General features: G+C 65.5%; 48 protein-coding genes and 1 tRNA gene (2 of these 49 only partly in view). 32 read left to right on the top strand and 17 right to left on the bottom strand.

Annotated elements, in window-relative coordinates; translation table 11 throughout:
- Positions 1 to 456, top strand: the 3' end of a protein-coding gene (ntrC, locus tag BHE01S_RS13660) for a nitrogen regulation protein NR(I) (protein ID WP_042264812.1). It extends 1,128 nt beyond the left edge of the window; only the last 456 of its 1,584 coding nucleotides appear in the window; its start codon lies off the left edge, out of view; the stop codon is at positions 454 to 456.
- A 117-nt stretch (positions 457 to 573) separates the two neighbouring features.
- A complete protein-coding gene (locus BHE01S_RS13665) occupies positions 574 to 2,667 on the top strand; it encodes a prolyl oligopeptidase family serine peptidase (RefSeq protein ID WP_042264815.1) in 2,094 nt (697 codons plus the stop codon).
- 9 nt (positions 2,668 to 2,676) lie between these two features.
- Here BHE01S_RS13665 and xth read toward each other — a convergent pair whose 3' ends face one another.
- Together xth and BHE01S_RS13675 are read right to left on the bottom strand one after the other, a co-directional pair.
- The gene (gene xth / locus BHE01S_RS13670; RefSeq protein ID WP_042264818.1) at positions 2,677 to 3,462 is read right to left on the bottom strand and encodes an exodeoxyribonuclease III; all 786 of its coding nucleotides are present in this window, start codon (positions 3,460 to 3,462) and stop codon (positions 2,677 to 2,679) included.
- 83 nt (positions 3,463 to 3,545) lie between these two features.
- On the bottom strand, positions 3,546 to 4,274 hold the full coding sequence (locus tag BHE01S_RS13675; RefSeq protein ID WP_042264820.1) for an SDR family oxidoreductase: 729 nt from the start codon (positions 4,272 to 4,274) through the stop codon (positions 3,546 to 3,548).
- A gap of 100 nt (positions 4,275 to 4,374) precedes the next feature.
- On the opposite strand from BHE01S_RS13675, the gene BHE01S_RS13680 reads away from it, so the two are divergent.
- Complete coding sequence (locus BHE01S_RS13680) at positions 4,375 to 4,995, top strand: 2-hydroxychromene-2-carboxylate isomerase (RefSeq protein WP_042264822.1); 621 nt, start codon at positions 4,375 to 4,377, stop codon at positions 4,993 to 4,995.
- A gap of 64 nt (positions 4,996 to 5,059) precedes the next feature.
- Here the strand turns inward: BHE01S_RS13680 and BHE01S_RS13685 are convergent, their stop codons facing one another.
- Positions 5,060 to 6,049 (bottom strand): NAD(P)H-dependent flavin oxidoreductase, encoded by a 990-nt coding sequence (locus tag BHE01S_RS13685; protein ID WP_042264975.1) that lies wholly within the window; start codon positions 6,047 to 6,049, stop codon positions 5,060 to 5,062.
- A 193-nt stretch (positions 6,050 to 6,242) separates the two neighbouring features.
- Here BHE01S_RS13685 and BHE01S_RS13690 point away from each other — a divergent pair, with 193 nt between their 5' ends.
- Positions 6,243 to 6,785 (top strand): PadR family transcriptional regulator, encoded by a 543-nt coding sequence (locus BHE01S_RS13690; protein WP_042264826.1) that lies wholly within the window; start codon positions 6,243 to 6,245, stop codon positions 6,783 to 6,785.
- Between the two features lie 149 nt (positions 6,786 to 6,934).
- Positions 6,935 to 7,011, top strand: a tRNA-Met gene (locus tag BHE01S_RS13695).
- 90 nt (positions 7,012 to 7,101) lie between these two features.
- Here the strand turns inward: BHE01S_RS13695 and BHE01S_RS13700 are convergent.
- Positions 7,102 to 7,812: an aspartate/glutamate racemase family protein gene (locus BHE01S_RS13700; RefSeq protein ID WP_042264829.1), complete on the bottom strand. Its 711-nt coding sequence runs from the start codon at positions 7,810 to 7,812 to the stop codon at positions 7,102 to 7,104.
- A 157-nt stretch (positions 7,813 to 7,969) separates the two neighbouring features.
- On the opposite strand from BHE01S_RS13700, the gene dinB reads away from it, so the two are divergent.
- The gene (dinB, locus tag BHE01S_RS13705; RefSeq protein ID WP_042264832.1) at positions 7,970 to 9,163 is read left to right on the top strand and encodes a DNA polymerase IV; all 1,194 of its coding nucleotides are present in this window, start codon (positions 7,970 to 7,972) and stop codon (positions 9,161 to 9,163) included.
- Between the two features lie 113 nt (positions 9,164 to 9,276).
- The gene (locus BHE01S_RS13710; protein ID WP_042264834.1) at positions 9,277 to 10,563 is read left to right on the top strand and encodes an amidohydrolase family protein; all 1,287 of its coding nucleotides are present in this window, start codon (positions 9,277 to 9,279) and stop codon (positions 10,561 to 10,563) included.
- Between the two features lie 85 nt (positions 10,564 to 10,648).
- Here the strand turns inward: BHE01S_RS13710 and BHE01S_RS13715 are convergent, their stop codons facing one another.
- The 4 genes from BHE01S_RS13715 to fixL form a co-directional block, all read right to left on the bottom strand.
- Positions 10,649 to 12,748 (bottom strand): M3 family metallopeptidase, encoded by a 2,100-nt coding sequence (locus tag BHE01S_RS13715; RefSeq protein WP_042264837.1) that lies wholly within the window; start codon positions 12,746 to 12,748, stop codon positions 10,649 to 10,651.
- Positions 12,749 to 12,992: 244 nt separating this feature from the next.
- Positions 12,993 to 13,847 (bottom strand): bifunctional methylenetetrahydrofolate dehydrogenase/methenyltetrahydrofolate cyclohydrolase FolD, encoded by an 855-nt coding sequence (folD, locus tag BHE01S_RS13720; RefSeq protein WP_042264839.1) that lies wholly within the window; start codon positions 13,845 to 13,847, stop codon positions 12,993 to 12,995.
- A 254-nt stretch (positions 13,848 to 14,101) separates the two neighbouring features.
- The gene (gene fixJ / locus BHE01S_RS13725) at positions 14,102 to 14,749 is read right to left on the bottom strand and encodes an oxygen response regulator transcription factor FixJ (protein WP_042264842.1); all 648 of its coding nucleotides are present in this window, start codon (positions 14,747 to 14,749) and stop codon (positions 14,102 to 14,104) included.
- Entirely contained in the window at positions 14,746 to 17,259 is a 2,514-nt protein-coding gene (gene fixL, locus BHE01S_RS13730; protein ID WP_042264845.1) for an oxygen sensor histidine kinase FixL, read from the bottom strand. Before fixL ends, fixJ begins: the two co-directional genes overlap by 4 nt.
- Positions 17,260 to 17,554: 295 nt before the next feature.
- Between fixL and aceE the strand changes: the two genes are divergently transcribed.
- From aceE to lpdA, 3 genes are all read left to right on the top strand, one after another.
- On the top strand, positions 17,555 to 20,260 hold the full coding sequence (gene aceE, locus BHE01S_RS13735; protein WP_042264848.1) for a pyruvate dehydrogenase (acetyl-transferring), homodimeric type: 2,706 nt from the start codon (positions 17,555 to 17,557) through the stop codon (positions 20,258 to 20,260).
- Positions 20,261 to 20,339: 79 nt separating this feature from the next.
- Positions 20,340 to 22,022 carry a dihydrolipoyllysine-residue acetyltransferase gene (gene aceF / locus BHE01S_RS13740; RefSeq protein WP_042264849.1) on the top strand — a complete coding sequence of 561 codons (1,683 nt, stop codon included), beginning with the start codon at positions 20,340 to 20,342 and terminating at the stop codon, positions 22,020 to 22,022.
- 95 nt (positions 22,023 to 22,117) lie between these two features.
- Complete coding sequence (gene lpdA, locus BHE01S_RS13745) at positions 22,118 to 23,899, top strand: dihydrolipoyl dehydrogenase (protein WP_042264851.1); 1,782 nt, start codon at positions 22,118 to 22,120, stop codon at positions 23,897 to 23,899.
- Positions 23,900 to 24,129: 230 nt separating this feature from the next.
- On the opposite strand, the gene BHE01S_RS13750 is transcribed toward lpdA, so the two are convergent.
- Positions 24,130 to 24,702 (bottom strand): phasin family protein, encoded by a 573-nt coding sequence (locus BHE01S_RS13750; protein WP_042264853.1) that lies wholly within the window; start codon positions 24,700 to 24,702, stop codon positions 24,130 to 24,132.
- 711 nt (positions 24,703 to 25,413) lie between these two features.
- On the opposite strand from BHE01S_RS13750, the gene pbpG reads away from it, so the two are divergent.
- Entirely contained in the window at positions 25,414 to 26,598 is a 1,185-nt protein-coding gene (gene pbpG / locus BHE01S_RS13755; protein WP_042264855.1) for a D-alanyl-D-alanine endopeptidase, read from the top strand.
- Positions 26,599 to 26,762: 164 nt separating this feature from the next.
- On the opposite strand, the gene BHE01S_RS13760 is transcribed toward pbpG, so the two are convergent.
- Complete coding sequence (locus BHE01S_RS13760) at positions 26,763 to 27,563, bottom strand: IclR family transcriptional regulator (RefSeq protein ID WP_028204180.1); 801 nt, start codon at positions 27,561 to 27,563, stop codon at positions 26,763 to 26,765.
- Between the two features lie 189 nt (positions 27,564 to 27,752).
- On the opposite strand from BHE01S_RS13760, the gene BHE01S_RS13765 reads away from it, so the two are divergent.
- The 12 genes from BHE01S_RS13765 (at position 27,753) to iscX (ending at position 37,332) form a co-directional block, all read left to right on the top strand.
- Complete coding sequence (locus BHE01S_RS13765; protein ID WP_042264857.1) at positions 27,753 to 28,475, top strand: (Fe-S)-binding protein; 723 nt, start codon at positions 27,753 to 27,755, stop codon at positions 28,473 to 28,475.
- Positions 28,476 to 28,572: 97 nt separating this feature from the next.
- The gene (locus BHE01S_RS13770; protein WP_042264860.1) at positions 28,573 to 30,009 is read left to right on the top strand and encodes a lactate utilization protein B; all 1,437 of its coding nucleotides are present in this window, start codon (positions 28,573 to 28,575) and stop codon (positions 30,007 to 30,009) included.
- A 159-nt stretch (positions 30,010 to 30,168) separates the two neighbouring features.
- Positions 30,169 to 30,399: a hypothetical protein gene (locus BHE01S_RS13775; protein ID WP_042264861.1), complete on the top strand. Its 231-nt coding sequence runs from the start codon at positions 30,169 to 30,171 to the stop codon at positions 30,397 to 30,399.
- A gap of 108 nt (positions 30,400 to 30,507) precedes the next feature.
- Positions 30,508 to 30,990 carry a low molecular weight protein-tyrosine-phosphatase gene (locus BHE01S_RS13780; RefSeq protein WP_042264863.1) on the top strand — a complete coding sequence of 161 codons (483 nt, stop codon included), beginning with the start codon at positions 30,508 to 30,510 and terminating at the stop codon, positions 30,988 to 30,990.
- Between the two features lie 154 nt (positions 30,991 to 31,144).
- Positions 31,145 to 31,678, top strand: a complete 534-nt coding sequence (gene iscR / locus BHE01S_RS13785) for a Fe-S cluster assembly transcriptional regulator IscR (RefSeq protein ID WP_042264865.1) — start codon at positions 31,145 to 31,147, stop codon at positions 31,676 to 31,678.
- Positions 31,679 to 31,758: 80 nt separating this feature from the next.
- Positions 31,759 to 32,982, top strand: a complete 1,224-nt coding sequence (locus BHE01S_RS13790) for an IscS subfamily cysteine desulfurase (protein WP_042264866.1) — start codon at positions 31,759 to 31,761, stop codon at positions 32,980 to 32,982.
- Between the two features lie 114 nt (positions 32,983 to 33,096).
- A complete protein-coding gene (gene iscU, locus BHE01S_RS13795) occupies positions 33,097 to 33,501 on the top strand; it encodes a Fe-S cluster assembly scaffold IscU (protein ID WP_028216879.1) in 405 nt (134 codons plus the stop codon).
- Between the two features lie 151 nt (positions 33,502 to 33,652).
- Positions 33,653 to 33,976: an iron-sulfur cluster assembly protein IscA gene (gene iscA / locus BHE01S_RS13800; RefSeq protein ID WP_028210067.1), complete on the top strand. Its 324-nt coding sequence runs from the start codon at positions 33,653 to 33,655 to the stop codon at positions 33,974 to 33,976.
- Positions 33,977 to 34,082: 106 nt separating this feature from the next.
- The gene (gene hscB, locus BHE01S_RS13805; RefSeq protein WP_042264869.1) at positions 34,083 to 34,631 is read left to right on the top strand and encodes a Fe-S protein assembly co-chaperone HscB; all 549 of its coding nucleotides are present in this window, start codon (positions 34,083 to 34,085) and stop codon (positions 34,629 to 34,631) included.
- 75 nt (positions 34,632 to 34,706) lie between these two features.
- Complete coding sequence (gene hscA, locus BHE01S_RS13810) at positions 34,707 to 36,578, top strand: Fe-S protein assembly chaperone HscA (RefSeq protein WP_042264871.1); 1,872 nt, start codon at positions 34,707 to 34,709, stop codon at positions 36,576 to 36,578.
- A 184-nt stretch (positions 36,579 to 36,762) separates the two neighbouring features.
- Positions 36,763 to 37,104: an ISC system 2Fe-2S type ferredoxin gene (gene fdx / locus BHE01S_RS13815; RefSeq protein WP_042264873.1), complete on the top strand. Its 342-nt coding sequence runs from the start codon at positions 36,763 to 36,765 to the stop codon at positions 37,102 to 37,104.
- 30 nt (positions 37,105 to 37,134) lie between these two features.
- Positions 37,135 to 37,332: a Fe-S cluster assembly protein IscX gene (gene iscX, locus BHE01S_RS13820; RefSeq protein ID WP_028204168.1), complete on the top strand. Its 198-nt coding sequence runs from the start codon at positions 37,135 to 37,137 to the stop codon at positions 37,330 to 37,332.
- 96 nt (positions 37,333 to 37,428) lie between these two features.
- Here iscX and BHE01S_RS13825 read toward each other — a convergent pair whose 3' ends face one another.
- From BHE01S_RS13825 to BHE01S_RS13850, 5 genes are all read right to left on the bottom strand, one after another.
- Positions 37,429 to 38,157 carry a glycine zipper 2TM domain-containing protein gene (locus BHE01S_RS13825; protein WP_042264877.1) on the bottom strand — a complete coding sequence of 243 codons (729 nt, stop codon included), beginning with the start codon at positions 38,155 to 38,157 and terminating at the stop codon, positions 37,429 to 37,431.
- Between the two features lie 306 nt (positions 38,158 to 38,463).
- Positions 38,464 to 39,999: a lysine--tRNA ligase gene (gene lysS, locus BHE01S_RS13830; RefSeq protein WP_042264879.1), complete on the bottom strand. Its 1,536-nt coding sequence runs from the start codon at positions 39,997 to 39,999 to the stop codon at positions 38,464 to 38,466.
- A 211-nt stretch (positions 40,000 to 40,210) separates the two neighbouring features.
- Positions 40,211 to 41,315 (bottom strand): peptide chain release factor 2 gene (gene prfB, locus BHE01S_RS13835; protein WP_110383967.1). Its coding sequence is split into 2 segments (ribosomal slippage): positions 40,211 to 41,233 and positions 41,235 to 41,315, totalling 1,104 coding nucleotides; the frame shifts between segments, so codons are not numbered across the junction.
- A 119-nt stretch (positions 41,316 to 41,434) separates the two neighbouring features.
- Positions 41,435 to 43,141: a single-stranded-DNA-specific exonuclease RecJ gene (gene recJ / locus BHE01S_RS13845; protein WP_042264884.1), complete on the bottom strand. Its 1,707-nt coding sequence runs from the start codon at positions 43,139 to 43,141 to the stop codon at positions 41,435 to 41,437.
- Between the two features lie 33 nt (positions 43,142 to 43,174).
- A complete protein-coding gene (locus tag BHE01S_RS13850; protein ID WP_042264886.1) occupies positions 43,175 to 44,302 on the bottom strand; it encodes a hypothetical protein in 1,128 nt (375 codons plus the stop codon).
- Positions 44,303 to 44,621: 319 nt separating this feature from the next.
- Here BHE01S_RS13850 and BHE01S_RS13855 point away from each other — a divergent pair, with 319 nt between their 5' ends.
- The 9 genes from BHE01S_RS13855 to ftsB all read left to right on the top strand — a co-directional run bounded on the left by BHE01S_RS13855 (position 44,622) and on the right by ftsB (position 55,773).
- A complete protein-coding gene (locus BHE01S_RS13855; RefSeq protein ID WP_042264889.1) occupies positions 44,622 to 45,875 on the top strand; it encodes a lipoprotein-releasing ABC transporter permease subunit in 1,254 nt (417 codons plus the stop codon).
- Entirely contained in the window at positions 45,868 to 46,599 is a 732-nt protein-coding gene (gene lolD, locus BHE01S_RS13860; protein ID WP_042264891.1) for a lipoprotein-releasing ABC transporter ATP-binding protein LolD, read from the top strand. The genes BHE01S_RS13855 and lolD overlap by 8 nt, the downstream gene beginning before the upstream one ends.
- Positions 46,600 to 46,620: 21 nt before the next feature.
- Positions 46,621 to 47,409 (top strand): TatD family hydrolase, encoded by a 789-nt coding sequence (locus BHE01S_RS13865; RefSeq protein WP_042264893.1) that lies wholly within the window; start codon positions 46,621 to 46,623, stop codon positions 47,407 to 47,409.
- A gap of 89 nt (positions 47,410 to 47,498) precedes the next feature.
- Positions 47,499 to 50,147 (top strand): ComEC/Rec2 family competence protein, encoded by a 2,649-nt coding sequence (locus tag BHE01S_RS13870; RefSeq protein WP_042264896.1) that lies wholly within the window; start codon positions 47,499 to 47,501, stop codon positions 50,145 to 50,147.
- Between the two features lie 76 nt (positions 50,148 to 50,223).
- A complete protein-coding gene (locus tag BHE01S_RS13875; protein WP_042264897.1) occupies positions 50,224 to 51,027 on the top strand; it encodes an alpha/beta fold hydrolase in 804 nt (267 codons plus the stop codon).
- A gap of 151 nt (positions 51,028 to 51,178) precedes the next feature.
- Positions 51,179 to 52,840 (top strand): CTP synthase, encoded by a 1,662-nt coding sequence (locus BHE01S_RS13880; RefSeq protein ID WP_042264900.1) that lies wholly within the window; start codon positions 51,179 to 51,181, stop codon positions 52,838 to 52,840.
- A complete protein-coding gene (gene kdsA, locus BHE01S_RS13885; protein WP_042264902.1) occupies positions 52,837 to 53,691 on the top strand; it encodes a 3-deoxy-8-phosphooctulonate synthase in 855 nt (284 codons plus the stop codon). Before BHE01S_RS13880 ends, kdsA begins: the two co-directional genes overlap by 4 nt.
- A gap of 274 nt (positions 53,692 to 53,965) precedes the next feature.
- Positions 53,966 to 55,249, top strand: a complete 1,284-nt coding sequence (eno, locus tag BHE01S_RS13890; RefSeq protein ID WP_042264978.1) for a phosphopyruvate hydratase — start codon at positions 53,966 to 53,968, stop codon at positions 55,247 to 55,249.
- Between the two features lie 101 nt (positions 55,250 to 55,350).
- The gene (gene ftsB / locus BHE01S_RS13895; RefSeq protein WP_042264905.1) at positions 55,351 to 55,773 is read left to right on the top strand and encodes a cell division protein FtsB; all 423 of its coding nucleotides are present in this window, start codon (positions 55,351 to 55,353) and stop codon (positions 55,771 to 55,773) included.
- A gap of 107 nt (positions 55,774 to 55,880) precedes the next feature.
- On the opposite strand, the gene BHE01S_RS13900 is transcribed toward ftsB, so the two are convergent.
- Both BHE01S_RS13900 and hslO read right to left on the bottom strand, forming a co-directional pair.
- Complete coding sequence (locus BHE01S_RS13900) at positions 55,881 to 56,216, bottom strand: hypothetical protein (protein WP_042264980.1); 336 nt, start codon at positions 56,214 to 56,216, stop codon at positions 55,881 to 55,883.
- 250 nt (positions 56,217 to 56,466) lie between these two features.
- On the bottom strand, positions 56,467 to 57,141 hold the 3' portion of the coding sequence (gene hslO / locus BHE01S_RS13905) for an Hsp33 family molecular chaperone HslO (protein WP_042264906.1). The gene runs 288 nt beyond the window's last position; the window shows 675 of its 963 coding nt (coding positions 289-963); the start codon falls outside the window, past its right edge — the gene reads right to left on this strand; it ends in the stop codon at positions 56,467 to 56,469.

The following is a 57,141-nucleotide window of genomic DNA, read 5'->3' on the forward strand; positions in this document are numbered from 1 at the left end:
GATCTGCCGCCTGACCTCGTGCCTGTGCACGGCTCGGCGGGCGCGGCGGTGCATCTCGCCGATGCCGCGGCGGCTTCCGAAGCGGGCGCGGCGGCCAATGGCGCGGCCGGCGTCTCGCCGGTTGCGGGTGCCGCGGCCGGCGCGGGCCTTGCCGGCGCAATCGGAGGCGTCCCGGGCGGCGTGGTGTTCGGCACGCCCGCGCTCGGCGCGTCCAACGGCGCCGCTGCCGCGGTTTCGCCGCTGAGCGTGTGGGAGAACGGTCTGCGCACGGAAGTCGCGCGTCTGTTGCGCGAAAACAGCGCCGACGTCATGGACGAACTCTCGCGCCGCTTCGAGGCCGCGGTGATCCGCGAGGCGCTCGACTTCACGCGCGGGCGCAAGGTCGAGGCGGCCGAGCGTCTTGGCATTGGCCGCAACACCATCACACGCAAGATCCAGGAACTCAATCTGGAATGAGCGTGGATTGGCACGGGGCATCGGGCCGGCGTCGCGCCACGCGAGCCGGCCCGGCGCGCAGTGCGCCGGCGCGGACACAGGGCATAATCGACGCTGTTTTCCTGTCGACGACCGATCATGCCCGTGACTTCCCCCTGGCCCGCCGAGGCCGATCCGTTCCTTTCGCTCGAATCGCTCGACGACCCCGCCGTCATGACCTGGGTCGAATCGCAGAATGCGCGCACGCGCGCCGCCTGGCAGGGCGGTGCACGTTTCGAGGCGCTCGAAACGCGCCTCGCGCAGGCCTACTTGCCGCGCGAGCGGCCCGTGATCCCGAGCCGCTGGCAGGAGTGGGCCTACGATCTCTGGGAGGATGAAGACAATCCCAAGGGCCTGTGGCGCCGCGCGCTTTGGGCCGACTGGCGCGCCCACAAGCCGCAGTGGCAAACGCTCATCGACTTCGACGCGCTCGGCGCGAAAGAGGGCATGCCATGGGTATGCGCGGGCATCGACATCCTCTATCCGGACGGCGACCGCGCGCTGATCCAGCTTTCCGATGGCGGCTCCGATGCGGTCATCGTGCGCGAGTTCGATATCGTGAAGCGCGAATTCGTCGACGATGGTTTCGCCATCGCGAAGGAAGGCAAGCACATCGTTTCGTGGATCGATCGCGACACCGTGTACCTGGGATGGGACGCGGGGGGCAAGAGCGGCAAGAAGATGCTCACGCGCTCGGGCTATCCGCGCGAGGTGCGCCGCTGGACGCGCGGCACGGCGCTCGCCGCCGCGCCCGTCGTGTTCAGCGGCGAGTTCGACGACATCAGCGTGGAGGGCGACTACGATCCCGTCGAAAAGCGCCACGACGTGGTGCGCAGCGTCGACTTCTTCGATTCATACACCTATCGTCTGGACGAGCGCGGCGACTGGCGGGCGTACGACGTGCCTACCCATGTATCGGTGGGCGCATGGCAAGGCTGGCTGTTGCTCGAGCCGCGCCTCGACTGGACCGTTTCGGGCGTGACGTACCTGGGCGGCGCCTTGCTCGCGATTCGCGAGGACGCCTTCCTCGCGGGCGATCGTGCGTTCACGGCGCTCTTCACGCCGACTCCCGTTACGTCGGCATGTGACTGGACCAATACGCTGAGCGTGTTGATCGTTTCCTGGCTCGACGATGTAGAGAGCCGCACGATGCTCTGGCAGCCGCACCAGGAAGCGGGCGCGTGGCGCTGGGAGTCGCGGTCGTTCCCCGCGCGGGCGAGCTCGCAGGTGGAGGTTTCGCCGATCGAAGACACGCTCAACGACGAGGTGTTCGTCGACGTCGACGATTACCTGCTGCCGCCCGAATACTGGCTCGCCGATCTCGCGCAAACCGATCTGCAGCAGTGGGAATTGCTCGACCGCTGGCCCACGCAGTTCGATGCCGGGCCGCTTACGGTCATCCGTTCGCACGCGTGCTCGGCGGACGGCACGAGCGTACCGTTCACCGTAGTCGGCCCGAAGGCCGTACTCGAAGGCGAATCACGCAAGGCGTCGCCGTGCCTGCTCACGGGCTACGGCGGCTTCGCAATCGCGCTCACGCCGCAATATCTCGTGGGCTCGGGCATCGGCTGGCTGGAGCAGGGCGGTGTCGTGGCGATCGCGCACATTCGCGGCGGCGGCGAGTACGGCACCGCCTGGCACGTCGAGGCGCAGCGCGAGCATCGCCAGCGTTCGTTCGACGACTTCATCGCGGTAGCCGAGCGGTTGATCGCCGATGGCTATACGAGCGCCGCGCAGTTGGGCATCAAGGGCGGCAGCAACGGCGGGCTGCTCGTAGGCGCGTGCATGGTGCAGCGTCCCGAGCTGTTCGGCGCGGTGGTGTGCGAGGTGCCGTTGCTCGACATGCAGCGCTATGCGCTGCTGCATGCGGGTGCGTCATGGATCGACGAGTATGGCGATCCTGAGGATGCCGAAGAATCGCGCGCGCTGGCCGCCTATTCGCCTTACCACCACGTGAAGCCCGGCGTCGTGTATCCGCCGTCGCTGTTCACGACTTCGACGAGCGACGACCGCGTGCATCCCTCGCACGCGCGCAAGATGGTCGCGCGCATGGAGCAGCAGGGGCACGCGAATGTCTGGTATCTGGAGAACACCGAAGGCGGCCATGGCCCCGGCAGCGATTCGCTCGAGCGCGCGGAGTACGACGCGCTCGTTTTTCGTTTTCTGTGGACCACGCTCGCGGGGAGCTGGTAACGCGCGTGTTCAGCCCGCAAGATCGAGCGTGGCGATCACCGGCGTGTGATCGGACGGCTGTTCCCACTTGCGCGGAACCTTGTCCACTTCGCACGCGGTGAGATGCCCGGCAAGCGCGGGTGAGAGCAGGATATGGTCGATGCGCAAGCCCGCGTTGCGGCGAAATGCGAACATGCGATAGTCCCACCACGTGAAGAGCTTTTCGGGCTGCTCGAACTGGCGCAACGCATCGACGAAGCCCAGTTCGAGCAGGCGGCGGAACTGCGCACGCTCTTCGGGCGAGACGAGGTTCTGGCCTTCCCAGGCCTTCGGATCGTGCACGTCGCGGTCTTCGGGGGCGATGTTGTAGTCGCCGAGCAGCGCGAGCTTCGGGTAGCGCTGCATCTCCTGCGCGAGCCAGTCGTGCATGGCGTCGAGCCATTGCAGCTTGTACGCGAACTTCTCGGTGCCCGGTGCCTGGCCGTTCGGGAAATATGCGCTCACCACGCGCACGTCGCCGATGGTCGTGGCGATCACGCGCTGTTGCGGATCTTCGAAGCCCGGAATGTTGCGCACAACGGTGGCTTCGTCGACGAACAGGCCTTCGCGCACGAGAATGCCCACGCCGTTATAGGTCTTCTGGCCCGCGAACCAGCTGCGATAGCCGTGCGCCTCGAGATCGGCGCGCGGGAACTTGTCGTCGGTGAGCTTGAGTTCCTGGAGGCAGAGCACGTCGGTCCTGCTCTCGTTGAGCCAGTCGATGACGTGCTGCAAACGGACCTTGAGGGAGTTGACGTTCCAGGTGGCGATTTTCATGTGAGGCTCGATAGGGTGACGGTGTGCGTTCGGTGCACTTCGCCGCCATTATCGCCTGCTTCGCAAAGCGGGCAACAGTCGCCTCACCATGGCTCCAGCCACGGCCGCAGATCGAGTTCGTGCGTCCAGGCATCGCGCGGCTGCTGGTGCAGCGTCCAGTAGGCGTCGGCGATGTGCTCGGGGTTCAGGATGCCGTCGCGTTCCTTGAGCTTGTAGCGCTCCGGAAAATTCTCGCGAATGAACGCGGTATCGATCGCGCCGTCGACGATGATCTGGCCGACGTGAATGCCCTGCGGTCCGAGTTCGCGCGCCATCGACTGGGCCAGTGCGCGCAGCGCGTGCTTTGCGCCCGCGAACGCGGCGAAACCTTCGCGGCCGCGCAGGCTCGCGGTGGCGCCCGTGAAGAAGATCGAGCCGCGCTCGCGCGGCAGCATGACTTTTGCGGCTTCGCGGCCCATCAGGAACCCGGCGAAGCAGGCCATTTCCCAGACCTTGTGATAAACGCGCGCCGTGGTTTCGGTAATGCCGAAGCGCACGTTCGCGCCGATATTGAAGATCGCCACCTCGATGGGCGCGATGCGCGTTTCGATGTCCGCGAAGAGCGCGATCATGTCTTCCTCCTTGCGCGCGTCCGAGCCGAAAGCGTGCGCTTCGCCGCCCCCGGCTTCGATCTGCGCGACGAGCGGCGCGAGCCTGTCGGCATTGCGGCGCGTCACGCACGCAATGTAGCCTTCGCGTGCGAAGCGGCGCGCGATGGCGCCCCCGGTGGCGTCGCCTGCGCCGATTACCAGTACGGCTTGCTTTTGCGTCATGGTGCTTGTCTCACTGTCGATTACGGCGGCCCGGTTTCAGGTATCTTAGGACGTCGGCGCGCCCGGGCAAAGGTGCGCAAATTCACATGGGGGAGACACGATGGGTGACATCGCGGTGCAGTTTCTGTTCGACTTCGGCAGTCCTAACGCTTACCTGTGCCACAAGGTGATCGGCGGTATTGAAGCGCGCCAGCAGGTGCGCGTCGAGTATGTGCCGATCCTGCTTGGCGGCCTTTTCAAGCTGAGCGGCAATCGCTCGCCTGGCGAGGCGTTCGCGGGCGTTGAGAACAAGCAGAAGTTCATGATGCTGGAGATGCGGCGCTTCATCGAGCGGCACGGGCTGACCGCCTATCGGCACAATCCGCACTTTCCGGTGAATACGCTGCAAATCATGCGCGGCGCGATTGCGGCACAGCGCAACGGCACGTTCGAGCGCTACGTGGACCGCATGTTCGCGCATATGTGGGAAGAGGGCCTCAAGATGGACGAGGCCGCCGTGATCCGCGCGGCGCTTGAGACGGACGGCCTCGACGCGACGGCGTTCGAAACGGCGGTTCAGGACGCCGATGTGAAAGCCGCGCTGCTTGCGAACACGCAGGCGGCGTTCGAGCGCGGCGCGTTCGGCTCGCCTACATTTTTCGTCGGCGAGCAAATGTACTTCGGCAAGGATCAGTTGCGCGATGTCGAAGAGGAGATCGCGCGCGTGAAGGCGCGCGCATGATACGCGGCGATGCATCGCGAGGCGGGGCGGACGCGGCATGATCGCTCCCGCTTCGCGCCGCGTATCAAGGCGCGGCGTGTTCCTCGGTTTGCGGCGTGCTGAGCACGCCCAGACGCACGCGCGCCGCCTCGTATTCGCGCTTCAAACGCGCGATGAGTTCAGCGGCCGGCACGACGCTCTTCACCGCGCCGATGCCCTGGCCCGAGCCCCAGATGTCCTTCCACGGCTTCACGCGCGTCGAGCCGAAATTCATCGCCGAAGGATCCGACTGCGGCAGCGCCTCCGGATCGAGGCCGCTCGCCACGATGCTTTGGCGCAGATAGTTGCCGTGCACGCCCGTGAAGAGATTCGAGTACACGATGTCGCCCGCGCCGCCTTCGACGATCATTTGCTTGTAGGCGTCGACGGCGTTCGCCTCATGTGTGGCGATGAACGCCGAGCCGATGTAGGCGAGATCGGCGCCCGCCGCCTGCGCAGCGAGAATCGCGTTGCCGTTGCCGATCGCGCCCGAGAGCAGCAGGGGGCCGTCGAACCACTCGCGAATCTCGTGGATGAGGGCGAACGGCGAGAGTGTGCCTGCATGGCCGCCCGCGCCGGCGGCCACGGCGATCAGGCCGTCCGCGCCTTTCTCGATGGCCTTCTTCGCGAACGTATTGTTGATGACGTCGTGCAGCACGATGCCGCCCCATGCGTGGATCGCGTGGTTGACCTCTTCGCGCGCGCCGAGCGACGTGATGACGATCGGCACCTTGTACTGGGCGCACACGCCGAGGTCGTGTTCGAGACGGTCGTTCGACTTGTGCACGATCTGGTTGACGGCGAAGGGCGCCGCCGGGGCGTGCGGATGCTTCGCGTCGTACTCGGCAAGTTCCGTGGTGATGCGATCGAGCCATTCGCCCAGCACGGGCTCGGGCCGCGCGTTGAGCGCGGGGAACGAGCCGACGACGCCCGCCTTGCACTGGGCGATCACGAGATCGGGATTCGAAATGATGAAAAGGGGCGAGCCGACGACCGGAATCGACAGGCCGCGGCGCAGCACTGCGGGCAGGGACATCCATATCTCCTGGACTGAACTGAGGCGGCCGCTGGGTGCGGCTGCCTTCGCGTGATTCGATGCGCCGGCGTGCGCGCCGGCTGGCAGGTTCAAACATAGCAAAGCCGTCGAAACTATGCAACCAGTTGCATAGAGGGGAAATTCGATCCGCAACAGATCCGGCATCGGGCGGGGCGTGGTTTAGAATCGCCGCATGTCGACGCCGCATGCCATCCTCATCGCCTTGCTGGAAAAGCCTTCGTCGGGCTACGACCTCGCGCGCCGCTTCGATCGCGCGATCGGCTATTTCTGGCACGCCACGCATCAGCAGATCTATCGCGAACTGGGCCGCATGGTCGAGGCGGGGTGGGTGTCGGTCGTCGAGGACGAGACGGCCGCGGCGTCGCGCAAGAAGGTGTATTGCGTGTTGCCGGTGGGGCGCGATGAAGTGGCGCGCTGGGTGCGCGAGACTGCGCTCGACCTCGATTCGCGTAACGTGTTTCTCCTCAAGCTGCGTGCCGACGCCGTGATCGGGCCGCTTGGCCTCGGCGAGGAACTCGCGCGGCTGATCGAAGAAAATCGCGCGCGGCTCGCGACGTATCGGGAAATCGAGCGGCGCGATTTCGGCGCGGCTTCGCTCACGCGCGGGCAGCAGTTGCAGTACGCGATCCTCAAGGCGGGCATTCATACGCAGGAGATGTGGCTTGCCTGGGCGGAAGAGTTGCGGCCGCTGGTGGAGTCCGGGCAGGCACAGTGAGATTTGCCAGGTTGTCCGAACTAATTCTCGTGTCGCGATTATTTCGCGATTGCCTGCCTGGCGATGTCCAGGCTCGTGATGTTTCAATCGTATGAAAAAGACCCTTGACGCTGCGGCCCATGCCCCCTATAATACTTTTCTCTGACGGACGCGGGGTGGAGCAGTCTGGCAGCTCGTCGGGCTCATAACCCGAAGGTCGTAGGTTCAAATCCTACCCCCGCAACCAAACGTCTTAAGCAGCAAGGCCTCGTGCCAGTCAATGAACCCGCTCTGAGCGGGTTTTTTGTTTTCTGCAGCATCGAATAACGATGCGCCATCACGAGGCACCTGCCTCGCCCCCAATCGCCCAATCCACCGCGGCCTGCGCGTGCAACGCGGTAGTGTCGAACACCGGCAGAGTGGAATCGCTTTGCCCGATCAGCAGCGTGATCTCCGTGCAGCCGAGGATGACCGCCTGCGCGCCGCGTGCCGCAAGGTCTTCGATCACGCGTTGATACACGCGCCGCGATTGCGCATCCACCTTGCCGTGACACAGTTCGTCGTAGATGATGCGATGCACGTCCGCGCGATCCTGTTCGTTCGGCACGATCGCTTCGATACCATGCGCCTCGCGCAAGCGTCCCACGTAGAAGTCCTGTTCCATCGTGTAGCGCGTGCCGAGCAGGCCCGCTCGCGTGAAGCCCGCAGCGCGCAACGCCTGGCCGGTCGGGTCCGCAATATGCAGAAAGGGGATCGAGATCGCCGCCTCGATCGCCGTGCACACGCGGTGCATCGTGTTCGTCGCGAGCAGCACGATATCGGCGCCGCCGCGTTCGAGTTGCTGCGCGGCCTCGGCCATCTGCGCGCCCAGCGCGTCCCAGTCGCCCGCGCGCTGGAGCGCTTCGACCTGCGCGAAGTCCACGGTCACCATCAGGCTGCGCGCGTTGTGATGGCCGCCCAGACGCGCCTTCGCGTGGCGGTTCAGCAGCCGGTAATACTCGGCCGACGATTCCCAGCTCATCCCGCCAATCACGCCGATCGTTTTCATCGCGATTGTTTTCATCGATTCGTTCCTTACTCTCGCGGACAAGTTAGTCCGCCCGAGTATAGGCTCGCGCAGCCAGCAGTCCAGAGACGGTCTGGCCAATCCGAAGCGGTACGGAATCAGAGAAAAGGGCACGGACACTCGTCTTGAAAATGGCACTGTGTTTTTGTACAGTATCGGGACCGTGAACGCGCCTTCCTCCGACCTCGCGCCGCCGCCTGCGCCCACTCCCGGGCGCTCCGCAACGGCACTAGCCGCCGCCCGCAAGATCATCCATTGCGACTGCGACTGCTTTTACGCGTCGGTCGAAATGCGCGACGACCCCACATTGCGCGGCCGTCCGCTCGCGGTGGGCGGACGGCCCGACCAGCGCGGCGTGATCGCCACCTGCAACTACGAGGCGCGGCGCTTCGGCATTCATTCGGCGATGTCGTCGGCGCTCGCCATGCGCAAGTGTCCCGAGCTGCTGATCCTGCCCACGGCGATGGAGAAGTACCGCACCGCCTCGCGCGCGATCATGGCGATCTACCGCGACTACACGCCCGACGTCGAACCGCTTTCGCTCGACGAAGCCTATCTCGACGTCACGCGCGCCTCGCGCTGCAAGGGCAGCGCGACGCTGATCGCCGAGGAAATTCGCGCGCGCGTGCGCGAAACCGTGGGCGTGACGGTATCGGCCGGCGTCGCGCCGAACAAGTTCATCGCCAAGATCGCCTCGGACTGGAACAAGCCCGATGGCCTCTTCGTCGTGCGTCCGCCTGAGGTCGACGCCTTCGTCGCCGCGCTGCCCGTGCGCAAGATTCACGGCGTGGGCAAGGTCACGGCGGCGAAGCTCGAAAGCCTCGGGCTCGCCACCTGCGCGCAACTGCGAACGTGGTCGCTGTTCGATCTGCATCGGCATTTTGGCGTGTTCGGCAAGCGGCTCTACGAACTCGCGCGCGGCATGGACGACCGGCCCGTGCGCGCCGATCAGGAGCGCAAGTCGGTAAGCGTCGAGACGACCTACGTGAACGATCTGTTCACGCTCGAAGCATGCAGCGAGGAGCTCAAGCGTCTTGCGCTGCAGCTTGACGCGCGCATCGAGCGCGCGGGTTGCGCACACGCGGTGCGCAAGCTCTTCGTGAAGATCCGCTTCGCCAACTTTCAGCGCACGACGGTCGAGTGCGTCGCCGATGCCACCGATGTGCGCACCCTCCTGCTGATGCTCGAAAAAGGGCTCGCGCGGCGCAAGCTGGCGGTGCGTCTGCTCGGCGTGGGCGTGCGGCTCGAAGAGGAGAACCCCGCGCTGCGCGGGCAGTTCGCGCTCTTCGACGCCGATCCCGCGGAAGACGATGGCCCGATCGCGCTCGTGTGACGCCTTCGCGTAGAGGCGGTCCATGCCGCTGGCGGCGTCATTCTGGCGCCGATAGAATCGATGCGGGTCAAAACGAAAGCGCCACGCCGCTACGCCAGAACAAGGAGCCGCAGATGGACCTGATCATTCGCCGCGCGGTGCTCGCGCATGCGCATCCGGCCGGGTATCCCACGGTGGATATCGGCATCGAGGCCGGGCGCATTACGGCCGTGGAACCGCATCTCGCATCGGCGGCGCGCGAGGAGATCGACGCCGCGGGTGCGCTCGTGAGCGCGCCGTTCGTCGATGCGCATTTCCACATGGACGCCACGCTCTCGTATGGCCTGCCGCGCGTGAATGCGTCGGGCACGCTGCTGGAGGGCATCGCGCTGTGGGGCGAGCTCAAGCCGCATCTCACCCAGGAGGCGCTCGTCGAACGCGCGCTGCAGTACTGCGACTGGGCCGTTGCGCGCGGTCTCCTCGCGATCCGCTCGCACGTCGATGTGTGCGACGCGCGGCTGCTCGCGGTCGAAGCGCTGCTCGAAGTGAAGCGCCGCGTTGCGCCATATCTCGATCTCCAGCTTGTGGCGTTTCCGCAGGATGGCGTATTGCGCAGCCCCGGTGCCTTCGACAATCTGAAGCGCGCAATCGCGATGGGCGTGGACGTGGTGGGCGGCATTCCCCACTTCGAACGCACGATGGCCGAAGGTGCCGAATCGGTGCGCCTGCTCTGCGAGTTCGCCGCCGACAAGGGCCTGCGCGTGGACATGCATTGCGACGAATCCGACGACCCGCTCTCGCGCCACATCGAAACGCTCGCGGCGCAAACGCATCGGCTGGGCATGCATGGGCGCGTGGCCGGCTCGCATCTCACGTCGATGCATTCGATGGACAACTACTACGTGAGCAAGCTGATCCCGCTCATGCGCGAGTCCGGTGTCGCGGCGATTGCGAATCCGCTCATCAACATCACGCTGCAAGGACGCGCCGATACCTACCCGAAGCGCCGCGGCATGACGCGCGTGCCCGAGTTGATGGCGGCAGGCGTGAGCGTCGCGTTCGGCCACGACTGCGTGATGGACCCGTGGTACAGCTTCGGCTCGGGCGACATGCTCGAAGTCGCGCACATGGGCCTGCATGTCGCGCAAATGACGGGCACCGGCGCCTCGCGCGCCTGCTTCGACGCGGTGACCGTGAATGCCGCGACGATCCTCGGTCTGGAAGGCTACGGCGTGGCGCCCGGTTGCGCGGCGAACCTCGTGATGCTCGACGCGCGCGATCCGATCGAGGCGATCCGGCTGCGCGCGGCGCGCCTCGCGGTCGTGAGCCGGGGCAGGGTGGTGAGCCGGCAGCCCGCGCAGCGCGCGGCGCTCTCGCTCGACGGACGGCCGCCAAGCGTGGACTTCAGGCTGCATCGATAAAACGCGAGGCGATAAAAAAAACCGCGCATGGATTGCCCATCCATGCGCGGTTTTAGTTGGGATCGCTTACGAGCGAGTCACGCGGTCATTGCCGTGCCGGCGGCTGCTCCATGCCGTTGTGGCGCAGCAGCGCGTCGATGTTCGGCTCGCGGCCGCGGAAGGCCTTGAACGACTCCATCGCCGGGCGGCTGCCGCCCACTTCCAGAATTTCCTTGCGGTAGCGCGTGCCGGTCGCTTCGTCGAGCACGCTCGACTTCGCGGCTTGCGCGGCTTCCTCGAAGGCGGCATAGGCATCGGCGGAGAGCACTTCGGCCCACTTGTAGCTGTAGTAGCCCGCCGCGTAGCCGCCCGCGAAGATATGGCTGAACGTGTTCGGCCAGCGCGAGAACGACGCCTGCGGAATCACGTGGTAGCGCTCGTTGATCTCGCGCGCCAGTTCGTTCGCGCTCTTGCCCTTGGAAGCGTCGAAGTCCACGTGCAGCGCCATGTCGAACATCGAGAATACGATCTGGCGCAGCGTGCCGAGACCGCTCTGGAAGTTCTTCGCGGCAAGCATCTTGTCGAAGAGTTCGCGCGGCAGCGGCCTGGCGGTCTCGACATGCGAGCTCATTTCGCGCACCACGTCCCATTCCCAGCAGAAGTTTTCCATGAACTGCGAGGGCAGCTCGACGGCATCCCACTCCACGCCGTTGATGCCCGACACGCCCAGTTCGTCCACACGCGTGAGCATGTGGTGCAGGCCGTGGCCGAACTCGTGGAAGAGCGTAATGACTTCGTCGTGTGTGAAGCACGCGGGGCGGCCGCCCACCGGTGCCGAGAAGTTGCACGTGAGATACGCGACAGGCGTTTGCACGCCATTGCCTTCGAGCTTGCGGCGCGAGCGGGCGTCGTCCATCCATGCGCCGCCGCGCTTGCCTTCACGTGCGTAGAGGTCGAGATAGAACTGTGCAACGAGCGTGCCGTCCGCGTTTTCCACGCGGAAGAAACGCACGTCGGGATTCCATACCGGCGCGCTGTCCGGGCGGATGCGCACGCCAAAGAGCGTTTCCGTGACCTTGAACAGGCCCTGCAGCACGAAGTCTTCCGGGAAGTACTGCTTCACCTCGTTCTCCGAGAACGAGTAGCGCTTCTGGCGCAGACGCTCGGCGGCGAACGCCATGTCCCACGGCTCGATCTGCGTGAGGCCCAGTTCGCTCGCGGCGAATTCGCGCAGCTCTTCCCAGTCCTTTTCGGCGTGCGGGCGGGCGCGCGTGGCGAGGTCTTCGAGGAAGCTCATCACCTGAGCCGGCGTTTCCGCCATCTTCGGCGTGAGCGAGACTTCGGCGAAGTTGTTGTAGCCGAGCATCCGCGCCTCTTCGGCGCGCAGCTTCAGTTGTTCCTCGATGATCGCCGTGTTGTCCCATTCGGCCTTGCCGCCGCCGTAGACGGGGCCGAGTTCGGACGCGCGCGTGACGTAGGCGCGGTACATCGTCTCGCGCATCGCGCGGTTTTCCGAGTACTGCAGCACCGGGAAGTACGAGGGGAAGTGCAGCGTGAATTTCCAGCCTGCCTTGTTCTCGCGCTCGGCGGCTTCGCGCGCGGCGGCGATCACGTCCTCGGGCAGGCCCGCGAGATCGGCTTCGCTGGTTGCGTAGAACGCGTAGCCGTTGGTCGCGTCGAGCACGTGGTCGGAGAAGGCTTTGGCGAGTGCGGCCTGGCGCTCCTGCAGCTCGGCGAAGCGCGGCTTCTGGTCTTCGGGCAATTCGGCCCCGGAGAGGCGGAAGTCGCGCAGCGAATTGTCGAGGATCTTCTTGCGCTCGCCCGAGAGCAGCTCGAACGAGTTGTGATTCGTGATGGCCTTGTACTTCTTGAACAGCTCGAGATTCTGGCCGACGCTCGACCAGAATTCGGTCACGCGCGGCAGGTTCTCGCCGTGGGCGGCACGCAGCTCCGGCGTGTCGGCGACGGCGTTCAGGTGGCCAACCACGCCCCAGGCGCGCGAAAGCGGCTCGCTGGCGCGTTCGACCGGCTCGACCACATCGCTCCATTGCGCGGGCGTGATGGGTTGCGCGGCGCGCTCGACCGCGGCCTTCGCATTCGCGAGCAGGACGTCGAGCGCGGGCGTGACGTGCTCGGGGCGGATTTCGCCAAAGCGCGGCAGTCCGGTGAAGTCGAGGAGCGGATTGTCGGAGGGGGTAGTAGCCATGATGCTTCCTGTTCCTGTCTGTCGCGGGTTAGGGGACCGGGGCGCCGCCTGCGCGCGCCCGATTGCCACAGTATTGGGGCGCCAGTCGCGCTTTCCAACCGGTTATCCGAGCAAATTAACAGATGTCGGGGGGCGGCGCCGCAATCGCGGCTGTCGCTGTGCGAGCGGGCGGCGCACAAAAAGAAAGCGGCCCGTGATGGACCGCTTCGGGAACGTCATGCCGCGACGGGCCGCCGCGTGTTGCTTACGCGCCCGCCGCGCGCTCCGCCGCTTCGATCGTGTTCACGAGGAGCATCGTGATGGTCATCGGCCCGACGCCGCCCGGCACCGGCGTGATGAAGCCGGCCACGTCCTTCAGGCCCGCGAAATCGACGTCGCCGCAGAGCTTGCCGTTGTCGTCGCGGTTCATGCCCACGTCGATCACGGTCGCGCCGGGCTTGACCATGTCGGCGGTCAGCACGTTGCGCTTGCCCACCGCGGCGACCACGATATCGGCGTCGCGCGTGTGCTTCGCGAGGTCGCGCGTCTTGCTGTGGCAGATCGTGACCGTCGCGCCCTTTTCGAGCAGCAGGAGCGCCATCGGCTTGCCGACGATGTTCGAGCGGCCGATCACCACAGCGTTCACGCCTTCGAGCGGGATCCTGTATTCCTCGAACATCTTCATCACGCCATAGGGCGTGCAGGGGCGAAAGAGCGGCTGGCCGGTCATGAGCGCGCCCGCGTTGGCGACGTGAAAGCCGTCGACGTCCTTTTCGGGCGCGATGGCCTCGATCACCTTGTGACTGTCGATGTGCTTCGGCAGCGGCAACTGCACGAGAATGCCGTTGATCTTCGGGTCGCGGTTCAACTCGTCGATGCGCTTGAGCAGGTCGGCCTCGGCAAGCGATTCGGGATAGCGGTCGTACGACGAGTAGAGGCCGTTGTCTTCGCAGGCCTTGACCTTGTTGCGCACGTAGACTTCGCTCGCCGGATTGTCGCCGACCAGCACGACGGCGAGTCCCGGCTGATGGCCGCGGGCGGTGAGGGCGGCGGCGCGCGTGGCGACTTGCGCGCGCAGTTTCCTGGAGAGGGCGTTGCCGTCGATGATAGTGGCAGTCATGGTCGGTCGGGGTCGAGAGTGGGCAATGCGGGCTCGTTGGGCCTGCTTAGGCCCGTTTAAGCCTGTTCAGGCTCGAGCGCTGGCGCGCGTGGGGCGGGCGCCATTCGAAGGCCGACATTATACCCGCGCGGCGGGCGTGCTCCGGCCTGAACGGACAGGGAGGGGGCAATGCGTGAGGGAAGAGAGTTGCGGCGAGACGCCGCCGGCAGCATGCGCGCGCCATGGCGCGCGCATGCTGCCGGGGAAAGACGCGCTTACTGCTGCGCCTGTTGCGGCTTGTTGGACAGCGCGAGACGCAGCAGGTCGGCGACCGTGTTGACGTTGAGCTTCTCCATGATGTTGGCGCGGTGCGCCTCCACCGTCTTGATGCTGATCCCGAGGTCGTCGGCGATCTGCTTGTTCAGGCGGCCCGCGATGATGCGCTCGAGCACCTGGTGCTCACGCGCCGTGAGCTTGCCGAGGCGCTCGGCGGCCGCACGCTGTTGCTGCACGTTGGTGCTTTCGTTGCGCGCCTTGTCGAGCATGCGCTCCACCAGCTTGCGCAGTTCGGCTTCGTCGAAGGGCTTTTCGATGAAGTCCATTGCGCCCTTCTTCATGGTCGAGACGGCCATCGGCACGTCGCCGTGGCCCGTCACGAAGATGATCGGCAGCGAGGCGTTTTCCGCGATCAGACGTTCCTGCAGTTCAAGGCCGCTCATGCCTTGCATGCGCACGTCCAGAATCATGCAGGCGATCTGTCCGGCCTGTTGCGCCGGCTGGTACGCCTCGAGGAACTCCTCCGCGCTGTTGAAACACTGGACGCGGTAGCCGTTCGCTTCGAGGAGCCAACGCAGGGAGTCTCGTACGGCCTCATCGTCATCGACAACAAAGACGGTTTCCTGGGTGGTGACTGGGCTGTTCATGGCTCTCCCGTAACGGTTTGTGGAGTCGGTTCGTCGGTGTTCCGCGAGGGGGTGTCCGATTCGCCGATGGGCAGACTGCAATGGAACGTTGCGCCGCTGATGTGGCCGTCGGATTCGACGTTGTTGACCACCCAGAGACGCCCGCGATGCGATTCGATAATGGAGCGGCAGATGTTCAGGCCCATGCCCATGCCGTCCGACTTGGTGCTGTAGAAGGGCTCGAAGAGGCGCTCGGCCGTGGCTTCGTCGACGCCGGGGCCCTGATCGACCACGCTGATGCACACGTTGCCGCCTTCGCGCTTCACGATCACGCGGATCACCGGGTCGATCGCGTTCGGGCGCGCTTCGGCCATGGCTTCCGCGGCGTTCTTCAGGAGATTGACGAGCACCTGTTCGATCAGCACCGGATCGACGTAGATCACGGGCATGCGCGAGCGCATGTCGGTCACGATGCGGATGCGGCGCTTGCGCGCCTCGATCTCGGCGAGGCCCACCGCGTCGGCGACGATGTCGGCCACGCGCGTGGCCTGGCGCTTGGGCTCGGAGCGCTTCACGAACTCGCGGATGCGCTTGATGATCATGCCCGCGCGCACGGCTTGCTGCGCCGTTTTCTCGAGCACGGGCAGCAGATTGTCGGGCGCGGCCCGGCCCGACTTCACGAGCGCGACGGTGCCCGAGGCGTAGTTGTTGATCGCCGCGAGCGGCTGGTTCAGCTCGTGCGCGAGCGACGAGGCCATTTCGCCCATCGTCATCAGGCGGCTCGTGAACTGGAGCTTCTCGTCCTGCTGGCGGGCCAGCTCCTGCGCCTGCTTGCGCGTGGTGATGTCGGTCGCGATCTGCATCTGCGCGAGGTGGCCGTCCACCCACTGGATGTACTGGCGGCGTACTTCGAACCACTTCTGGATGCTTTCGACGTAGACCTCCTGGGCATCCGCCGTGCTTTCGGTGAGCGCCGTGGCGGGCAGGCCGGCGAAGGCGTCGACCATGTCGATCGAGTCCGAGGAGGCGCTCGCCGAATCGAAGCCGCCGCCGCCCGCGAGCTCCAGATGGCCGTCCGGGCGGATGCCGAAGAGGTGGCGATAGTAGCGGTTCGCAAACAACAGTTCGGCTTCGTCGGCGGCGAGCACCGAGACGGCGGCGTCGAGGCTTTCGAGCACGGTGGTGAAGCGCTCGTGCGCGGCGGCGAGTTCTTCGCGTGCGCGCTTGGGCTCCGTGATGTCGGTCATCGACGACATCCAGCCCGTCTGGCGGCCCGAGCTGTCGATAAGCGGCGAGACATAGAGCCGCGCGTGGAACTGCGAGCCGTCCTTGCGGCGCACGCGCAGCTCGAACCCCGAGGAGGGCGCCTTGCCGCGCAGCGTCATGTCGAGCTGGCGCTGCATTTCGGGGTAGGCGTCGCGCGGCCAGTAGGGGAACGGTGCGTTCTTGCCCACGAGGTCGCTTTCGTCCCAGCCCGTCATGCGGCAGAACGCCGGATTCACGTGCGTGATGCGGCCGTGCATGTCGAGCACGCGCATGCCGATCAGCACCGAGTTTTCCATCGCGCGGCGGAAGAACGCCTCCGCGTAAAGCGCCTGCTGCGCCTCAAAGCGCTGGCGCGTGTGCTTCCAGAGACTCCAGAGGCTCCACAGCACGAAGCAAGACAGCCCCGCGACCAGCCACACGAGCGTGTTGTTCGTGAAGTTGGTCATCTGCGGATACGAGTACACGCGCACCGAAATGCCCTGGCCAGGCGGGTCGAGCGGCAGGTCGTAATAGACGTCGCGCGGCAGGCGCGGGCGTGTCGAGGTGGTGGCGAGCTCGCGGTTGTTCGCGTCGAGAATCGAAATCTTGTACTTGGCCGACAGCTCGGACGGGATGTCGTGCTTCAGGATGCCTTCGACCGAGAACACGGCCGCGATCGACCCAAGAAAATCACGATCGCGGTATACCGGCGTCTGCAGCGTGATGTAGCCATTCCCGACGTCGTCGTAAATAAGCGGCGAATACACCTGGCGGCGCGTGGCGCGCGCCTCGGCGAAGGCGGCCTTCACGGCCTCGTCCATTTGCGCGTCGTTGGGCTTCGCGAGGCGCTGGCCGAATACGGGCATCGCCGTATTGGGCCAGCGCGGCTCCTCCTGGCTCGTGTACCAGTTGAGATAGAGGATCTCCGGATGGCCCTGCATGATGTCCGTGGTGGACGTCTGGAAAAACTGCGGATCGCTGTGGCCCGAGGCCAGGTCGCGAGCGAGCGCCTGCAACTGCTCCTGCGCGCCTGTCATGGAAAGCCGGATCTGCTGCTGGGCCCAGGCGACGTTGCGGTAGAGCGTGTCTTCCTGCTGCTGTTGCTCGCGCCGGTTCAGGCTCCACAAGATCAGGCTCATGACGATCAGGAACACGAGGATCGACAGGAGCGGCGTCAGCAAATAGGAATTCGACCACCAGGGTCCGTGGTGCCAGCGGGATGGCGACGACTCGCCGGGCGTTCCGGGCGGCCGCGCCGAGCGTGCGAAAAGCCGTTCGGTCAACATGGCAAGGATTGTAGCTCAGCGTAAGACGCGGAAATGCCGCGAAAAAAGCCGTAAATCGCCGATAAACGGGTGCAAACTGGCCGTTATCGGCCCAGGGGCGTGAACGATTAAGCGTGCGCTGCACCAATTTTTCATATTATAAAATCACATCTCGCAATTCGAAAATTTTGTTGCGCAAGGGTCAGGGGGGTCATTACAATCGCCCCGAAGCTGCTGCGGTTGGCCCGGTCACGTCTCAAGCGTCGCCGTCCGCATGGTCCGATCAACAGCGTTCCCCTACATCCAGGAGACGAGCATGTCCGCTGTACCCGACGAAGTCCTCAAGTACGTTGCCGCCGACAAGGACGAGGATCCCCAGGAAACCGCCGAATGGCTCGAGGCGCTGGACGGCGTCATTTCGACTGTCGGCCCCGATCGTGCCCACTACCTGATCGAAAAGCAGATCGAATTCGCCCGCGTGCACGGCGAGCATCTGCCGTTCTCGGCGAACACGCCGTACATCAACACGATCCCTGTCGCCAACCAGGCCAGGAACCCGGGCGACCAGGACATCGAACACCGCATCCGTTCGTACACGCGCTGGAACGCCATGGCCATGGTGCTGCGCGCGGGCAAGCACACGAACGTGGGCGGCCACATCGCATCGTTCGCATCGGCGGCCACGCTTTATGACGTCGGCTACAACCACTTCTGGCGCGCGCCTTCCGCCGAGCATGGCGGCGACCTCGTGTTCGTGCAGGGTCACTCGTCGCCGGGCGTCTACTCGCGCGCGTTCCTGCTCGGCCGCCTGAGCGAAAAGCAGCTCGACAACTTCCGCCAGGAAGTGGGCGGCGAGGGCATCTCGTCGTACCCGCACCCGTGGCTCATGCCGGACTTCTGGCAGTTCCCGACCGTCTCGATGGGTCTCGGCCCGATCATGGCGATCTACCAGGCGCGCTTCATGAAGTACCTGCAGGCGCGCGGCATCGCCAAGACCGACGGCCGCAAGGTGTGGGCGTTCCTCGGCGACGGCGAAACGGACGAGCCGGAATCGCTCGGCGCGATCGGCATGGCCGGGCGCGAGCGTCTGGACAACCTCGTGTTCGTCATCAACTGCAACCTGCAGCGTCTCGACGGCCCGGTGCGCGGCAACGGCAAGATCATCCAGGAACTCGAAAGCGAGTTCCGCGGCGCCGGCTGGAACGTCGTCAAGGTCATCTGGGGATCGCGCTGGGACGCACTCTTCGCGCGCGACAAGTCGGGCGCGCTGATGCGCCGCATGATGGAAGTGGTCGACGGCGAGTATCAGACGTACAAGTCGGAGTCGGGCGCGTTCGTGCGCGAGCACTTCTTCAACTCGCCCGAACTGAAGGCGCTGGTCGCCGACTGGTCCGACGACGACATCTGGAACCTGAACCGCGGCGGCCACGACCCGCACAAGATCTACGCGGCGTTCCACGAAGCTTCCAACTCGAAGGGCCAGCCGACTGTCATTCTCGCGAAGACGATCAAGGGCTATGGCATGGGCGAAGCCGGCCAGGCCATGAACATCACCCACCAGCAGAAGAAGATGCAGGTGGATCAGCTCAAGAAGTTCCGCGACCAGTTCCGCCTGCCGATCACGGACGAGCAGATCGTCGACGTGCCGTACCTCACGTTCGAGGAAGGCTCGAAGGAACTCGAATACATGCGCCAGAAGCGCATGGACCTCGGCGGTTACCTGCCGGCTCGCCGCCAGAAGGCCGAGTCGCTGCCGGTGCCGGCGCTCGACGCATTCGAGCCGCTGCTCAAGGGCACGGGCGAAGGCCGCGAGATCTCCACGACGATGGCGTTCGTGCGGATCCTCAACATCCTGTTGAAGGACAAGGCGCTCGGCAAGCGCATCGTGCCGATCGTGCCGGACGAGTCGCGTACCTTCGGCATGGAAGGCCTGTTCCGCCAGATCGGTATCTGGAATCAGCAAGGCCAGAAGTATGTGCCGGAAGATTCCGACCAGCTGATGTTCTACAAGGAATCGGAAACCGGTCAGATCCTGCAGGAAGGCATCAACGAAGCCGGCGGCATGTCGGACTGGATCGCAGCTGCGACGTCGTACTCGACGCACGGCGAGATCATGATCCCGTTCTACATCTTCTACTCGATGTTCGGCTTCCAGCGTATCGGCGACCTGGCCTGGGCCGCAGGCGACATGCGTTCGCGCGGCTTCCTGCTGGGCGGCACGGCGGGCCGCACGACGCTCAACGGCGAAGGTCTGCAGCACGAGGACGGCCACTCGCTCCTGTGGGCGGCTTCGGTGCCGAACTGCGTCAGCTACGACCCGACGTTCGGCTATGAACTCGCGGTCATCATGCAGGACGGTCTGCGCCGCATGGTGCAGGACCAGGAAGACGTGTTCTATTACGTCACGGTGATGAACGAGAACTACGAGCACCCGGCGATCCCGCAGGGCCAAGGCCTGGAAAGCGTGGCGGCGGACATCATCAAGGGCATGTATTCGTTCCGCAAGAGCGACGCGAACGCCAAGGCGCCGCGCGTGCAGCTCCTGGGCGCGGGCACGATCTTCAACGAAGTGATCGCCGCCGCCGACCTGCTGAAGAACGACTGGGGCGTCGAAGCCGACCTCTGGAGCGTGCCGAGCTTCACCGAACTCGCGCGCGAAGGTCACGAAGTCGAGCGCTGGAACCTGCTGCACCCGAGCGAGCCGCGCCGCGAATCGCACGTCGAAAAGCTGCTCAAGGACACGCAAGGTCCGGTCATCGCTTCGACCGACTACGTACGCGCGCTGGTCGACCAGATCCGCGGCCTGGTGCCGCGCAAGTTCGTGGTGCTCGGCACTGACGGCTTCGGCCGTTCGGACACGCGTGAGAAGCTGCGTCACTTCTTCGAAGTCGATCGTTACTGGACCACGGTTGCGGCACTGGGCGCGCTCGCGGACGAAGGCAAGATCGAGCGCAAGGTGGTTGGCGAGGCGATCGCCAAATACAACCTCGATCCGTCCAAACCCAACCCGATGACCGTCTAACCCATCACCCCCTGTGCATGGCATGCGCGCCTCCCCGAAGCGGGGAGGCGTGTCGTATGCGGCCCCGGAGACACTAACAATGAGTCAAGCGATCGAAGTCAAGGTGCCGGACATCGGCGATTACAAGGACATCCCTGTGATCGAGGTGCTGGTGAAGGCGGGTGATACCGTCGAAAAAGAGCAGTCTCTCATCACGCTCGAGTCGGACAAGGCGACCATGGATGTGCCGAGCCCGGCGTCGGGCACGGTCAAGGAAGTGAAGGTCAAGGTCGGCGACAACGTGTCGGAAGGCTCGCTCGTGCTGGTGCTGGACGGTGCCGGCGCAGCCGCTGCGCCCGCCGCTCCCGCGGCTCCCGCGCCCGCCGCGAAGGCAGAGCAGGCCGCTCCCGCCGCCGCGCCCGCGCAGGCGGCGGCTCCCGCCCCCGCTGCAGCGCCCGCCGCGAGCGGCGGCGTGCAGACGGTCGAGGTCCCGGACATCGGCGACTACAAGGACGTGCCGGTCATCGAGATCGGTGTGAAGGTCGGCGATCGCGTCGAGAAGGAGCAGTCGCTCGTCACGCTCGAATCGGACAAGGCGACCATGGACGTGCCGAGCCCGGTGGCCGGCGTCGTCAAGGCAATCCTGGTCAAGGTCGGCGATAACGTGTCGGAAGGCACCGGGATCGTCGTGGTCGAAGCGGAAGGTGCGGCGGCGACTTCCGCCGCACCCGCGCAGAAGGCGCCAGTCGAAGAGCCGTCGGACGCGCCTGCGCCCGCCGCGGCCAGGCCCGCGCCTGCGGCACCGTCTGCGCTCGCGCAGGCGCCGATCATTCCGGCGGGCGAAGGCGGCACGCGCCGTCCGAGCCACGCCTCGCCGTCCGTGCGCAAGTTCGCGCGCGAACTCGGCGTGGACGTTGCCCGCGTTGCGGGGACGGGTCCGAAGGGCCGCATCACGCAGGACGACGTTACCGCGTTCGTGAAGGGCGTGATGACGGGTGCGCTCGCGGCGCCGGCTGCCGCGGCTGCCGCTCCGGCAGGCGGCGGTGCGGGCCTGAACCTGCTGCCCTGGCCGAAGATCGACTTCACGAAGTTCGGCCCGATCGACACGCAACCGCTCTCGCGCATCAAGAAGATCTCGGGCGCGAACCTGCATCGCAACTGGGTCATGATCCCGCACGTCACGAACAACGACGAAGCGGACATCACCGACCTCGAAGCGCTGCGCGTGCAGCTGAACAAGGAGAACGAGAAGGCGGGCGTGAAGTTCACGATGCTCGCGTTCGTCATCAAGGCCTGCGTCGCGGCGCTCAAGAAGTTCCCGGCGTTCAACGCGAGCCTCGACGGCGACAATCTCGTCTTCAAGCAGTACTACCACATCGGTTTCGCGGCCGACACGCCGAACGGCCTCGTCGTCCCGGTGATCCGCGACGCGGACAAGAAGGGCCTCGTCGACATCGCGAAGGAAATGGCCGAGCTTTCGAAGCTCGCGCGCGAAGGCAAGCTCAAGCCGGACCAGATGCAAGGCGGCTGCTTCTCGATCTCGTCGCTCGGCGGCATCGGCGGCACGCATTTCACGCCGATCATCAACGCACCGGAAGTGGCGATCCTCGGCCTGTCGAAGAGCGCGATGAAGCCGGTGTGGGACGGCAAGCAGTTCGTGCCGCGCCTCACACTGCCGCTGTCGCTCTCGTACGATCACCGCGTGATCGACGGTGCGGCTGCCGCGCGCTTCAATGCGTACCTCGCTTCGATCCTCGGCGATTTCCGCCGCGTGATTCTGTAAAACCGATCTGACCGGCTCGCGCCGCCGCGCCGCACGTTCATGACGTGCGCGCCGCGGCAGGCGCGGCCGGTCTTCCTTTAGGGGTAGGGGACACCATGAGTCTCGTCGAAGTGAAAGTGCCGGATATCGGCGACTTCAAGGACATCGACGTCATCGAAGTCAACATCAAGGCGGGCGACGTCATCGAGAAAGAGCAGACGCTGCTCTCGCTCGAGTCGGACAAGGCCACGATGGAAGTGCCCAGCGACGTCGCGGGCACGGTCAAGGAAGTGAAGATCAAGGCCGGCGACAAGGCCTCGCAGGGTACGGTGATCGCACTGGTCGAAGCGGCCGTCGGTGCGGCCGCGCCCGCGCCGAAGGCCGAAGCGCCCAAGGCCGCTGAAGCGCCGAAGGCTGCCGAGGCACCGAAGGCCGCTGAAGTTTCCAAAACCGCGGCGCCGCAAGCCGGCAGCTTCAGCGGCAGCGCCGACGTCGAATGCGACATGCTCGTGCTCGGCGCGGGCCCCGGCGGCTACTCGGCGGCGTTCCGCTCCGCCGACCTCGGCATGAAGACCGTGCTGGTCGAGCGTTATTCGACGCTCGGCGGCGTGTGCCTGAACGTGGGCTGTATTCCGTCGAAGGCGCTGCTGCACACCGCACTCGTGATCGACGAAGCCGAAGCGCTCGGCTCGCACGGCATCACGTTCGGCAAGCCGCAGATCGACCTCGACCGCCTGCGCGACTTCAAGTCGGGCGTCGTCAAGAAGCTCACGGGCGGTCTCGCCGGCATGGCGAAGGCGCGCAAGGTCGAGGTCGTGACGGGCGTGGGCGCGTTCCTCGATCCGCACCATATGGAAGTGGCGGGCGAGAACGGCAAGAAGATCGTCAAGTTCAGGCAGGCGATCATTGCCGCGGGTTCGCAGGCCGTGAAGTTGCCGTTCATGCCGGAAGATCCGCGCGTGGTCGATTCGACCGGCGCGCTGGAACTGCGCCAGATTCCGCAGAAGATGCTCGTGATCGGCGGCGGCATCATCGGTCTGGAAATGGCCACCGTCTACGCGACGCTCGGCGCTCAGATCGACGTCGTGGAAATGCTCGACGGCCTGATGGCCGGCGCGGACCGCGACCTCGTGAAGGTCTGGGAGAAGTACAACGCGAAGCGCTTCGCGAACGTCATGCTCAAGACCAAAACGACGAAGGCCGAGGCGAAGGACGACGGCATTTACGTGTCGTTCGAGGGCGAGAAGGCGCCGGCCGAGCCGCAGCGCTACGATCTCGTGCTGGTCGCCGTGGGCCGCTCGCCCAACGGCAGGAAGATCGGCGCGGACAAGGCCGGTGTGGCGGTGACGGATCGCGGCTTCATCGAAGTCGACAAGCAGATGCGCACCAACGTGCCGCACATCTTCGCGATCGGCGACGTGGTCGGCCAGCCGATGCTCGCGCACAAGGCCGTGCATGAAGGCCACGTGGCGGCGGAAGCGGCGCACGGCGAGAAGGCGTACTTCGACGCGCTGCAGATTCCTTCGGTGGCCTACACCGATCCGGAAGTGGCGTGGGCCGGCAAGACCGAAGACCAGTGCAAGGCCGAAGGCATCAAGTACGGCAAGGCGGTGTTCCCGTGGGCCGCGTCGGGCCGCGCGATCGCCAACGGCCGCGACGAGGGCTTCACGAAGCTGATCTTCGACGAAGAGACGCATCGCGTGATCGGCGGCGGCATCGTCGGGCTGAATGCGGGCGACCTCATCAGCGAAGTGTGCCTCGCGGTGGAAATGGGCGCGGATGCGACCGACATCGGCAAGACGATCCACCCGCACCCGACGCTGGGCGAGTCGATCGGCATGGCCGCCGAGCTGTACGAGGGTGTCTGTACCGACCTGCCGCCGCAGAGGAAGAAGTAAGACCGTGCCGCGCCGCTCGTTGCGGCGCGCATGAAAAACGGCGCACTCCGCGAGGGGTGCGCCGTTTGCTTTTGGGTACCGCGGTACGGGCTACGAGAGGCGCCGGAGCGTAAAAAAGATTCCCGGTCGGCGACCGGGCAAGTGACATGCCGGGCGGCATGCCGGAGCGTTCAGGCCCGGCGTCCGGTGCGCCGCTGCTTCAGCGCACGCACCGGTTCGATCTGCAACGTTCAGACCGTCTTCTTGGCCGAAGCGGCCGCCGAGCGCGATGCCTGGGCGGCAGCCTTGCTCGCAGCAGCGGTGGCGGCGTTGAAGTTGCTTTCCGCCATTTCCACGGCTTGCTTCGTGGCCTTGTGGACCGTTTCGTAGGTCGTGTTCGCGGCGTTGATGGCCGACTTGATCACGGCAACTGCGGTTTCCGAGCCAGCCGGCGCATTCTTCGCGACGTTGTCGACGAGCGATTGAACCTTGCGGTTCTGCTCTTCGTAGTGGGCTTCGGCGACCTTCGCGAACTCAGCCTGGGTGGCCGAGGCGATTTCATACACATGACGGCCATACGACAGCAGCTTTTCGGTCAGCGGCTGGGCATAGCTCGTTTGCAGGGCCAGGAATTCCTGCGCGTCCTTCACCGACAGTGCGCGCTGGGCGTGCTCCTGCGATTCCGCCAGATTCGAGCGAACGGCCTGAAGGTTCAATTCGACGAGCTTTTCCACGCCTTCGAACGCCTTGCCGGTGAGGCCGAACAGGGTTTCGAGATTGGCTTTCTGGGCAGCGGCGAATTGCTCAGGGGTCAGCAGACTCATGTTTACGCTCCTGTATGTCGGCGGCCTTCGTGGGTCGCCTGAAGTAAGTGGCACGGCGCTGGTGCTCTGTCGCTCACTTTGTGCGTCGCAACATTAACTCGATTTTAGGACGCTCCGGAAGAAAGTCAAGGCCTTTTGGTGCGTCGCACAATATCGATAATTTATTATTAAACAATCACTTATGTCTGGTGCATGACGCAATCGCGACAACACGCCAGTGGTCCATTGCACCGGGCTCGCGGCGAATCGAACGAGGCTGCGCGCAGGGTGGGGCAAGCGCGCGGACGCGGCTTCTGGCAAGATGCGGCATGGATCGCATCAACCGCCTACAGGATTTCACCTGGTGCGTGCACCGAATTCCTGGATGGAACGTTAACGATCTATTGCGGTCGAACGCGCGTCGCGCGGCACGGCGGCACTGGTAGTCAGACAACACTCACCCGTATTTTCCTCAGTTCAAGTTCCTGCGACGGACGCCGTTAATGCAGCAAGCGCATTTTGCGTGTGCCGCAAACGTTGTCAGTAAGCGGCGTCGCGCGAGAGGAGCGGCTTGGCAATTGTCTGACTCCATCGAATGCGGGAAGTGCATTGGCCAGATCAATCGGAGGTCATACTTCGGTTTAATGAGCGCCTATAAGTGCTTCAATTTGCGAATTTTTCGTGGTTTTACTACACTTGGCGAACGATCCCGCCGCTCCATCAAGAACACTAATGAAATCCGACAAGCTCCTGTCGTTCTCACTGATGCCGTCGTCGGTTATCAGCACCGCATTGTCGGTTGCTGTTTCCGTTGCGATCAGTGCGACGCTCGTGGCGCCTGAGGGCGCCTTTGCTGCGTCGCAAGACGCTGCGCCGGCCAAAACGGCCAAGGCGAAAAAAGCCACCAAGAAGGTTGCGAAGGCCGAGCCGGAAACGGCCAGGGCCAGCAAGAAGGCGGGCACAGCCCGCGCCGTCGCCGCCAGGGAGGACGAGGCGCGTCCGGTGGCCAAAAAACGCCGCGTCGCTTATACGATGAACGGCCGCCATCATTCGGCGGTGCGCCGTGTCGCGTTCGAACCGCGTCAGCCGACCGTTGGTCAGGCGTTCGGTCTGCACGAGACGCCCGACTCGCTGATGCTGCGCTCGGGCGTTGCGTACGTGGTCGACCAGAACACGCTCGAGCCGCTGTTCGACAAGAACTCGCGCGCCGTTGTGCCCATCGCCTCGATCTCGAAGCTCATGACCGCGATGGTCGTGCTCGACTCGAAAGCGTCGCTCTCGGAACCCATCGAAGTCACGGACGAAGACCGCGACTACGAGAAGAACACGGGCTCGCGTCTTTCGGTGGGCTCGGTGCTCTCGCGCGAAGACATGCTGCACATCGCGCTGATGGCGTCGGAAAACCGCGCGGCGGCGGCGCTCTCGCGCTATTACCCGGGCGGCCGTCCGGCGTTCATCGCGGCGATGAACGCGAAGGCAAAGCAGCTCGGCATGACCGATACGCATTTCGAGAATTCGACGGGGCTCACGAGCCACAACGTCTCGACGGCGCGCGACCTCGTGAAGATGGTGAACGCGGCCTACCAGTACCCGATGATTCGCCAGTTCTCGACCGACCGCAGCTACGACGTGTTCACGGGCAAGCGCAATCTCGCCTACAACAGCACGAATGCCTTGGTCCGCAATGCGTCGTGGGACATCGGCCTGCAGAAAACGGGCTTCATCAACGAAGCGGGTGAGTGCCTCGTCATGCAGACGACGATTCACAATCGTCCGGTGATCATGGTCTTGCTCGATTCGAGCGGCAAGTACTCGCGCTTCGCAGATGCCACGCGCGTGCGCACGTGGCTCGACAACGGCGGCGCCGACCAGCAGCCGCGCATTACGAGCGCCGACGCAGGCGGCGCCGGGACCTGATCTGCGCCTGCGCGGATCGACCCAGCGAACGCCCCGCCACTGCGGGGCGTTTTACATTCCGGCGTGGGCTGCTCGTCCTTTGTCGACATGCGCGGCAGTCAGCAAGCGCCAAAAAAAAAGCGCAGGACACGCCTGCGCTCTTCCGATTGCCCTTCACCCTGACTTCAGGCCGGCTGCACGTTGCCTTCAGCGGGCTCCGGGTGATAGCCCAGTGACTCCGAAATCGTCAGCGCGGTCTTGCTCAACTGGCCGAGCCACGAGTCCTGCAGGCGGTCCGCAGGCGCCGAGAGCGAAAGACCTGCCACCAGCTTGCCGGTGTCGTCGTAGATGCCGGCGGCGATGCAGCGCACGCCCAGTTCGAGCTCTTCGTTGTCGCGCGCGCAGAATTGCTGGCGGACGTGGGCGAGTTCGCGTTCGAGGCGTCCCAGGTCGGTAATGCTGTTGCGCGTGTGGCCCGACAGGCCGGTGCGCGTGGCGTAGGCGCGCACGCGGTTCGCTTCGTCGGCGGCCAGAAAGAGCTTGCCGACCGACGTGAGGTGCAGCGGAGCCCGGCCGCCAATGGCGCGCACCACCTGCATGCCCGAGCGCTCCGAATAGGCGCGCTCGATATAGACGATTTCGTCGCCCTGGCGCACGGAGAGGTTGACGGTCTGGCCCGTGAGACGGTGCAGCTCGCGCATCGGCGTGAGCGCCGCGTCACGCACCGAAAGCCGCGCTTTCACGAGGTTGCCGAGTTCGAGCAGCCGCATGCCAAGCCGGTAGGTGCCGGGATCGGAGCGGTCGACGAGACGGCAACTCACCATGTCGTTCAGGATGCGGTGCGCAGTCGAAGGATGCAGTTCGGTGCGCTGCGCAAGTTCCTTCAGGCTGACAGGGTCGCTGTGCGCGGCCAGCGCGTCCAGCAGGCGCATCATGCGCTCGATCACCTGAATTGAGGTCTTCGGATCTGGATGGGTGTCGCTCATGGGTTCAGATTCGTTTGACACGCGAGGCGGAAAAGGCATTGTATCTCGTATCGTGAAAAAAGTAAGCGCCAGGACGGAGATTCACGCTGCACTGCGGCATCGCGCGCCACTGGCGAGGGCGTGCGGGCCGGCGTTGGTCATGGCGGCGAAACAGCGGATAATCGGGGACGGTTTTCACGAGGAGTCTTCATGCGAGTCGGTTTGTTCGTCACGTGCCTCATCGATACGATGCGTCCGGAAATTGGTTTTTCAACGCTCAAATTGCTCGAAGAGGCGGGCTATGAAGTCGTCGTGCCGCCTGCGCAAACCTGCTGCGGCCAGCCGGCCTACAACTCCGGCGAGCGTGCGATCGCGCGTGACCTCGCGGAAAAGACGCTGCGCGAATTCGAGCAGTTCGACTATCTCGTCGTCCCTTCGGGTTCTTGCGGCGGCATGATCCGCGTGCACTATGGCGATCTGTTTCGCGACGATCCGGAATTGATGGCGCGTTACGGCAAGTTGCGCGAGCGGGTCTACGAACTCACGGATTTTCTCGTGAACGTCGCCAAGGTCACGCTGCCGCAAGGGGAGTTCGACGGGCCGGTGACCTATCACGACTCATGTTCAGGCCTGCGTGAGCTTGGAATCAAGGCGCAGCCGCGCGCGTTGCTCGCCCAGCGCGGCGTCGAAGTGCGCGAGATGAAAGACTGCGAGCACTGCTGCGGCTTCGGCGGCACCTTTGCGGTGAAATACGGGGACATCTCGACGGCCATCGCGGACGAAAAATGCGCGAATGTTCAGGCGAGCGGCACGGGCGCGCTGGTGCTCGGGGACCTCGGCTGCATGCTGAATATCGAAGGGCGTTTGCGCCGCACCGGCGACACCACCACGCGCGTGCTGCACATCGCACAGGTGCTGGCCGGCGACGTGTGATGTGCCGCCGGCTGCCGCGTTTCGCACGGCATGGCCGCCTCGCGCCGGACTTCGATCCCGGACCTCGCCGAACACCGCTCAACCACGCCCTTATGCCATGCAAGTCCAATCGATGCAGTTCAAGGCGCGCGCCGGTCAAAAGCTGGCCGATCAGCGTCTGCAGCACAACCTCAAGAAACTTTCGACCAAGTTCGTCTCGGCGCGCGCCGAGGCGATCACCGCGATCGATTTCCCCGCCACGCGCGCGGCGCTCAAGGCGCGCCGCAACCGTGCGCTCGACAATCTCGACGTCTGGCTCGAGCAGTTCGAGACCGAGGCGACGCGGCGCGGCGTGACCGTGCTCTACGCGGAAACGGCGCAAGACGCGGCGAGGCTCGTCGCGGACATCGCGCGGCGGCACGACGTGCGCAAGGTCATCAAGACCAAGTCGATGGTTTCGGAGGAGATGCGGCTCAATACGGTGCTTGCGGAAATGGGCGTGCAGTCCATCGAGACCGATCTGGGCGAGTACATCCTGCAGATCAACGACAACGAGCCGCCGAGCCACATCATTGCGCCCGTCGTCCACAAGGACAAGGACGAGATCGCCGATCTCTTCGCGAAGACGCACGACAAGCCGCGCCTGACCGAGATCCCCGACATGACCCGCGAGGCGCGCGAAGTCCTGCGTCCGCATTTTCTCTCGGCGGACATGGGCGTGACGGGCGGCAACTTCCTCGTCGCGGAAACGGGCTCGGTCGTGCTGGTGACCAACGAGGGCAACGAGGGCATGTGCACCGTCATGCCGCGCGTGCACGTCGCGGTGACGGGCATCGAGAAGGTGCTGCCGACGCTCGAAGACCTCGCCACCGCCATGCGTCTGTTGCCGCGTTCGGCAACCGGGCAGGCCACGTCGAACTACTTCTCGGTTCTCACGGGCCCGCGGGCATCCGGGGACCAGGACGGCCCCGAGCACATGTACGTCGTGCTCGTGGACGGCGGCCGCACCGGCCTGATCGGTGGCGAATTCCAGGAGATGCTGCGCTGCATCCGTTGCGGGGCGTGCATGAACCACTGCCCGGTCTATCAGAAGGTGGGCGGCCACGCGTACGGCTGGGTCTATCCGGGGCCGATGGGCTCTGTGCTCACGCCAGCCTACGTCGGTATCGAAAAGACGCTCGATCTGCCGCAGGCCGCCACCCTGTGCGGCGAGTGCAACAGCGTCTGCCCGGTGGGCATCCCGCTTTCGGACTTGCTGCGCAAACTGCGCGAGAAGCAGACGCAGCGGCATTTGCGCCCGTGGCGCGAGCGCGCGGCGCTCGCAGCCTGGGGCTGGCTCGCGCTCCACCCGACGGCCTACGCGCTGCTCACCAAACTCGGGGTGCGGATACTCGAGCGCATGGGCGGTCAGACGAGGCTCATTCGCAAGCTGCCATTCGCGCGCGGCTGGACCAACGGGCGCGATATGCCTGCACCGGTCGGCCGGACGTTTCGCGAGCTGTACGCGGCGCGGCACACGCACCTGGACACGACAACGCGCTCCGAACAAGCCTGACACGCGCGCAGCGGTCAAGTCCAGTTCGCCAACTATTTAAGCTGGCGCAACAGTGTGTTCGTTCGGACCGGGTTTTTCCCGATTGTGACTCTCTATATCATCTCGACTGGCGATAGTGCGTCCGCACCTGTCGCTTCACAGTCGATAGAGGGTCGCATCATGAGAAAGAAAATAACGGTGTACTGGCCGCTGGCGCTGATCGTGCCGCTCGCGGTGATCGCATGGGTCCATGCGTGGAAGACCGCCGAGCAGCAAATGCCGCTCGCCGCCGATCAGGTCACCGCAGAACTCGCGCGCGCGGTGTCGTATGGCCTCGTGGGCAGCGAAGGCAAAACGCCGGTGAAGGCGATGAAAGGCATTGCCACGCTGCCGCGCTCGAACGCGATCTGATGATTGCGCTGGCGCCAACGCGCCGCGCAGCGCGTACGTCGTGCGCTTTGTATAATTTGAGATTCGCCGCCGCGCGCTGAACGCCTGCCGTTGCCCTGGCCCCCACGAATGAAAAAGGTTTCCGTCTGCTTCGTTTGTCTTGGCAATATCTGCCGCTCGCCCACGGCTGAGGCCGTGATGCTGCGCCTCGTCGACGAGGCGGGGTTGGCGGGGCGCGTCGAGGTCGATTCGGCAGGCACGGGTGACTGGCACATCGGCGAGGCGCCCGACGAGCGCGCCCAGCGCACCGGCGGCCTGCGCGGTTACGATCTCGCGCCACTGCGCGCCCGGCAGATCGCTGCCGAAGATTTTCGCCGTTTCGATCTGATCGTCGCGATGGACGACGCCAACGTGAGCGCGCTTCAGGGTGTCTGCCCGGCGAGCGAGCGCGACAAGATCCGCCTCCTGATGGAATTCGCGCCGCAGGCCGAAACGCGTGTGGTGGTCGACCCCTATTTCGGCGGCGAGGCAGGCTTCGAAGCGGTGCTCGATCAATGCGAGGCCGCCTGCGCAGGTCTGCTCGCCGCATTGCGTCCGCAACTGGCCGATTGAGATGAGCGGCGCGACTCTGCCGGATGCAGAAATCGCGCCATTTTTGCGCTTCGCTGCGCGCCTAATAACCCGAATCGCGACGTTGATACTTGACTAAACTAGTCATGTATTTATACTTGACGAAAATTGTCGAGAATTGCGGTTCCCCTACATCATGAGACTCACCACCAAAGGCCGTTTCGCCGTCACGGCGATGATTGACCTGGCGCTGCGCCAGGAGCAGGGCCCGGTGACGCTTGCGGGTATCAGCCAGCGCCAGCACATCTCGCTGTCGTACCTCGAACAGCTGTTCGGCAAGCTGCGCCGTCATGAAATCGTCGAATCGGTCCGCGGGCCGGGCGGCGGGTATAACCTCGCGCGCCGCGCGGAGGACGTCACGGTGGCGGACATCATCATCGCCGTGGACGAGCCGCTCGACGCCACCCAGTGCGGCGGCAAGGGCGCCTGCGAAGGCACCAAGCAGCACGACGGCCACTGCATGACACACGAACTCTGGTCGACGCTGAACCAGAAAATGGTCGAGTACCTCGATTCGGTGTCGCTCAAGGATCTGGTGGACAAGCAGCGCGCCCGCGAAGGCGCCGCGCCCGCCGTCCTGCGCGACCGCCGCGCCGAGGCGCCGGCGGTGGAGCCAGTCAGGGCGATGCCGCTGGGTCCGAACTCGATCTTCAACATGGCGGGTTCGTAAGACCTTCGAGCGCCGCCAGAACGCCGCAGTTTGCAAAACAGACAGTACAGCGCAGCACACAAGATTCCCCGGAGCGATAGATGAATAACGAGATTCCCCACCTGCCCATTTACATGGACTACAGCGCGACGACCCCCGTCGACCCGCGCGTGGTGGACAAGATGATTCCGTATCTGCGCGAGCAGTTCGGCAATCCGGCGTCGCGCAGCCACGCCTATGGCTGGGATGCGGAGCGCGCCGTCGAGGAAGCGCGCGAGCAGGTTGCCGCGCTCGTCAACGCCGACCCGCGCGAAATCATCTGGACCTCCGGCGCAACCGAATCGGACAACCTCGCGATCAAGGGCGCCGCGCACTTCTACAAGAGCAAGGGTAAGCACATCATCACGGTGAAGACCGAGCACAAGGCCGTGCTCGACACCTGCCGCGAGCTCGAGCGCGAAGGCTACGAAGTGACGTATCTCGACGTCAAGGACGACGGCCTGATCGACCTCGAAGCGTTCAAGGCCGTGCTGCGCCCCGACACGATCCTCGTTTCCGTCATGCACGTGAACAACGAGATCGGCGTGATCCAGGACATCGCGACGATCGGCGAAATCTGCCGCGAAAAGGGCATCATTTTCCACGTCGACGCTGCGCAATCCACGGGCAAGGCACCCATCGACCTGCAAAAGCTCAAGGTCGACCTGATGTCGTTCTCGGCGCACAAGACCTACGGCCCGAAGGGCATCGGAGCGCTGTATGTGCGCCGCAAGCCGCGCGTGCGCATCGAAGCGCAGATGCACGGCGGCGGCCACGAGCGCGGCATGCGCTCGGGCACGCTGGCCACGCACCAGATCGTCGGCATGGGCGAAGCGTTCCGCATCGCGCGTGAAGAGATGGCCACGGAAAACGAGCGTGTGCGCATGCTGCGCGACAAGCTCCTGCGCGGCCTGAAGGAAATCGACGAAACCTACGTGAACGGCGACATGGAACAGCGTGTGCCGCACAACCTGAACATCAGCTTCAACTTCGTCGAAGGCGAGTCGCTGATCATGGCGGTGAAGGACGTGGCGGTGTCGTCGGGTTCGGCGTGCACCTCCGCATCGCTCGAGCCGTCGTACGTGCTGCGCGCGCTCGGCCGCAACGACGAGCTGGCGCACAGCTCGATCCGCTTCACGGTGGGCCGCTTCACGACCGAACAGGACGTGGACTACGTGATCAACCTGCTGAAGACGAAGATCGCCAAGCTGCGCGAGCTTTCGCCGCTGTGGGAAATGCATCAGGACGGCATCGATCTGTCGACCATCCAGTGGGCAGCGCACTAACGCCCGCCCCATTGAGGCTTCAGGCAGCGCAGTCAATAGCGAAAACGAACCGGCCGCAGCGCAATGAGCAGTCAACTGCGTGCAGCGCGGCCAACGAATTGAAGGAGTGTGATCATGGCATATAGCGACAAGGTTCTGGACCACTACGAAAACCCGCGCAACGTCGGCTCGTTCGCCAAGGACGACGACGCAGTGGGCACCGGCATGGTCGGCGCGCCGGCGTGCGGCGACGTGATGAAGCTGCAGATCCGCGTGGGCGCGGACGGCGTGATCGAAGACGCGAAGTTCAAGACCTACGGCTGCGGCTCGGCGATCGCTTCGAGCTCGCTCGTGACCGAGTGGGTGAAGGGCAAGACGCTCGACCAGGCGCTCGACATCAAGAACACGCAGATCGCCGAAGAACTGGCGCTGCCGCCGGTGAAGATCCACTGCTCGATTCTCGCGGAAGACGCGATCAAGGCAGCGGTTGCGGATTATCGCCAGCGTCACACGACGGAAGCGAAGGCCGACGCGGCGTAAAGCGCAGCGCTGCGGCGCAGTAGATGCAGGACGGCGTCGGACCGGCAGGTTCGGCGCCCTGTGACTAACGATTCTGGATGCAGCAGGGTTGCGTCGCGACGCAAGGCAAGGCGAAAGCCCAACCGGCGGCGCGAGGCGCGGCGAAGATGCTATGGCAATTACGTTGACTGAAAAAGCGGCACAGCACGTGCAAAAGTACCTGACCCGTCGCGGCAAGGGCGTGGGCCTGCGTCTCGGCGTGCGCACGACGGGCTGCTCGGGCCTTGCATACAAGCTCGAGTACGTCGACGAACTCGCGCCCGAGGACAACGTCTTCGAGAGCCACGGCGTGAAGGTCATCGTCGACCCGAAGAGTCTCGCCTATATCGACGGCACGCAGCTCGACTTCGTGCGCGAGGGCCTGAACGAAGGCTTCCGGTTCAACAACCCGAATGTGAAGGACGAGTGCGGCTGCGGCGAGTCCTTCCGCGTTTGAGCCCGCGTAGAGCGGTGAAAAGGCGGCCTGTGCCGCCTTTTTGATTTTGATGGCCGCGCGTCAGTCCCCTTCAGCCTTTCATAGCCCCACCCGAACGTTCCAGCCGATGAGCACGCCTTCCACGCCTTCCCGCTCGCTCTCCGATAGCCACTTCGTGCTGTTCGGCCTGCCCGAGCAGTTCGAGATCGATGCGAACGCGCTCGATCATGCCTACCGCACGGTGCAGGCGCAGGTGCATCCCGACCGCTTCGCCGCGGCCGGCGAGGCGCAAAAGCGCATCGCCATGCAATGGGCCACGCGCGCCAACGAGGCGTATCAGACGCTGCGCGATCCGCTCAAGCGCGCGAAGTACCTGCTGCAGCTGCGCGGCATCGATGTTGGCGCGGAGAACAACACCGCGATGGAGCCCGCGTTCCTCATGCAGCAGATGGAGTGGCGCGAGGCGATCGAAGACGCGGTCGGCGCGAAGAACGTCGATGCGCTCGACGCACTCGCGGGCGAACTGCGCGACGATGAACGCGTGCGCTTCACGAAGCTCGCGGCGCTGCTCGACAGCGGTTCGAACCAGCCCGCGGCCGAGGCGGTGCGCCAGCTCATGTTCATCGAGCGCGTGGCGGGCGAAATCGACTCGCAGATCGAGCGGCTCGAAGGCTGACGCCGTGCGCTGAAACGGATATCGGGCGCTCGCGCCTACCAGGTAAAAAAGCAGGTTTAAAAGCAGATTACACAGATGGCCTTACTGCAAATCTCCGAACCCGGCATGGCGCCGGCGCCGCATCAGCGGCGACTCGCCGTCGGCATCGACCTCGGCACGACGAACTCGCTGGTCGCCGCGGTGCGCAGCGGCGTGCCCGACGTGCTGCCCGACGAGGACGGCCACGTGCTGCTGCCCTCGGTCGTGCGCTATCTCGCCAACGGTGGCCGCCGCATCGGCCGCACGGCGAAGGCGCAAGCCGCCACCGACCCGCGCAATACGATCGTGTCGGTCAAGCGCTTCATGGGCCGCGGCAAGTCCGACGTCGAAGGCGCGGCCAACGCGCCGTACGACTTCGTCGACGCGCCGGGCATGGTGCAGATCCAGACTGTCGACGGCGTGAAGAGCCCCGTCGAAGTGTCGGCGGAAATTCTCGCGACGCTGCGCCAGCGCGCCGAAGACACGCTCGGCGACGAGCTCGTGGGCGCCGTCATCACGGTGCCGGCATACTTCGACGAAGCGCAGCGCCAGGCGACCAAGGACGCCGCGCGTCTTGCGGGCCTGAACGTGCTGCGTCTGCTAAACGAGCCGACTGCGGCGGCGATCGCGTACGGGCTCGACAACGGCGCCGAAGGTCTCTACGCGGTCTACGACCTCGGCGGCGGCACTTTCGACTTGTCGATTCTCAAGCTCACGAAGGGCGTGTTCGAAGTGCTGGCGGCCGGCGGCGATTCGGCGCTCGGCGGCGACGATTTCGACCATGCACTCTTCGCTTACGCGCTGGAGCAGTCCGGCGTCGAGCGCGCGTCTCTCGCGCCCGAAGACGTCCGTTTGCTGCTCGACCGCGTGCGCGACGCGAAGGAAGCGCTCTCGAGCGCGCCCGAGGCGCGCATCGAGGCGACCCTGTCGAGCGGCCGGCAGATCGCGCTGACGATCGACGAGCCGCGCTTCGAAGCGCTCACGCAGGCGCTCGTGCAGCGCACGCTCACGCCGACGAAGAAGGCGCTGCGCGACGCGAAGGTGGCCGCGAAGGACGTCAAGGGCGTGGTGCTGGTTGGCGGCGCGACGCGCATGCCCGTGATCCGGCGCGCCGTGGAGCAGCACTTCGGCCAGGCGCCGCTCACGAATCTGGACCCGGATCAGGTCGTCGCGCTCGGCGCGGCGATCCAGGCCGACCTGCTCGCGGGCAACCGCGGCGGCGACGACGACTGGCTGCTGCTCGACGTCATTCCGCTTTCGCTCGGCGTGGAGACGATGGGTGGCCTCGTCGAGAAGATCATCCCGCGCAATTCGACCATTCCGGTCGCGCGTGCGCAGGACTTCACGACCTTCAAGGACGGCCAGACGGCCATGGCGATTCACGTGGTGCAGGGCGAGCGCGAGCTCGTCGCCGACTGCCGCTCGCTCGCGCGTTTCGAACTGCGCGGCATTCCGCCGATGGCGGCGGGCGCGGCGCGCATCCGCGTGACTTACCAGGTGGATGCGGACGGCCTCCTGTCGGTGTTCGCGCGCGAGCAGCTCTCGGGTGTGGAGGCCTCGGTGGTGGTGAAGCCGTCCTACGGTCTCGCCGACGACGACGTGGCCCGCATGCTCGAAGACAGCTTCAAGACCGCCGAAGTCGACATGCGCGCCCGCGCGTTGCGCGAGGCGCAGGTCGAGGCGCAACGCATCATCGAAGCGACGGGTGCCGCTTTGGGCGCCGACGGTGAACTGCTCGACGAAGCCGAGCGCGCGCAGGTCGACGCGTTGATCGCCGCGCTGGCGCAACTCGCGCAGGGCGAGGACGCCGGCGCGATCGAAGCCGCGACGAAGGCGCTTTCCGAAGGCACCGACGAGTTCGCAGCGCGCCGGATGGACAAGGGCATCAAGCGCGCGCTGGCGGGCAAGAAGCTCGACGAGATTGGCTAAAGGCGCGGTTAAAGGCGCCGCTACAGCCTCAACAGCTTAAAGGCGAACGCGTCGTTAGCAAACGGCGCACGCGTGCGTGCTTTCCCGATGTGGCCGAGCGCGCACCGACAGTAGAATGGGCACATGCCGCCGTCGGAGGCGGGGCATGCGCCCGATATGAAAGTTATTGGATACGGAAATCACAATGCCTCAAATCGTGGTGCTGCCCCATGTCGAACTGTGTCCTGAAGGCGCGGTCATCGACGCCAGGCCGGGCGAGAGCGTGTGCGATGCGCTGCTCGAACACGGCATCGAAATCGAGCACGCATGCGAAAAGTCGTGCGCCTGCACGACCTGTCACGTAATCGTGCGCGAAGGTTTCGATGCACTCGTGCCGTCCGGGGAAGATGAAGACGATCTCCTCGACAAGGCGTGGGGCCTCGAGCCGACGTCGCGGCTGTCGTGTCAGGCCATCGTGCCCGAGAACGACGACCTGGTGGTCGAGATTCCGCGTTACTCGATCAACCACGCGAAAGAAAACCACTGAGCCATTGAAGACAAGGAGGAGCGCGCAGCCATGAAATGGACCGATACGCAGGACATCGCGATGGCCTTGACGGACACCCATCCCGAAGTGGATCCGCAGTACGTGCGCTTCACCGATCTGCACCGCTGGATCACCCAGCTCGACGGTTTCGACGACGACCCCGAGCGCTCGAACGAGAAGATTCTCGAAGCGATCCAGGCCGCGTGGATCGAAGACGCGGACTACTGATTCCCGGCACGCCCCGCAAGGAGTCAGAGACGAGAAAAAGGCGATTTGCCATGACGGCAAATCGCCTTTTTTACTGCGCCGCCGGCTTCAGCGCGTTCAACCCGCGACCAGCGTGCCGTTCTCCACACGCACGCGCTCGCCTTGCTGGAACGGTGGCGCCTCGTGATATGTGAAGTAGCGCGTCTTGCCGTTCTCCATGCGCACGCGCACCGAATAACTTGTCGTGCTGCGCAGGTGTTTTTCGACCGAGTTGCCCGCGAAACCGCCGCCCAGCGCGCCGAGCAGCGTCATGGCCGTGCGGCCGTTGCCCGCGCCGAACTGGTTGCCGACCACGCCACCCGCCACCGCGCCGCCTACCGCGCCGATACCGGTGCCGTGGCCTTCATGCTTGACCTCGGAAATCGCGACGACCGTGCCGCACGTCGAACATGCGGGCTGGGCGGGCGGTGCTTCCTGCGCGTATTGCTGCTGCGCAGGCTGCGGCGGCTGGGCAGGCTGTTGACCGTACTGCTGCGCCGGGGCGACGGGCACGGCCGCCTGCTGTTGAGCCTGTGCTGGGGCCGGCTGCGTTTCGGCGGGCGCATTCGGCTCGTTCTGCGCATATTGCGAGGCCTGGACCGGCTTCGTCGAGTCGACGACCGGCGGCTGTGAGGCCGTCTGCCCCGTCTGAACCTGGGCGCTCTGTTCGGCGGTGCTGGAAGCTTTCGGGAAAACGCCGGTGATGGCTGCGGTGGCCGCGAGACTCGCGACGATGACGGCTGCCGCCGCGGTTGCGATCAGCGGATGGAGACGGCGTTTCGGTGTGGTCGAATCGGTTGTGTTCATGACAGGCTCCGTCTTTGGCAGAGTTGGCTCTCTTGTGCGACCCAGTGTGAGCCAATCCAGGTCTGTGGGCGTTTCAATTTGTAACCCCGCGCGGCGAGTGCGGACAGACGACGAGGGCGGGGTCGTCGCGCAGCGTGGCTCAGCGCGGTTTTCCGCGCTGGCGCAATTGGGGTACCCGTCCCGGCCGCCGCGCCAGTCGGCAGATTTTACCGATGGTTACAAACATGTGCGCTCAGCGGTCCAAAAGAAACGGGGCGCATACGGCGTGAACCGCATGCGCCCCGTCGTATCAGGACCATGGTCCGCTTAGTCTTCGCGGCGCAGGTGCGGGAAGAGGATCACGTCGCGGATGCTTGCGCTGTCCGTGAGCAGCATGATCAGACGGTCGATGCCGATGCCGCAGCCGCCCGTCGGAGGCATGCCGTATTCGAGTGCGCGGATATAGTCGGCGTCGTAGAACATCGCTTCTTCGTCGCCGGCGTCCTTCTGCTCCACCTGCTTCCTGAAGCGCGCGGCCTGGTCTTCCGGATCGTTGAGCTCCGAGAAGCCGTTGGCGATCTCGCGGCCCGTGATGAAGAGCTCGAAGCGCTCGGTGATACCGGGCAGCGTGTCCGAGGCGCGCGCGAGCGGCGAGACTTCGACAGGGTAGTCGATGATGTAGGTCGGCTCCCACAGCTGCGACTCGGCCGTCTCTTCGAAGAGCGCCAGCTGGAGCGAGCCCACGCCCGCGTTCAGGAACGCCGGCTGGTTCGTGTCCACGCCGAACTTCTTGAGTTCCGTACGCAGGAAGGCGGCGTCGGCAAGCTGCTCGTTCGTGTATTGCGGCGCGTACTTCTGGATCGCCTGCTGGATCGTCAGGCGATGGAACGGCTTCGAGAGGTCGAGTTCACGGCCCTGATACGTCAGCACGGCGGTGCCGCTCGCGTCGATGGCGGCCTGGCGGATCAGCTGCTCGGTGAAGTCCATGAGCCACGCGTAGTCGGTGTACGCGGCGTAGAACTCCATCATCGTGAATTCCGGATTGTGACGCGGCGAAACGCCTTCGTTACGGAAATTCCGGTTGATCTCGAACACGCGCTCGAAGCCGCCCACGATCAGGCGCTTGAGATACAGCTCGGGTGCGATGCGCATGAACATCTGCATGTCGAGCGCGTTGTGGTGCGTGACGAACGGCTTCGCGGCCGCGCCGCCCGGGATCGGGTGCAGCATCGGCGTTTCGACTTCCATGAAGCCCGCGTCGGCCATGAAGCGGCGCACGGAGGAGATCGCCTTGGTGCGCGCCTGGAACGTCTGACGCGCTTCCGGCGTGACGATCAGGTCGACATAGCGCTGGCGATAGCGCATTTCCTGGTCGGAGAGGCCGTGGAACTTGTCCGGCAGCGGACGCAGCGCCTTCGAGAGCAGGCGCAGTTCCGTGCAGCGCACGGAAAGCTCGCCCTTGTTCGTGCGGAACAGCACCCCTTGGGCCGCGACGATGTCACCGAGATCCCACTTCTTGAACGCCTCGTAGGTGGCCTCGCCCACGTCGGCGGGCGTGATGAAGAACTGGATCTGGCCCGAGCCGTCGCGCACCGTGGCGAAGCTCGCCTTGCCCATCACGCGCTTGAGCATCATGCGGCCGGCGATGGCGACTTCGAGCGGGTTCGCTTCGAGCGCGTCCTTGTCGGTGTCGGCGTAGTCGCGCGCCAGGTCGGCGGCGTGGTGGGTCGGGCGGAAGTCGTTCGGATAGGCGACGCCTGCCTCGCGCAGCGCGCGCAGTTTCTCGCGGCGCTCGGCGATGATCTGGTTGTCGTCGAGTTCGGGCGCGGCGCTGGGCGCGCTCTGCTGGGTCGGTTCGGTCATGATGGCTCGGAGTTCTTTGTTTCGCAGGTGTTTCGGCGAGTTTTCGGGGCTGCGGCCCCGGCATGGTCCTTCGCGGGACACGGCGCGCATCGCGCGCAGACAAGCGGACTTCGGTTCCTGCCGCGCGTCGCGCACCTCGCGGTCGTTGCGGGCGGCGCGGCAGGAGAGGGCGGCATGCGGTGAACTGCAGCACCCGTGGCGTGCGGCAAGCTTACACGCCCTGTTTCAGGCTTGCGCTGATGAAGGCGTCGAGATCGCCGTCGAGCACAGCCTTGGTGTTGCTGATTTCGACGTTGGTGCGCAGGTCCTTGATACGGCTGTTGTCGAGCACGTAGGAGCGGATCTGATGACCCCAGCCCACGTCCGACTTGCCCGCTTCGAGCTTGTCCTGTTCCGACTGGCGCTTGCGCATCTCGGCCTCGTACAGGCGCGATTTCAGCATGGCCATGGCTTCGGCGCGGTTACGGTGCTGCGAGCGGTCGTTCTGGCACTGCACGACGATGCCCGACGGCACGTGCGTGATACGCACGGCGGAGTCGGTCTTGTTGATGTGCTGACCGCCCGCGCCCGAAGCGCGATACGTGTCGATGCGCAGATCGGCCGGATTGACTTCGATCTCGAACGAATCGTCGATTTCCGGATACACGAACACCGACGAAAACGACGTATGACGCCCGCCCGACGAGTCGAACGGCGACTTGCGCACGAGGCGGTGAATGCCGGTTTCGGTGCGCAGGAAGCCGTAGGCGTATTCGCCTTCGACCTTGATCGTCGCGCTCTTGATGCCGGCCACGTCGCCTTCGGATTCTTCGAGCACTTCGGTCTTGAAGCCCTTGCGCTCGCAGTAGCGCACGTACTGGCGCAGCAGCATGGACGCCCAGTCGCACGCCTCGGTGCCGCCGGCGCCGGCCTGGATGTCGATGAACGCGTTGTTCGGGTCGGCCGGATTCGCGAACATGCGGCGGAACTCGACGTCGGCGACGCGCGCTTCGATTGCGTGAGCGTCGGTTTCGACGGCGACGAGCGTGTCCTCATCGCCTTCCTCGCGGGCCATCTCGAAGAGATCCTGGGTATCGCGCGTGTCGTTCTCGATGCCGTCGAGCACGTGCACGACGCCCTCGAGCAGCTTCTTTTCCTTGCCGAGACCCTGGGCGTGTTTGGAGTCGTTCCAGACGTTGGGGTCTTCGAGTTCGCTGTTGACTTCGACGAGCCGTCGGGCTTTTACGTCGTAGTCAAAGATACCCCCGTAGCTCGCCCGCGCGCGTGCGCAGGTCGGCCAAAAGGGCTTCGATCGCGTTGAGACGTTCCGCTTCCATTTGTATCGTGATCCGGCGTGTAAAACATTGAATTATAGCCGATTGAACCCGGATCAAGGGCGGCGCGGGCCGTTCGGGCGGCCCGCGCTTTTGCGCGCAACGTGCAGTTAAAAGCAGGTTCAGAGCGCAGCGTGCTCCACCACGAGCTGCACGCGCGACACGCCGTTCCAGGTGTCGCGCACGAGGCGGTAGGCGACAGTGGTGTGCTGCGGCAGCGACTCCGTGTGGTTGAACCAGATCGCGTTGAAACGCTGGCGTCCGCGCAGCAGTTGCAGCTTGAGGTGCTTGTCCTTCACGAGCGCCTGCGAGGCCACCTCGAATTCCCCTGAAAAGACCGGCGCCGGGAAGCCCTGGCCCCACACGGCGGCGTCGAGCATCTCCACGAAATCGGGCGTGAAGTAGGCGTCTTCGAGATCGCCGTCGGTTTCGACCGTGCGCGCGAGCGCTTCTTCGGTGAGCCACTCGCGGCCCACGCGCTCGAAGGCAGCAGCGAAGCGCGGCACGTCGGCGGCGGCGATCGTCATGCCCGCGGCCATGGCATGGCCGCCGAACTTCTGGATCAGACCGGGCTCGCGCTTGCTGATCAGATCGACCGCGTCGCGCAGATGGAAACCGGGGATCGAGCGGCCCGAGCCCTTCACGAGTGTGCCGTCCTCGTCGGCCGGCGCGAAGGTGAACGAGGGGCGGTGAAAACGCTCCTTGAGCCGCCCCGCGACGATGCCGATCACGCCCTGGTGCCAACCTTCGTTAAAGAGCGTGAGCGTGGCCTTGCCTTGCGGATCGACGTCAGCGAGATCGGCGAGCGCCTGCTGCTGCATGCCGGCTTCGATCTCGCGGCGCTCGCGGTTCATGCCGTCGAGCTGCTGTGCAAGTTCCCACGCGCGGCCCACGTCGTCGGTGGTCAGGCACTCGATGCCGAGCGACATGTCAGAGAGCCGGCCCGCCGCGTTCAGACGCGGCCCGAGCGCGAAGCCGAAGTCGAAGCCGGACGCACTTTTCGCGTCGCGGCCCGCCGCGCGAAAGAGCGCGGCGATACCCGGCTGCATGCGGCCGTTGCGCACGCGCTGCAAGCCTTGCGCGACGAGCACGCGGTTGTTGCAGTCGAGCTTGACGACGTCGGCGACGGTGCCGAGCGCAACGAGATCGAGCAGTCCATCGAGGCGCGGCTCGGGCTTCCCGCCGCTGAACGCACCGCGCTTGCGCAATTCCGCGCGCAGCGCGAGCAGCGTGTAGAACATCACGCCCACGCCCGCGATGCACTTGCTCGGAAACTCGCAGCCCGGCTGGTTCGGATTGACGATGGCGCGCGCGTCGGGGAGCGTGTCGCCGGGCAGGTGGTGGTCGGTCACGAGCACCTCGATGCCGAGCGCGTTGGCGGCTTCCACGCCTTCCACGCTGGCGATGCCGTTGTCCACCGTGATCAGGACATCGGGCGGCCCGCCCTTGCGTTGCGCGGCAAGCGCGACGATCTCGGGCGTGAGCCCGTAGCCATACTCGAAGCGGTTCGGCACGAGATAGTCGATCTGCGCGCCGAACATGCGCAGGCCGCGCACGGCCACGGCGCACGCCGTCGCGCCGTCGCAGTCGTAGTCGGCGACCACGAGCAAGCGGCAATCCGCTTCGATCGCATCGGCGAGCAGCGTGGCGGCCTCGTCGAGGCCCTTCATCCCGGCAGGCGGGATGAGGCGGGCAAGGCCGGTTTCGATTTCGTCGGGCTGGCAAATGCCGCGCGAGGCGTAGAGGCGCGCTAGCACCGGATGCAGGCCGTGGCGCACGAGCGCTTCGGTGTCGGCGGGCGAGCAGGCGCGGGTGACGATTCGGGTCATGCGGGGCGGCGGAAGAAAGAGGTCATTCGGGAATCATTCGATAAAGAGCGACGCGAACAGGCGGCGTCGCCAGAACTTGCGCAAATCGCCGCGCGTGACGGACAGCGTGACCGAGCCGGTGTCGCCGCACAGCGTGAGGTCGAGCGCGGCGAGCGCGCCCGTTTGCAGCGCGGCGAGCGCGGGCGCGAACCAGTCGCGCTCCAGTTGCGCGAACGCGGCGTTCCAGCGGCCCCAGTCCTGCTGGATGAAGGCTGCTGAAAACGGATCGAGTTCGACGAGCGTCGCGCCCGCGCCGGAGCCGTTGTCGAGCGAGGCTGCGAGCGCGGCGAAGGTCGCGGGCGCGGCGCCGACTTCCGCCTTCGCGGCGAGCGCCAGGCCGCGCGTGGCGGCCGCATCGGAGCGCACGCGCGCATAAGGGCTCGTGACGGCGCGCAGTGCGCCTTGCGCGTGGAACCAGATCGAATTGACGGCGGGCAGGCCGCGCGCTTCGCGTGCCTCGTTCACGGGATGCTCGAACCACGCCATCTGCACTTCGTTCTGCACCTTCATCCAGGCGCGCGATCGCTGGCCCGAATGGGCCTCGTGCGGCAGCCAGATCTCGATGTTGCGGCCGCTCGCGCGCAAGGGCGACGCGCCCGCGAGCGTGCCGAACGCCGCCGACGAGAGATACCAGCGCTGCGGCGTCGGGGCCTCGATGCGCACGCCCAGTTCTTCGATCAGCGGCCGGGCGACGGTGTAAAGCGTGGCGGCGTCGCTATCGGCGAGTTCCAGCGACGCAGGGTCGATCAGCACCAGATGATCGTGCGCGATGCGCACATGCACGGGCTGCACGCACGCCCATGTGGCGTCGCCGGGCGTCCCGCCGTCGGCGAGCAGCATGTAGGGCGCAAGTGGCGCTTCGTCGTCGGCGGCGGGCGCGGGCTTTGCGTCGCTCGCGTTCGCGGGGCCGAGCGCGCCGAACTGGCGCGCAACCCAGCGCTCGTGGGGCAGCGTGCGCTGGAAGTCCTCGCCGATCACCTGCTCGCCGAGTGTCGCGCGCGCAACCAGTTTCGCGAGCGCCGGGTATTCGAGGCCCGCGAGCGCAGTGGAGGCGGCTGCCGCAGAAGGCAAGGCAAAGGGAACAAGGAGATGGAGTCGGTCGGCGGGCATGATGGTGCGCATTGTACTTCGGCGCTGCGCATGCCGGGCCGCCCTCGGGCGCGCCGCAACGGCTCCGCGTTGCCCCCGTTATTCGCGTGCAGCGGCACTTGTGGACGAAATGTGGCTCGAAGGAGAGGGCGGGCAAACGCCCCCCGGCGGTGGGGTACTCAGGCGTGAAAATTCGCGGAAACCCCGTCGAATGTCCGTGGAGGGCCGCCAGTGTGGCAAACTTCGCGGTTGATCGCCGCCCAACCCGGCACGATATTCTCCGGCGCGTCCGGCGCGCGGGCCCCAGGGCCAATACGGCGCCGGAGCGCAACGAAGACGCAAAAGGATTCGCTTGAAACTTCCCTACGAATGGCAGATAGGCTGGCGCTATACCCGCGCCGGCAAACGCACGACCGGCAACGGGTTCATCTCGTTCATCGCGCTCATTTCGATGTCGGGCATCGCGCTCGGCGTCGCGGCGCTGATCGTCGTGCTCTCGGTGATGAACGGCTTCCAGCGCGACGTGCGCGACCGCATGCTCTCCGTGCTCGCGCACATCGAGATCTTTTCGCCCACGGGCACGATGCCCGACTGGCAGCTCACGGCGAAGGAAGCGAAAACCAATCCCGAAGTCATTGGTGCGGCGCCTTACGTCGACGCCCAGGCGCTGCTCACGCGCGGCGACAGCGTGAACGGCGTCGCGCTGCGCGGCATCGAGCCTTCCGAGGAGCCGCAGGTCTCGGACATCGGCAAGGAAATGAAGGCGGGCAGCCTGAACGACCTCACGCCGGGCAGCTTCGGCATCGTGCTTGGCGCGGATCTCGCCGTGAACCTGGGCGTGACGGTGGGCGACAAGGTCACGCTCGTCGCACCCGAGGGTTCGATCACGCCGGCCGGCATGCTGCCGCGACTGAAGCAGTTCACTGTGGTGGGCGTGTTCGAATCGGGCCATTACGAGTACGACAGCACGCTCGCGCTCACCAACATCCGCGACGCGGAGGTGCTCTATCGCCTCGGCGCGCCAAGCGGCGTGCGCCTGCGCCTGAAGGACATGCAGCGCGCACCGGCGGTGGCGCGCCAGCTCGTGCATACGCTCTCGGGCGACCTCTATATCCGCGACTGGACGCAGCAGAACAAGACCTGGTTCTCGGCCGTGCAGATCGAAAAACGCATGATGTTCATCATTCTCACGCTCATCATCGCGGTGGCGGCATTCAATCTCGTTTCGTCTCTCGTCATGACCGTCACCAACAAGCAGGCCGATATCGCGATCCTGCGCACGCTCGGCGCGCAGCCGGGCTCGATCATGAAGATCTTCGTCGTGCAGGGCGTGACGATCGGCTTCGTGGGCACGGCCATCGGCATCGCACTTGGTTGCCTGATCGCATGGAGCATTCCATGGAGCGTGCCGGCGATCGAGCATCTGCTCGGCATTCAGTTCCTGCCGCCTTCGGTGTACTTCATCAGCGAGCTGCCTTCGGAACTCGTGGCGTCCGACGTGATCCGCATCGGCGCGATCGCCTTCGTGCTGTCCGCGCTCGCCACGCTCTATCCGAGCTGGCGCGCGGCCAAGGTTCGTCCCGCGGAGGCGCTGCGCTATGAATGACCGTCAATCACTGATCGCCGCGGCGGGCGACTATCCGTACGTGCTCGAAGCGCACGGCGTCTCGAAGGTGTTTGGCCAGGGCCCGCTTGCAGTGCAGGTGCTGCACGACACCGATCTGAAAGTGAAGCGCGGCGAGAAGCTCGCCGTGGTGGGCGCGTCGGGCTCGGGCAAGAGCACGCTGCTGCATGTGCTCGGCGGACTCGACGAGCCGGGCGCGGGCAAGGTCTCGGTGCTCGGCAAGCCGTTCACCGAGTTGTCAGAACGCGAGCGCAACGAACTGCGCAATCGCGCACTGGGCTTCGTCTATCAGTTCCACCATCTGCTGCCGGAGTTCTCGGCGCTCGACAACGTGGCGATGCCGCTGCGCATACGCCGCATGACGCAGGAAGACGCACGCACCGAAGCGATGCAGATCCTGGAGCGCGTGGGCCTCTCGCATCGCGCGCGCAACCGGCCGGGCGAGCTGTCGGGCGGCGAGCGCCAGCGCGTGGCGATCGCGCGCGCGCTGGTGACGAAGCCCGCCTGTGTGCTCGCCGACGAGCCCACGGGCAACCTCGACGGCGCGACGGCCGATACGGTCTTCAACCTGATGCTCGAACTCTCCGACCAGTTCGATACGAGCTTCGTGATCGTCACCCACGATCCCGACCTTGCGGCGCGCTGCGACCGCATCGTGCGCCTGCGCGACGGCATGCTGCACGAGGAACCGGTCGTGCCGGTCTGAGCCTTCCCGCGAGCGAGCGCCATGTGGACCGATACGCACTGCCATCTCGACGCCGCCGAGTTCGATGCCGACCGCGACGCGGTCGCGTCGGCGGCGCACGCAGCGGGCGTGTCGCGCATCGTGATCCCGGCGGTCGCGCGCGAGAACTTCTCGACGGTTCGCGCGCTCGCGCACCGCACCCCGGGCGCGCGCTACGCGCTTGGCATCCACCCGCTCTATACGCCGAAGGCGCGAGACGACGACCTTGACGTGTTGCGCCGCGAGATCGAGGCGAGTCTCGACGATCCGCGCTTCGTCGGCATTGGCGAGATCGGGCTCGATTACTTCGTGCCGGGCCTCGACGAGGCCCGGCAGCAGCACTTCTACGATGCCCAGCTGCGCCTGGCGCGCGAGTTCGGCTTGCCGGCGATTTGCCATGTGCGCAAGTCGCAGGATCAGGTGCTCAAGGGGCTGCGCCGCAACGGCGTGACGAGCGGCATTGCGCATGCGTTCAACGGCAGCTTCCAGCAGGCGCGGGCATTCGTCGATCAAGGGATGCATCTGGGCTTCGGCGGCAATCTGACGTTCGAGCGCGCGCTACAGATCCGCAGGCTCGCGCAGCAGTTGCCGCTCGAAGCCATTGTCCTGGAAACCGATGCGCCGGATATCCCGCCCGCCTGGCTTTATCGCGAGCGCAACACCCCCGACCAGGTGCCGCGCATCGGTACCGTGCTCGCAGGGTTGCGGGGCGTGAGCCCCGAAGAACTCGCCCTTGGCACGACGGCTAACGCGGCGGCTGCGCTGCCGCGGCTCGCGCTTTCGTCTGCATAATCGTTTCCGGGGTGGCGTGCACGACGTGCATTCGGCGCGGGGCGATTGACGCAGTCCGTGCATCCGGCCCCTCGTTGCGAGGAGGCAGGATGCGGGCGATGTGGTGCGGGTTTGCGCTGGGCGTGATCGTCTTGCAGCGACAGGCGGCGTTGCCGGGGCGGGGCGCGTGGGTCGGGCTCGTTCTGGCAACCGTGCTTGCGGCGGCGTGGGCGGTTTGGGCGCTCGGCGCCGCTGCACCGGCGGATGAATCTCACGAAGCGGCTCGCCGCGGTGGCGGCCTGTTTTACGGGCGACGCTGGCGCACGGCGAGCGGCTGGGCGGCGGTATGGCTTGCGGCGGGATGTGCGGGTTTTGGCTACGCGGCCTGGCGTGCCGAAACGAGGCTTGCAGAGGTGCTTCCCTCTGCCTGGCAGACGCGCGATCTCTACGTCACCGGCTATCTCTCCAGCTTGCCTTCTTACGGAGCGAACGGCGCGAGCTTTCTCTTTCGCGTCGAGTCGTGGGAAGCGAGCAAAAAAGCGCGCACAGCCGCCATCCGGCTGCCGCAATTGATCCAGCTCTCCTGGGTGGCGCGCGAAGCGCCGCTGCCGCCGCTTGTGCCCGGCGCGCGCTGGCGCTTTGCCGTGCGGCTCAAACGCCCGCATGGCAACGGCAACTTCGGCCTGCGCGACACGCAAGCCGCGCTGCTCGCGCGCGGCGTGCGCGCCACCGGCTATGTGAGCGATCCGGAGCATGCCGTGCGTCTCTCCGTCGACGCCTCCGGCATCGGCGTGCGCATCGAGCGGGCGCGCGCCGCGCTGCGGGCGCGCATCGATGCGGTGCTCGGCGATGCGCCGCATCGCGGCGTCGTCATCGCGCTCGCCACGGGTGCGCAGGACGCGGTCAGCGACGCGGACTGGCGTCTCATGCGCAATACGGGCACGAGCCATCTGGTGGCGATTTCCGGGCTGCATCTCGGGTTCGTCGCGGGGCTCGCTGGGTGGGTCGCGGGTGCGCTGTGGCGGCGCGCGAGCTGGCGCGGCATCGAGGCGCCGCTCCTCGTGCCCGCGCAGAAGGTTGCGGTCGCGGGCGCGTTGCTCGCGGCGGGCATCTATGCCGCGCTCGCCGGCTTCAATGTGCCGGTGCAGCGCGCGCTCTGGATGCTGGCGGTCGTGGCGCTCGCGCTGTTCACCGGGCGCGAAGTCGCGCGTTCGCACGTGCTGGCGTGGGCGCTCGGGCTTGTGCTGCTGCGCGAACCGTGGGCGGTGACGGCAGCCGGATTCTGGCTCTCGTTTTGTGCGGTCGGGGCGATTCCCTTTGCTGCGAGCGGCGTGCCGCGCCTGCACCGGGACGCGCCGCAGGACTTTTCCGCTGACGACACCGATCCGATGCGCGACCGGGTCGAGCCGACCGCAGAGCCAGCCACGCGCGTCGGCTGGCTTCGGCGTCTCGTCCCCATGGATTTTCCGCGAGGCGGCTGGCATGGGGTGATACGGCGCATCGCCTCGCGCTTGTGCGATAGCGCTCGCGTGCAATGGGCGGTGACGTTGGCGCTCGCGCCGCTCACGGCCTGCTGGTTTGCGCAAATACCGCTGATCGGACCGTTCGCCAACGCCTTGGCGATTCCCTGGGTGAGCATGTTCGTCACGCCGCTGGTCATCGGGAGCGCGGCGCTGCCCGCGCCGATCGATGCGTTCGCGCTACGTGCGGCTCATACCTGCCTCGACGGGTTGGCCGCGGCGCTAGGCGCCCTCGAAGGCCTGCCGTGGGCGGTTCTACGTTTGCCGCAACCCGAAGCATGGCCGCTCGCCTGCGCGGCCGTGGGCGTCGCCTGGTGGCTTGCGCCGCGCGGCTGGCCGCTGCGCTGGATCGCGCCGTTCACGTGGCTGCCGTTACTGGTGCCTGCGCCCACGGGGCCCCCGCAGGGCGCTTTCCGGCTCACGGCGCTCGACATCGGGCAGGGCACGTCGGTGCTGGTCGAAACCGCCCGGCACCGGCTGCTCTTCGACGCGGGCCCGGGGCCCGAATCGACCCAGGCGGGCGAGCGGATCGTCGTGCCGTATCTGCAAGCGCACGGCATAGGGCGTCTCGACACGTTGATGATCAGCCACGACGATTCCGATCATTCCGGCGGCGCGCAGGCCGTGTTCGATGCCGTTGACGTGGGGGAATTCGTGGCAGGCATCCTGCCCGCGCATCCGCTCTGGGCGAGCGCGCGCACCAACGGCGCGCAGACCGTGCAGTGCGCCGCCGGACAGCGCTGGCGGTGGGACGGCGTCGACTTCGAGGTGCTCTGGCCCGACCCCGGGCCGCTCACGGGCAAACCCAACGCGCATTGCTGCGTCCTGCGGGTGACGACGGCGGCGAGCGCCACGCGCGAAACACAAGCGGGCGCGGTTTCCGCGCTGATCGCCGCCGACATCGAGGCGGGCGTCGAGCGCACGCTGATCGCGCGCGACCCCGCGCGGCTGCGCGCGCAGGTGCTCGTCGTGCCGCATCACGGCAGCCGGACCTCGTCGACTGAACCGTTCCTCGATTCTGTCTGGCCGCTCGTCGCGATATTTCAGGTAGGCTATCTGAACCGCTTTCATCACCCGCATGCGGGCGTCTACGCGCGCTACGCGTCCCGCCAGATCGTGCTCGCGCGCAGCGACGCCGACGGCGCCGCGCGCGTCGAGGGGCGGCCCGGCGCGCTCGCCGTGGAGCGCTTTCGCGATACGCAGCGGCGCTACTGGATGGAACCGCCGACGCAGGACTGACGCGCCGGGCCGATAGCAGCGCGAGCGAAAGCGTGAACGACGAACGAGATCAACAAAATAGAGAGACACGCCGCCTTTGAAAAACGTCATCCATTTCTCGCACGCGAACGGTTTTCCGGCCTCGACGTATCGCACGTTCTTCGCCGAGCTGGGCGACAACTACGAGCTGCGCTACATCGAGCGCATCGGGCATGACGCGCGCTTTCCGGTCACCCGTGACTGGCCGCATCTCGTCGAGCAACTGCTCGACGACATTGGCCGCACTTACGAGGAGCCCGTGTGGCTCGTCGGCCATTCGCTCGGCGGCTATCTTTCGCTGATGGCCGCGCTGAAAAAGCCGCAGTGGGTCAAGGGCGTCGTGATGCTCGATTCGCCGGTGATCGCGGGCTGGCGCAGCAGTATGCTGCGGGTCTCGCAGTGGACCGGCCTCGACGAGCGCCTGTCGCCTGCCGCCGCCACGCGCACGCGCCGCACGAACTGGGCGAGCCGCGACGAGGCCTGGCGGCATTTCCATTCGAAGGCGGCGTTCGCGCGCTGGGACGAGCGCGTGCTGTCCGACTATATCGACTTCGGCATTCCCCAGACTTCGGTGGACGGCAGCCGCACGCTCGCCTTCGACCGCCATACCGAATACATGATCTACCGCACGCTGCCGCACACGCTCGGCGCGCGGCTCGTGCACGGGTCGCCCGTGCCGGTGAGCTTCGTCGCGGGCACGCAGTCGCGTGAGGTGCGCCAGGTCGGGCTTGCTGCAACACGGCGCATTGCGGGCGAGCGCTTCGAGTGGATAGAGGGCAGTCATCTGTATCCCATGGAGCGCCCGATCGAGACCGCGCGTGTGGTGCAGCGCATGCTTTACGCCATGGAAAACGGAGCCTGAGCGCCGGCTTTCCGGCGCGCTTGCGTGCGGGGCTGGGGAGCGCGCAGGGCAGCGTAGCGCACATCGCGTTCGACCCCCATCCGGCTCGCTCAAAATTCAGGGTTAGCCCTTGCTTTCAGGTATAATCCGTTTTTCCCGCGAGCATCCAGCGATGACCAAATATGTTTTCGTCACCGGCGGCGTAGTTTCCTCCCTTGGCAAGGGTATTGCCGCCGCCTCCCTCGCCGCGATCCTCGAATCGCGCGGTCTGAAAGTCACCCTCCTCAAGCTCGATCCCTACATCAACGTCGACCCCGGCACGATGAGCCCGTTTCAGCACGGCGAAGTGTTCGTGACGGAAGACGGAGCGGAAACCGACCTCGACCTCGGCCACTATGAGCGCTTCATCACGACGAAGATGCGCAAGGCCAACAACTTCACCACGGGTCAGATCTACGAATCGGTGATCCGCAAGGAACGCCGCGGCGACTATCTGGGCAAGACCGTGCAGGTCATTCCGCACATCACCAACGAAATCCAGGCGTTTATCGAACGCGGCGCGGCATCCGCGACGTGCGGCGAGCCGGATGTCGCGATCGTCGAAGTGGGCGGCACGGTGGGCGACATCGAATCGCTGCCGTTCCTCGAGGCCGCGCGGCAGATGAGCCTGCGCCTGGGCCGCAACAGCGCGTGCTTCGTGCATCTCACGCTCGTGCCGTTCATCGCCACGGCGGGCGAGCTCAAGACCAAGCCTACGCAGCACAGTGTGCAGAAGCTGCGCGAAATCGGTATCTATCCGAACGTGCTCCTGTGCCGCGCCGACCGCCGCATTCCCGACGACGAGCGCGCGAAGATCTCGATGTTCTCGAACGTGCCCGAAGACGCCGTGATCTCGGTGTGGGACGCCGACAGCATCTACAAGATCCCGCAGATGCTGCATGACCAGGGCCTCGACTCGATCGTCTGCGACGAGCTGAAGCTCTCGGCCCGGCCCGCCGATCTGTCGATCTGGGCGGAAATGGTCGAGAAGCTCGAGCATCCCAGGCACGAAGTCACGATCGGCATGGTCGGCAAGTACGTCGACCTGACCGAGTCGTACAAGTCGCTCATCGAGGCGCTGCGCCACGCGTCGATCAAGACCTCGGCGAAGGTGAACATCGAGTACATCGACTCCGAGCAGATCGACGAAGAGGGGGTCGAGAGTCTCAAGCATCTCGACGCGATCCTCGTGCCGGGCGGTTTCGGTCGTCGCGGCACCGAAGGCAAGATCAAGGCCATCCAGTACGCCCGCGAAGCGAAGGTGCCGTACCTCGGCATCTGCCTCGGCATGCAGCTCGCCGTGATCGAATTCGCGCGCGACGTGGTGGGCCTGAAGCACGCGAACAGCACGGAATTCGATCCGGACACGCCCGACCGCGTCGTCGCGCTCATCACCGAATGGGCCGACCGCGAAGGCAAGGTCGAGAAACGCAGCGAAGAGTCGGACCTCGGCGGCACGATGCGCCTCGGTTCGCAGCGCTGCCCGATCAAGCCCGGTACGCTCGCGGCGGAAATCTACGGCAAGGACGTGAACGAGCGTCACCGCCACCGTTATGAAGTCAATAACGGCTACGTGCCCAAGCTCGAAGCCGGCGGCCTTATCATCAGCGCCCGTACGCCGACTGAAGATCTGCCGGAAATGATGGAATTGCCGCGCGACATGCACCCGTGGTTCGTCGGCGTCCAGTTCCACCCGGAATTCACGTCCACGCCGCGTGACGGCCATCCGCTCTTCAAGGCGTATGTCGAAGCGGCAGTCGCGCACCATGAGGCGCGTGCCGAGGAGAAAGCATGAATCTGTGCGGTTTCGAGGTAGGTCTGTCCAGGCCGTTCTTCCTGATCGCGGGCACCTGTGTCGTCGAATCGGAACAGATGACGATCGACACGGCGGGCCGCCTGAAGGAAATCACGTCGAAGCTCGGCATTCCGTTCATCTACAAGTCGTCTTACGACAAGGCCAATCGTTCGAGCGGCAAGTCGTTTCGCGGCCTCGGGATGGACGAGGGCCTGCGCATCCTTGCCGAAGTGAAGCGTCAGCTCGGCCTGCCCGTGCTGACCGACGTGCACACGGAGGAAGAGATCGGGCCCGTGGCGTCGGTCGTGGACGTACTGCAAACGCCCGCGTTCCTGTGCCGCCAGACCGACTTCATCCACGCGTGCGCCCGCTCGGGCAAGCCTGTGAACATCAAGAAAGGCCAGTTCCTCGCGCCGCACGACATGAAGAACGTGATCGACAAGGCTCGCGAAGCCGCGCGCGAGGCGGGGCTTTCCGAAGACCGCTTCCTCGCCTGCGAACGTGGTGTTTCGTTCGGTTACAACAACCTCGTCTCGGACATGCGCTCGCTCGCTATCATGCGCGAGACGGGTGCGCCGGTCGTGATGGATGTGACCCATTCGGTACAGTTGCCGGGCGGGCAGGGCACGAGCTCGGGCGGTCAGCGCGAATTCGTGCCGGTGCTGGCGCGTGCGGCCGTCGCCACAGGCGTGGCGGGTCTCTTCATGGAGACGCACCCGAACCCCGCGCAGGCGAAGTCCGACGGCCCGAACGCCGTGCCGCTGAACCGCATGGCCGACCTGCTCGAAACTCTCGTGACGCTCGACCAGGCGGTCAAGCGCACGCCGTTCCTCGAGAACGACTTCAACTGAGCAGGAATCACGTAGTACGGCGCGCCGCTTCGATTGCATGAGCGGCGCGATGGAGGAGCAGCGCGGCGCACCGCACCGCGTTCGATGTACAAGGCAGCGTGGCAGCGCATCGGTCACGGGAACGTGAGCGTCGCGCTGCGGCAAGTTGAACCTGGCGAGCACGCAGCCTGTCCCATGTGACGGTGTGCCCCGAACGAGCATGGAAGTTGTGCCTCGCGGGCTAATGCAGGCGGCGCAGCTCGCGCAAGAATTACTGTCATTTCCTGAGGAAACCATGAGTGCAATCGTAGATATCATCGGTCGCGAGATTCTGGATTCGCGCGGCAATCCCACCGTCGAATGCGACGTGCTGCTCGAGTCGGGCACGATGGGCCGCGCGGCCGTGCCGTCGGGCGCGTCCACGGGCTCGCGCGAAGCGATCGAACTGCGCGACGGCGAAGCCGGCCGCTACAACGGCAAGGGTGTGCTGAAGGCCGTCGAGCACATCAACACCGAAATCTCCGAGGCGATCATGGGCCTCGACGCGTCGGAACAAGCCTTCCTCGACAAGACCCTGCTCGAGCTCGACGGCACCGACAACAAGTCGCGCCTCGGCGCCAACGCCATGCTGGCCGTGTCGATGGCCGTCGCGAAGGCCGCCGCCGAAGAAGCCGGCCTGCCGCTGTACCGCTACTTCGGCGGCTCGGGCGCGATGCAGCTGCCGGTGCCGATGATGAACATCGTCAACGGCGGCGCGCACGCGAACAACAGCCTCGACATCCAGGAATTCATGATCGTGCCGGTGAGCCAGCCGACCTTCCGTGAAGCGCTGCGTTGCGGTGCGGAAGTGTTCCACGCGCTCAAGAAGATCCTCTCGGATCGCGGCATGAGCACGGCCGTGGGCGACGAAGGCGGTTTTGCACCGAACTTCGGCAGCAACGACGAGTGCCTCTCGACCATCCTGCAAGCCATCGAGAAGGCTGGCTACCGCGCCGGTGAAGACGTGCTGCTCGCGCTCGACTGCGCAGCGAGCGAGTTCTACCACGACGGCAAGTACCAGCTGGCCGGTGAAGGCCTGCAACTGTCGTCGACGGAATTCGCCGACTACCTGGCGAACCTCGCCGACAAGTTCCCGATCGTGTCGATCGAAGACGGCATGCACGAGAGCGACTGGGCAGGCTGGAAGGTTTTGACCGACAAGCTCGGCAAGAAGGTCCAGCTCGTGGGCGACGACCTGTTCGTCACCAACACGCGTATCCTGAAGGAAGGCATCGAGAAGGGCATCGCCAACTCGATCCTCATCAAGATCAACCAGATCGGTACGCTGACGGAAACCTTCGCGGCAATCGAAATGGCCAAGCGCGCGGGTTACACGGCCGTGATCTCGCACCGCTCGGGCGAAACCGAAGACTCGACGATCGCCGATATCGCCGTGGGCCTGAACGCCGGTCAGATCAAGACCGGTTCGCTCTCGCGCAGCGACCGCATCTCGAAGTACAACCAGCTGCTGCGCATCGAGGAAGATCTCGGTGATATCGCCAGCTACCCGGGCAAGTCGGCGTTCTATAACCTCCGCTAAGCGGACCCGGCTCCGGCAGCAGCCTTGCTGTCACCCTTCGTCATCTCTGTCCGCCGCCCTGCGTATAGCGCAGGGCGGCGTGTATTTATCCGGCACCTTTCATGCGGCTTGTCACTGTCGTTCTGATCATCCTGCTTGTGCTGATCCAGTATCCGCTCTGGTGGGGCCATGGTGGCTGGCTGCGTGTGCACGAACTGCAGCAGCAACTCGCGCAGCAGCAAAAGCAGAACGACGACGAGAAACTGCGCAACGAACGCATTGCGGGCGAAGTGCAGGATCTGCAGAACGGCACGGCGGCGGTCGAGGAGCGTGCCCGCTATGAGATGGGCATGGTGAAGGACAGCGAGGTGTTCGTGCAATTCGTCTCGCCGAACCAGACGCCGCCGGCTACGCCGAGCGGTTCGTCGAATACCTCGACGCGCGGCGAGATGTCGGCGGCGCCGGTGAGGGTGGTGCCGAATCCCGTTTCGCGAGTGCCGGAAAAGAAGCATGGGCACGGCAAGGAGGCGAAAAAGGCGGGTTAAGTGCGTTGCGTGCGCTGCGCAGGCGGGCAAGCACGGAAGCAAACAAAAGGCGCGGCATCGAGCCGCGCCTTTTTCGTTGTGCGCGTTCGCGTAGTGAAGCCGCGCGATTACCAGCCCCAACCTGGATAGCCGTAGCCAACCCCCGTACCCCAGCCGTTCCCCCACCCGCCGCTGTAATAGCTGCCGAAGACGGTGACCGGCGGCGCATAGGCGCGCGACCAGGCTTGTGCGGCAGCTTCCGCGGCCATGGCATTGTCCTGTTCGGCGAGCACCTGACGGTCGATCGCGTCGTAGCGCGCTTTTTCGTCGGGCGTGAGCACGGGCGCGGCGGCCGGGAGGCCCGACTGCGCCGCGGGCAGCCGGCTGTAGATCGGCGACGGACCCGGCGGGTCCATCATGCAGCCGCTCGTCGAAGCAACGGCCGTCCCAAGCGTCGCGAGCATGAGCAACGCGCTCACGCGCGGCGCGCGCTCGTGTAATGGACGTGCGAAGCGTTTTTTCTGGATCATGCTTCTCTCCATCTGTCGGACGCCTAAGCAATTTAGGCATCGAACGCAGGTCCGCGTTGCGTTTTCGGTGCCCGGGCCTGTCTACGTGGCACCGGGCGGGGCGGCGACGCAACCCGTGTTGCGCGCCGCATCGAGGTGATCGCCTCAGTGTGCCCTGGTGCGTCTCAGTTTGCCCTGGTTTGCCTCAGTGGCGATGCTGAGCGGCGGGGCTCACGCTTTCTGAGAGCCCCGTTACGGCAAAAAGTTGCGCGACGTCCACAGGGTCGAACTCATAGCGCTGATTGCAGTAGTCGCAGTGAATCTCGACATGACCGCGCTCCTCGATCACGCCGTCGACTTCCTCGCGGCCCAGCATCTTGAGCATCGCGCCCACCTTTTCGCGCGAGCACGAACACTGGAAGTGCGGCGCAAGCGGCTCGAAGTGACGCACGTTTTCCTGCCAGAAGAGGCGGCGGAACAAGGTCTCGCCGTCTTCCTTGAGCATTTCGTCGCGCGTGAGCGTGCCGCCGAGCGTGCAGACGCGCTCCCAGGTATCGAGATCGTGCTCGCCCTGGTGCGGGACGATCCCGCCGTCGCCCGGCAGCTTCTGGAGCAGCATGCCGACCGCGCGGTCGTCGTTTGCGGCGAGCCAAAGGCGCGAGTCGAGCTGTTCCGAGTGATGCATGTAATGCTCGAGCACGGCGGCGATCGACTTGAGCGGGCCGTCTTCGCCGTTCAGCGGCACGATGCCCTGATAGGGCTGCTGGCCCGGCAGCTTTTTCGCGGGGTCGAGCGTGATCACGCAGCGGCCCTGGCCGTCCGGATTCACGAGGTCGGCGAACGTGAGTTCCTCGCCGAGCGGCAGGGCGTTTTCGCCCGT

The organism is Paraburkholderia heleia NBRC 101817, assembly GCF_000739775.1.
Taxonomy (GTDB): domain Bacteria; phylum Pseudomonadota; class Gammaproteobacteria; order Burkholderiales; family Burkholderiaceae; genus Paraburkholderia; species Paraburkholderia heleia.

Excerpts from the sequence above, each read along its gene's own strand:
- aceF (WP_042264849.1), top strand. The coding sequence starts at position 20,340 with ATGAGTCAAGCGATCGAAGTCAAGGTGCCGGACATCGGCGATTACAAG.
- BHE01S_RS13775 (WP_042264861.1), top strand. The coding sequence starts at position 30,169 with ATGAGAAAGAAAATAACGGTGTACTGGCCGCTGGCGCTGATCGTGCCG.
- BHE01S_RS13780 (WP_042264863.1), top strand. The coding sequence starts at position 30,508 with ATGAAAAAGGTTTCCGTCTGCTTCGTTTGTCTTGGCAATATCTGCCGC.
- eno (WP_042264978.1), top strand. The coding sequence starts at position 53,966 with ATGAGTGCAATCGTAGATATCATCGGTCGCGAGATTCTGGATTCGCGC.
- lpdA (WP_042264851.1), top strand. The coding sequence starts at position 22,118 with ATGAGTCTCGTCGAAGTGAAAGTGCCGGATATCGGCGACTTCAAGGAC.
- recJ (WP_042264884.1), bottom strand. The coding sequence starts at position 43,141 with ATGACCCGAATCGTCACCCGCGCCTGCTCGCCCGCCGACACCGAAGCG.
- kdsA (WP_042264902.1), top strand. The coding sequence starts at position 52,837 with ATGAATCTGTGCGGTTTCGAGGTAGGTCTGTCCAGGCCGTTCTTCCTG.
- hscA (WP_042264871.1), top strand. The coding sequence starts at position 34,707 with ATGGCCTTACTGCAAATCTCCGAACCCGGCATGGCGCCGGCGCCGCAT.
- fdx (WP_042264873.1), top strand. The coding sequence starts at position 36,763 with ATGCCTCAAATCGTGGTGCTGCCCCATGTCGAACTGTGTCCTGAAGGC.
- hscB (WP_042264869.1), top strand. The coding sequence starts at position 34,083 with ATGAGCACGCCTTCCACGCCTTCCCGCTCGCTCTCCGATAGCCACTTC.
- BHE01S_RS13750 (WP_042264853.1), bottom strand. The coding sequence starts at position 24,702 with ATGAGTCTGCTGACCCCTGAGCAATTCGCCGCTGCCCAGAAAGCCAAT.
- iscX (WP_028204168.1), top strand. The coding sequence starts at position 37,135 with ATGAAATGGACCGATACGCAGGACATCGCGATGGCCTTGACGGACACC.
- aceE (WP_042264848.1), top strand. The coding sequence starts at position 17,555 with ATGTCCGCTGTACCCGACGAAGTCCTCAAGTACGTTGCCGCCGACAAG.
- fixL (WP_042264845.1), bottom strand. The coding sequence starts at position 17,259 with ATGTTGACCGAACGGCTTTTCGCACGCTCGGCGCGGCCGCCCGGAACG.
- BHE01S_RS13825 (WP_042264877.1), bottom strand. The coding sequence starts at position 38,157 with ATGAACACAACCGATTCGACCACACCGAAACGCCGTCTCCATCCGCTG.
- BHE01S_RS13850 (WP_042264886.1), bottom strand. The coding sequence starts at position 44,302 with ATGCGCACCATCATGCCCGCCGACCGACTCCATCTCCTTGTTCCCTTT.
- BHE01S_RS13685 (WP_042264975.1), bottom strand. The coding sequence starts at position 6,049 with ATGTCCCTGCCCGCAGTGCTGCGCCGCGGCCTGTCGATTCCGGTCGTC.
- BHE01S_RS13690 (WP_042264826.1), top strand. The coding sequence starts at position 6,243 with ATGTCGACGCCGCATGCCATCCTCATCGCCTTGCTGGAAAAGCCTTCG.
- BHE01S_RS13770 (WP_042264860.1), top strand. The coding sequence starts at position 28,573 with ATGCAAGTCCAATCGATGCAGTTCAAGGCGCGCGCCGGTCAAAAGCTG.
- iscA (WP_028210067.1), top strand. The coding sequence starts at position 33,653 with ATGGCAATTACGTTGACTGAAAAAGCGGCACAGCACGTGCAAAAGTAC.
- lolD (WP_042264891.1), top strand. The coding sequence starts at position 45,868 with ATGAATGACCGTCAATCACTGATCGCCGCGGCGGGCGACTATCCGTAC.
- BHE01S_RS13790 (WP_042264866.1), top strand. The coding sequence starts at position 31,759 with ATGAATAACGAGATTCCCCACCTGCCCATTTACATGGACTACAGCGCG.
- BHE01S_RS13715 (WP_042264837.1), bottom strand. The coding sequence starts at position 12,748 with ATGGCTACTACCCCCTCCGACAATCCGCTCCTCGACTTCACCGGACTG.
- BHE01S_RS13880 (WP_042264900.1), top strand. The coding sequence starts at position 51,179 with ATGACCAAATATGTTTTCGTCACCGGCGGCGTAGTTTCCTCCCTTGGC.
- iscR (WP_042264865.1), top strand. The coding sequence starts at position 31,145 with ATGAGACTCACCACCAAAGGCCGTTTCGCCGTCACGGCGATGATTGAC.
- BHE01S_RS13900 (WP_042264980.1), bottom strand. The coding sequence starts at position 56,216 with ATGCTCGCGACGCTTGGGACGGCCGTTGCTTCGACGAGCGGCTGCATG.
- BHE01S_RS13865 (WP_042264893.1), top strand. The coding sequence starts at position 46,621 with ATGTGGACCGATACGCACTGCCATCTCGACGCCGCCGAGTTCGATGCC.
- BHE01S_RS13680 (WP_042264822.1), top strand. The coding sequence starts at position 4,375 with ATGGGTGACATCGCGGTGCAGTTTCTGTTCGACTTCGGCAGTCCTAAC.
- BHE01S_RS13765 (WP_042264857.1), top strand. The coding sequence starts at position 27,753 with ATGCGAGTCGGTTTGTTCGTCACGTGCCTCATCGATACGATGCGTCCG.
- ftsB (WP_042264905.1), top strand. The coding sequence starts at position 55,351 with ATGCGGCTTGTCACTGTCGTTCTGATCATCCTGCTTGTGCTGATCCAG.
- xth (WP_042264818.1), bottom strand. The coding sequence starts at position 3,462 with ATGAAAATCGCCACCTGGAACGTCAACTCCCTCAAGGTCCGTTTGCAG.
- BHE01S_RS13665 (WP_042264815.1), top strand. The coding sequence starts at position 574 with ATGCCCGTGACTTCCCCCTGGCCCGCCGAGGCCGATCCGTTCCTTTCG.
- BHE01S_RS13760 (WP_028204180.1), bottom strand. The coding sequence starts at position 27,563 with ATGAGCGACACCCATCCAGATCCGAAGACCTCAATTCAGGTGATCGAG.
- BHE01S_RS13870 (WP_042264896.1), top strand. The coding sequence starts at position 47,499 with ATGCGGGCGATGTGGTGCGGGTTTGCGCTGGGCGTGATCGTCTTGCAG.
- lysS (WP_042264879.1), bottom strand. The coding sequence starts at position 39,999 with ATGACCGAACCGACCCAGCAGAGCGCGCCCAGCGCCGCGCCCGAACTC.
- fixJ (WP_042264842.1), bottom strand. The coding sequence starts at position 14,749 with ATGAACAGCCCAGTCACCACCCAGGAAACCGTCTTTGTTGTCGATGAC.
- BHE01S_RS13675 (WP_042264820.1), bottom strand. The coding sequence starts at position 4,274 with ATGACGCAAAAGCAAGCCGTACTGGTAATCGGCGCAGGCGACGCCACC.
- pbpG (WP_042264855.1), top strand. The coding sequence starts at position 25,414 with ATGAAATCCGACAAGCTCCTGTCGTTCTCACTGATGCCGTCGTCGGTT.
- iscU (WP_028216879.1), top strand. The coding sequence starts at position 33,097 with ATGGCATATAGCGACAAGGTTCTGGACCACTACGAAAACCCGCGCAAC.
- BHE01S_RS13700 (WP_042264829.1), bottom strand. The coding sequence starts at position 7,812 with ATGAAAACGATCGGCGTGATTGGCGGGATGAGCTGGGAATCGTCGGCC.
- BHE01S_RS13710 (WP_042264834.1), top strand. The coding sequence starts at position 9,277 with ATGGACCTGATCATTCGCCGCGCGGTGCTCGCGCATGCGCATCCGGCC.
- folD (WP_042264839.1), bottom strand. The coding sequence starts at position 13,847 with ATGACTGCCACTATCATCGACGGCAACGCCCTCTCCAGGAAACTGCGC.